General features: G+C 72.8%; 53 protein-coding genes and 1 riboswitch (1 of these 54 only partly in view). Of the genes, 26 read left to right on the top strand and 27 right to left on the bottom strand.

The annotated features are described in order from the left end of the window. The first annotated feature begins 41 nt into the window (after nucleotides 1–41). Nucleotides 42–2012: a transketolase family protein gene (locus tag J5Y09_RS14270; protein WP_209352477.1), complete on the top strand. Its 1971-nt coding sequence runs from the start codon at nucleotides 42–44 to the stop codon at nucleotides 2010–2012. Nucleotides 2013–2046: 34 nt separating this feature from the next. On the opposite strand, the gene J5Y09_RS14275 is transcribed toward J5Y09_RS14270, so the two are convergent. The 7 genes from J5Y09_RS14275 to groES form a co-directional block, all read right to left on the bottom strand. Next, nucleotides 2047–2787, bottom strand: a complete 741-nt coding sequence (locus tag J5Y09_RS14275) for an enoyl-CoA hydratase/isomerase family protein (RefSeq protein ID WP_209352478.1) — start codon at nucleotides 2785–2787, stop codon at nucleotides 2047–2049. Beyond that, nucleotides 2784–3965, bottom strand: coding sequence for an amidohydrolase family protein (locus tag J5Y09_RS14280; RefSeq protein WP_209352479.1), 1182 nt, complete (start codon nucleotides 3963–3965; stop codon nucleotides 2784–2786). Before J5Y09_RS14280 ends, J5Y09_RS14275 begins: the two co-directional genes overlap by 4 nt. After that, entirely contained in the window at nucleotides 3962–4921 is a 960-nt protein-coding gene (locus tag J5Y09_RS14285; RefSeq protein ID WP_209352480.1) for a threonine dehydratase, read from the bottom strand. The genes J5Y09_RS14280 and J5Y09_RS14285 overlap by 4 nt, the downstream gene beginning before the upstream one ends. 21 nt (nucleotides 4922–4942) lie before the next feature. Then, on the bottom strand, nucleotides 4943–5146 hold the full coding sequence (locus J5Y09_RS14290; protein WP_209352481.1) for a cold-shock protein: 204 nt from the start codon (nucleotides 5144–5146) through the stop codon (nucleotides 4943–4945). 186 nt (nucleotides 5147–5332) lie between these two features. Next, nucleotides 5333–6316 carry a Bug family tripartite tricarboxylate transporter substrate binding protein gene (locus J5Y09_RS14295; RefSeq protein WP_209352482.1) on the bottom strand — a complete coding sequence of 328 codons (984 nt, stop codon included), beginning with the start codon at nucleotides 6314–6316 and terminating at the stop codon, nucleotides 5333–5335. Nucleotides 6317–6420: 104 nt separating this feature from the next. Further along, a complete protein-coding gene (gene groL, locus J5Y09_RS14300) occupies nucleotides 6421–8055 on the bottom strand; it encodes a chaperonin GroEL (protein WP_209352483.1) in 1635 nt (544 codons plus the stop codon). Between the two features lie 53 nt (nucleotides 8056–8108). Further along, on the bottom strand, nucleotides 8109–8423 hold the full coding sequence (gene groES / locus J5Y09_RS14305; RefSeq protein WP_209352484.1) for a co-chaperone GroES: 315 nt from the start codon (nucleotides 8421–8423) through the stop codon (nucleotides 8109–8111). A gap of 297 nt (nucleotides 8424–8720) precedes the next feature. On the opposite strand from groES, the gene J5Y09_RS14310 reads away from it, so the two are divergent. Further along, nucleotides 8721–8999: an usg protein gene (locus J5Y09_RS14310; RefSeq protein ID WP_209352485.1), complete on the top strand. Its 279-nt coding sequence runs from the start codon at nucleotides 8721–8723 to the stop codon at nucleotides 8997–8999. A gap of 267 nt (nucleotides 9000–9266) precedes the next feature. Here the strand turns inward: J5Y09_RS14310 and ubiM are convergent, their stop codons facing one another. From ubiM to J5Y09_RS14325, 3 genes are read right to left on the bottom strand one after another with little or no spacing between them, the layout of a single operon-like run. Then, the gene (gene ubiM, locus J5Y09_RS14315) at nucleotides 9267–10445 is read right to left on the bottom strand and encodes a 5-demethoxyubiquinol-8 5-hydroxylase UbiM (RefSeq protein ID WP_209352486.1); all 1179 of its coding nucleotides are present in this window, start codon (nucleotides 10443–10445) and stop codon (nucleotides 9267–9269) included. A gap of 58 nt (nucleotides 10446–10503) precedes the next feature. Then, nucleotides 10504–11193, bottom strand: coding sequence for a TVP38/TMEM64 family protein (locus J5Y09_RS14320; RefSeq protein ID WP_209352487.1), 690 nt, complete (start codon nucleotides 11191–11193; stop codon nucleotides 10504–10506). Further along, nucleotides 11190–11975 carry a glycosyltransferase family 2 protein gene (locus J5Y09_RS14325; protein WP_209352488.1) on the bottom strand — a complete coding sequence of 262 codons (786 nt, stop codon included), beginning with the start codon at nucleotides 11973–11975 and terminating at the stop codon, nucleotides 11190–11192. The genes J5Y09_RS14320 and J5Y09_RS14325 overlap by 4 nt, the downstream gene beginning before the upstream one ends. Before the next feature lie 84 nt (nucleotides 11976–12059). Here J5Y09_RS14325 and J5Y09_RS14330 point away from each other — a divergent pair, with 84 nt between their 5' ends. The 3 genes from J5Y09_RS14330 to tldD are packed head-to-tail and all read left to right on the top strand — an operon-like array spanning nucleotide 12060 to nucleotide 17211. After that, nucleotides 12060–13145, top strand: a complete 1086-nt coding sequence (locus tag J5Y09_RS14330; protein WP_209352489.1) for a COX15/CtaA family protein — start codon at nucleotides 12060–12062, stop codon at nucleotides 13143–13145. Next, nucleotides 13142–15784, top strand: a complete 2643-nt coding sequence (locus J5Y09_RS14335) for a PAS-domain containing protein (protein ID WP_209352490.1) — start codon at nucleotides 13142–13144, stop codon at nucleotides 15782–15784. The genes J5Y09_RS14330 and J5Y09_RS14335 overlap by 4 nt, the downstream gene beginning before the upstream one ends. Then, entirely contained in the window at nucleotides 15781–17211 is a 1431-nt protein-coding gene (tldD, locus tag J5Y09_RS14340; RefSeq protein ID WP_209352491.1) for a metalloprotease TldD, read from the top strand. Before J5Y09_RS14335 ends, tldD begins: the two co-directional genes overlap by 4 nt. Before the next feature lie 25 nt (nucleotides 17212–17236). Here the strand turns inward: tldD and J5Y09_RS14345 are convergent, their stop codons facing one another. Next, nucleotides 17237–19471: a methyl-accepting chemotaxis protein gene (locus tag J5Y09_RS14345; protein WP_209352492.1), complete on the bottom strand. Its 2235-nt coding sequence runs from the start codon at nucleotides 19469–19471 to the stop codon at nucleotides 17237–17239. Nucleotides 19472–19674: 203 nt separating this feature from the next. Between J5Y09_RS14345 and J5Y09_RS14350 the strand changes: the two genes are divergently transcribed. Then, nucleotides 19675–19938, top strand: a complete 264-nt coding sequence (locus J5Y09_RS14350; RefSeq protein WP_209352493.1) for a hypothetical protein — start codon at nucleotides 19675–19677, stop codon at nucleotides 19936–19938. Further along, a complete protein-coding gene (locus tag J5Y09_RS14355) occupies nucleotides 19939–20316 on the top strand; it encodes a hypothetical protein (protein WP_209352494.1) in 378 nt (125 codons plus the stop codon). Between the two features lie 9 nt (nucleotides 20317–20325). On the opposite strand, the gene J5Y09_RS14360 is transcribed toward J5Y09_RS14355, so the two are convergent. Together J5Y09_RS14360 and J5Y09_RS14365 are read right to left on the bottom strand one after the other, a co-directional pair. Next, the gene (locus J5Y09_RS14360) at nucleotides 20326–21669 is read right to left on the bottom strand and encodes a glutamate--cysteine ligase (protein ID WP_209352495.1); all 1344 of its coding nucleotides are present in this window, start codon (nucleotides 21667–21669) and stop codon (nucleotides 20326–20328) included. 37 nt (nucleotides 21670–21706) lie between these two features. Continuing rightward, nucleotides 21707–22432 carry a 16S rRNA (uracil(1498)-N(3))-methyltransferase gene (locus J5Y09_RS14365; RefSeq protein ID WP_209352496.1) on the bottom strand — a complete coding sequence of 242 codons (726 nt, stop codon included), beginning with the start codon at nucleotides 22430–22432 and terminating at the stop codon, nucleotides 21707–21709. 28 nt (nucleotides 22433–22460) lie between these two features. Between J5Y09_RS14365 and ubiA the strand changes: the two genes are divergently transcribed. Beyond that, nucleotides 22461–23360 carry a 4-hydroxybenzoate octaprenyltransferase gene (gene ubiA, locus J5Y09_RS14370; RefSeq protein ID WP_209352497.1) on the top strand — a complete coding sequence of 300 codons (900 nt, stop codon included), beginning with the start codon at nucleotides 22461–22463 and terminating at the stop codon, nucleotides 23358–23360. Further along, nucleotides 23357–23998, top strand: coding sequence for a class I SAM-dependent methyltransferase (locus tag J5Y09_RS14375; protein WP_209352498.1), 642 nt, complete (start codon nucleotides 23357–23359; stop codon nucleotides 23996–23998). The genes ubiA and J5Y09_RS14375 overlap by 4 nt, the downstream gene beginning before the upstream one ends. On the opposite strand, the gene J5Y09_RS14380 is transcribed toward J5Y09_RS14375, so the two are convergent. Then, the gene (locus tag J5Y09_RS14380; RefSeq protein WP_342451481.1) at nucleotides 23995–25257 is read right to left on the bottom strand and encodes a c-type cytochrome; all 1263 of its coding nucleotides are present in this window, start codon (nucleotides 25255–25257) and stop codon (nucleotides 23995–23997) included. The two genes, J5Y09_RS14375 and J5Y09_RS14380, sit on opposite strands and share 4 nt — an antisense overlap. Beyond that, complete coding sequence (locus tag J5Y09_RS14385) at nucleotides 25254–26003, bottom strand: SDR family NAD(P)-dependent oxidoreductase (protein ID WP_209352499.1); 750 nt, start codon at nucleotides 26001–26003, stop codon at nucleotides 25254–25256. Before J5Y09_RS14385 ends, J5Y09_RS14380 begins: the two co-directional genes overlap by 4 nt. 80 nt (nucleotides 26004–26083) lie before the next feature. Here J5Y09_RS14385 and J5Y09_RS14390 point away from each other — a divergent pair, with 80 nt between their 5' ends. The 4 genes from J5Y09_RS14390 (at nucleotide 26084) to J5Y09_RS14405 (ending at nucleotide 29847) form a co-directional block, all read left to right on the top strand. After that, the gene (locus tag J5Y09_RS14390; RefSeq protein WP_209352500.1) at nucleotides 26084–27070 is read left to right on the top strand and encodes a cyclase family protein; all 987 of its coding nucleotides are present in this window, start codon (nucleotides 26084–26086) and stop codon (nucleotides 27068–27070) included. Further along, a complete protein-coding gene (locus tag J5Y09_RS14395) occupies nucleotides 27070–27633 on the top strand; it encodes a hypothetical protein (protein WP_209352501.1) in 564 nt (187 codons plus the stop codon). The genes J5Y09_RS14390 and J5Y09_RS14395 overlap by 1 nt, the downstream gene beginning before the upstream one ends. Before the next feature lie 67 nt (nucleotides 27634–27700). Beyond that, entirely contained in the window at nucleotides 27701–28711 is a 1011-nt protein-coding gene (locus tag J5Y09_RS14400; RefSeq protein ID WP_342451482.1) for an NAD(P)-dependent oxidoreductase, read from the top strand. Further along, complete coding sequence (locus tag J5Y09_RS14405) at nucleotides 28711–29847, top strand: acyl-CoA dehydrogenase family protein (RefSeq protein WP_209352502.1); 1137 nt, start codon at nucleotides 28711–28713, stop codon at nucleotides 29845–29847. Before J5Y09_RS14400 ends, J5Y09_RS14405 begins: the two co-directional genes overlap by 1 nt. Here J5Y09_RS14405 and J5Y09_RS14410 read toward each other — a convergent pair. Continuing rightward, entirely contained in the window at nucleotides 29839–31233 is a 1395-nt protein-coding gene (locus J5Y09_RS14410) for an MATE family efflux transporter (protein ID WP_245217126.1), read from the bottom strand. The two genes, J5Y09_RS14405 and J5Y09_RS14410, sit on opposite strands and share 9 nt — an antisense overlap. A gap of 78 nt (nucleotides 31234–31311) precedes the next feature. Here J5Y09_RS14410 and J5Y09_RS14415 point away from each other — a divergent pair, with 78 nt between their 5' ends. From J5Y09_RS14415 to J5Y09_RS14455, 9 genes are all read left to right on the top strand, one after another. Further along, nucleotides 31312–32355 (top strand): alpha/beta hydrolase, encoded by a 1044-nt coding sequence (locus tag J5Y09_RS14415; RefSeq protein ID WP_209352503.1) that lies wholly within the window; start codon nucleotides 31312–31314, stop codon nucleotides 32353–32355. 79 nt (nucleotides 32356–32434) lie between these two features. Further along, nucleotides 32435–32761 (top strand): hypothetical protein, encoded by a 327-nt coding sequence (locus J5Y09_RS14420; protein WP_209352504.1) that lies wholly within the window; start codon nucleotides 32435–32437, stop codon nucleotides 32759–32761. Between the two features lie 81 nt (nucleotides 32762–32842). Continuing rightward, a complete protein-coding gene (locus J5Y09_RS14425) occupies nucleotides 32843–34633 on the top strand; it encodes an IlvD/Edd family dehydratase (RefSeq protein WP_209352505.1) in 1791 nt (596 codons plus the stop codon). A 10-nt stretch (nucleotides 34634–34643) separates the two neighbouring features. After that, the gene (locus tag J5Y09_RS14430) at nucleotides 34644–35393 is read left to right on the top strand and encodes an SDR family oxidoreductase (RefSeq protein WP_209352506.1); all 750 of its coding nucleotides are present in this window, start codon (nucleotides 34644–34646) and stop codon (nucleotides 35391–35393) included. Between the two features lie 33 nt (nucleotides 35394–35426). Beyond that, complete coding sequence (locus tag J5Y09_RS14435; protein WP_198375941.1) at nucleotides 35427–35666, top strand: hypothetical protein; 240 nt, start codon at nucleotides 35427–35429, stop codon at nucleotides 35664–35666. A gap of 83 nt (nucleotides 35667–35749) precedes the next feature. Next, nucleotides 35750–36598: a fumarylacetoacetate hydrolase family protein gene (locus J5Y09_RS14440; protein ID WP_209352507.1), complete on the top strand. Its 849-nt coding sequence runs from the start codon at nucleotides 35750–35752 to the stop codon at nucleotides 36596–36598. Next, nucleotides 36598–37071: a lysozyme inhibitor LprI family protein gene (locus tag J5Y09_RS14445; RefSeq protein ID WP_209352508.1), complete on the top strand. Its 474-nt coding sequence runs from the start codon at nucleotides 36598–36600 to the stop codon at nucleotides 37069–37071. The genes J5Y09_RS14440 and J5Y09_RS14445 overlap by 1 nt, the downstream gene beginning before the upstream one ends. Then, entirely contained in the window at nucleotides 37068–37382 is a 315-nt protein-coding gene (locus J5Y09_RS14450) for a YdhR family protein (RefSeq protein ID WP_342451483.1), read from the top strand. The genes J5Y09_RS14445 and J5Y09_RS14450 overlap by 4 nt, the downstream gene beginning before the upstream one ends. 94 nt (nucleotides 37383–37476) lie before the next feature. Further along, nucleotides 37477–38061: a pyridoxamine 5'-phosphate oxidase family protein gene (locus J5Y09_RS14455; RefSeq protein ID WP_209352509.1), complete on the top strand. Its 585-nt coding sequence runs from the start codon at nucleotides 37477–37479 to the stop codon at nucleotides 38059–38061. A gap of 7 nt (nucleotides 38062–38068) precedes the next feature. On the opposite strand, the gene J5Y09_RS14460 is transcribed toward J5Y09_RS14455, so the two are convergent. Further along, entirely contained in the window at nucleotides 38069–38692 is a 624-nt protein-coding gene (locus J5Y09_RS14460; RefSeq protein WP_342451484.1) for a class II aldolase/adducin family protein, read from the bottom strand. Nucleotides 38693–38720: 28 nt separating this feature from the next. Continuing rightward, nucleotides 38721–40256 (bottom strand): UxaA family hydrolase, encoded by a 1536-nt coding sequence (locus J5Y09_RS14465; RefSeq protein ID WP_209352510.1) that lies wholly within the window; start codon nucleotides 40254–40256, stop codon nucleotides 38721–38723. A 95-nt stretch (nucleotides 40257–40351) separates the two neighbouring features. Then, nucleotides 40352–40460: riboswitch (TPP riboswitch) on the top strand. 80 nt (nucleotides 40461–40540) lie between these two features. Here J5Y09_RS14465 and J5Y09_RS14470 point away from each other — a divergent pair. Further along, entirely contained in the window at nucleotides 40541–42121 is a 1581-nt protein-coding gene (locus J5Y09_RS14470; RefSeq protein ID WP_209352511.1) for an ABC transporter substrate-binding protein, read from the top strand. On the opposite strand, the gene J5Y09_RS14475 is transcribed toward J5Y09_RS14470, so the two are convergent. Together J5Y09_RS14475 and aspS are read right to left on the bottom strand one after the other, a co-directional pair. Continuing rightward, a complete protein-coding gene (locus J5Y09_RS14475) occupies nucleotides 42122–42970 on the bottom strand; it encodes an EipB family protein (protein WP_245217127.1) in 849 nt (282 codons plus the stop codon). It abuts the gene before it with no gap. Between the two features lie 34 nt (nucleotides 42971–43004). Next, nucleotides 43005–44807, bottom strand: coding sequence for an aspartate--tRNA ligase (gene aspS, locus J5Y09_RS14480; protein ID WP_209352512.1), 1803 nt, complete (start codon nucleotides 44805–44807; stop codon nucleotides 43005–43007). Nucleotides 44808–45130: 323 nt separating this feature from the next. On the opposite strand from aspS, the gene J5Y09_RS14485 reads away from it, so the two are divergent. Continuing rightward, nucleotides 45131–45367 (top strand): hypothetical protein, encoded by a 237-nt coding sequence (locus tag J5Y09_RS14485; RefSeq protein WP_209352513.1) that lies wholly within the window; start codon nucleotides 45131–45133, stop codon nucleotides 45365–45367. Nucleotides 45368–45426: 59 nt separating this feature from the next. Here the strand turns inward: J5Y09_RS14485 and J5Y09_RS14490 are convergent, their stop codons facing one another. Beyond that, nucleotides 45427–46377: an aldo/keto reductase gene (locus J5Y09_RS14490; protein WP_209352514.1), complete on the bottom strand. Its 951-nt coding sequence runs from the start codon at nucleotides 46375–46377 to the stop codon at nucleotides 45427–45429. Nucleotides 46378–46488: 111 nt separating this feature from the next. Here J5Y09_RS14490 and rnd point away from each other — a divergent pair, with 111 nt between their 5' ends. Next, nucleotides 46489–47682, top strand: coding sequence for a ribonuclease D (gene rnd / locus J5Y09_RS14495; protein ID WP_209352515.1), 1194 nt, complete (start codon nucleotides 46489–46491; stop codon nucleotides 47680–47682). A 7-nt stretch (nucleotides 47683–47689) separates the two neighbouring features. Here rnd and J5Y09_RS14500 read toward each other — a convergent pair whose 3' ends face one another. The 6 genes from J5Y09_RS14500 to J5Y09_RS14525 are packed head-to-tail and all read right to left on the bottom strand — an operon-like array spanning nucleotide 47690 to nucleotide 54623. Then, nucleotides 47690–49189 (bottom strand): Ppx/GppA family phosphatase, encoded by a 1500-nt coding sequence (locus J5Y09_RS14500; protein WP_245217128.1) that lies wholly within the window; start codon nucleotides 49187–49189, stop codon nucleotides 47690–47692. Nucleotides 49190–49193: 4 nt separating this feature from the next. After that, entirely contained in the window at nucleotides 49194–51359 is a 2166-nt protein-coding gene (locus J5Y09_RS14505; RefSeq protein WP_209352516.1) for an RNA degradosome polyphosphate kinase, read from the bottom strand. 28 nt (nucleotides 51360–51387) lie between these two features. After that, a complete protein-coding gene (locus tag J5Y09_RS14510; protein WP_209352517.1) occupies nucleotides 51388–52125 on the bottom strand; it encodes an HdaA/DnaA family protein in 738 nt (245 codons plus the stop codon). Next, on the bottom strand, nucleotides 52122–53285 hold the full coding sequence (locus tag J5Y09_RS14515) for an AI-2E family transporter (RefSeq protein ID WP_342451485.1): 1164 nt from the start codon (nucleotides 53283–53285) through the stop codon (nucleotides 52122–52124). The genes J5Y09_RS14510 and J5Y09_RS14515 overlap by 4 nt, the downstream gene beginning before the upstream one ends. Beyond that, nucleotides 53282–53890 (bottom strand): CDP-alcohol phosphatidyltransferase family protein, encoded by a 609-nt coding sequence (locus tag J5Y09_RS14520; RefSeq protein WP_245217129.1) that lies wholly within the window; start codon nucleotides 53888–53890, stop codon nucleotides 53282–53284. The genes J5Y09_RS14515 and J5Y09_RS14520 overlap by 4 nt, the downstream gene beginning before the upstream one ends. After that, entirely contained in the window at nucleotides 53874–54623 is a 750-nt protein-coding gene (locus J5Y09_RS14525) for a hypothetical protein (protein WP_209352519.1), read from the bottom strand. Before J5Y09_RS14525 ends, J5Y09_RS14520 begins: the two co-directional genes overlap by 17 nt. 99 nt (nucleotides 54624–54722) lie before the next feature. Between J5Y09_RS14525 and purM the strand changes: the two genes are divergently transcribed. Further along, a protein-coding gene (gene purM / locus J5Y09_RS14530) for a phosphoribosylformylglycinamidine cyclo-ligase (protein WP_245217140.1) crosses the window boundary here: on the top strand, nucleotides 54723–55173 show its 5' end (the start). It continues 626 nt past the right edge of the window; only the first 451 of its 1077 coding nucleotides appear in the window; it begins with the start codon at nucleotides 54723–54725; its stop codon lies beyond the right edge, outside the window.

A 55173-nucleotide genomic window follows, 5' to 3' on the forward strand; every position in this document is an offset into this window, starting at 1 on the left:
CGGCTTGCGGGCAGGCAGGCGGACAGAAGGGCGAAAGCGCCATGACCGACCTGCCGCGCGGAATGGCCGACGCCATCCGCTTCCTGTCCATGGACGCGATCGCCCGCGTGGGCGAAGGCCATCCCGGCACGCCGCTCGGCGCGGCGGAGATCTGCACCGCGCTGTGGACCCGCCACATGGACTACGTCGCCGAGGACCCGCTGTGGTTCGACCGCGACCGCTTCGTGCTGAGCGCGGGGCATGGCTCGATGCTGCTCTATTCGCTGCTGCACCTGACCGGCCATCCGGGCATGACGACCGAGGCGCTGCGGCGCTTCCGCGAGCTCGGCTCGCCCTGCGAGGGACATCCGGAGCGCGCGCCTGGCCATGGCGTGGAGGTGACGACCGGCCTGCTCGGCCAGGGCGTCGGCAACGCCGCCGGCATGGCGCTCGCCGAGTCCTTCCTGTCCGCCACGCTGGGGCCGGACCTGGTGGACCACCGCACCTGGGTGCTGTCCGGCGATGGCTGCCTGCAGGAAGGCATCGCGCATGAGGTCGCAGCGCTCGCCGGGCATCTGCGGCTGGGCAAGCTGTGCTGGCTCTGGGACGACAACCGGATGACCGACGACGGCGACATCGCGCTCGCCATGAGCGAGGATTTCGCCGCGCGCTTCCGCGCCGCCCATTGGCATGTGCAGGAGGTGGACGGGCACGACCTCGATGCGCTGGACGCGGCCATGGCGCTGGCGAAGCGCGACCCGCGGCCGTCCTTCATCGCCTGCCGCACGATCATCGGCCGCGGCCTGCCGGGGGTAGAGGGCACGCGCGCCGCGCACAGCGCCCGCATCCGCCCCGAGACCGTCGAGGCCGCGCGCGCCGCGCGGGACTGGCCGCACGCGCCCTTCCATGTCCCGAACGCGCTCGCCGAGGCCTGGGCGCAGGCGGGCCGTCGCGGCGCAGGCAAGCGGGACGCCTGGCGCGCCCGCGTCGCCGCCCTGCCGGCGGAGCGCCGCCGCGAGCTGGACCGCGTGATGGAAGGCCGCCTGCCGGCGGGCTGGGCGGACGGGCTGCGCGCCCATGCCCGCGACGTCGCGGCGCGCGCGCATGGCGACCATGGCTGGAAGCTTTCGGGCGACATGCTGGAACGCGCGGCGGCGGCCATACCTGAACTCCTGTGCGGCGCGCCGGACCTGGAAGGTGCCACGCAGCACAAGCGCGCCCTGCCCGCCTTCACCGCCGCGGACCGTTCAGGCCGCTACGTGCATTACGGCGTGCGCGAACACGCGATGGGCGCGATGCTGAACGGCATGGCGGCGCATGGCGGCGTGGTGCCGACCGGCGTCACCTACCTGGTGTTCAGCGACTATCTCCGCCCCGTGCTGCGGCTGGCGGCGATGATGAAGCTGCCGGTGGTGCACGCCTTCACCCATGACAGCATCGGCATCGGCCGCAACGGGCCGACCCACCAGCCCGTCGAGCACCTGGCCTCGCTCCGCGCCATCCCCGGGCTGCACGTGTTCCGCCCCGCCGATGCGGTGGAGGCGGCAGAATGCTGGGAACTGGCCCTCGCGCGGCGCAACGGGCCGAGCGCCCTGGTCTTCGCGCGCCAGCCCATGCCGGCGGTGCGGCGGGACGCCGGCGCGAACCGCAGCGCGGAGGGCGCCTATGTGCTGCGCGAGCCGCAGGACGGGCGCGACGTGACGCTGCTGGCGACCGGGTCCGAGGTCGCGCTCGCCCTGGCGGCGAGCGACCTGCTCGCGGCCGAGGGCGTGCGCGCCGCCGTCGTCTCCATGCCCTGCTGGGAATTGTTCGAGGCGCAGCCGGCGGCCGAGCGCACCGCCGTGCTGGGCGCCGCGCCGCGCCTGGGCATCGAGGCCGCGGCCCGGCTGGGCTGGGACCGCTGGACGGGCGAGGATGGCGGCTTCCTGGGCATGACCGGCTACGGTGCCTCGGGCGCCGAGGCCGATCTCTGGCGCCATTTCGGCCTGACGCCGGAGGATGCGGCGCGGGCGGCGAAGGCGCTGCTGGGCTGAACCATCCGTCCCGGGCGCGCCGTGCTTGCCCGCGCTACCGCCGCGCCGCGGCGACCTTCGCGCGATAGGCTTCCACCCGCGCCTTCAGCCCCGGCCGCGCCACCGACCGCGCGAGCGCCGCGAGGTCGCCGGCATCGTCCGCGCGGCGCGTGCGCGCGTGCAGCGCCGCGACGGTCGGCGCGTCGAGCCGCGTGGCGGCGGCATGCGCCGCGCCGATCGCGCCATCCGTGGCATCCGCGTCGATCACCGCCGTGGCGAGGCCGAGCGCCAGCGCGCGCGATGCCTCGACCGGCTGCCCGGCGAGCAGCAGCTGCCGCGCCGCGGTGTCGCCGACCAGCCCCGCGAGCCGCGCGGTGCCGAGCACGAGCCCGAAGGCGGGCCCGGGAAAGGCGAAGGACGCGCCGGCCAGCGCGATGCGGTGGTCGCAGACGGCGAAGAGGTCCGCGCCCGCGCCGAAGACGCGCCCTGATGCGATGGCGAGCGTCGTCACAGGCAGGCCGTGGATGCGCTGCAGCAGCAATTCGATGCGCAGGATGCGCAGCGCGAGATCGCCGTCGCCGATGGCGTCGAGGTCCGACAGGTCGAGCCCGGTGCAGAAATTCCGCCCCTGCCCGCGCAGCGCGATCAGCCGCGCGCCGGCGGCAAGCGCCGCGTCGATGCCACCGTCCAGCGCATCGACCATGTCGGGGCCGAGCGCGTTGCCGCGATCCGCCCGCGCGAGCCAGAGGGTGGTGGTGTCGCCGTGATGCTCGACGAGGACCGGCGCGCCTGTCACGCGACCAGCGCGCCGTCGCGCGCGACGATCCGCCCGCCGGAGACGACGAGGCGGCGCGCCGGGCGCGTCACCACCGCTTCGGCGAGGCTGCGCGCCTCGACCAGCACCAGGTCCGCGCGCGCCCCCGGCTCGAGCCCGTAGTCGGCAAAGCCGCAGCCCTTCGCCCCCGCTGCGGCGACGCAGTCGAAGGCGATGGCGACCTCGTCGTCCCGCCGGAAATTGTTGCGCAGGCCGATGAGCATGGCGCGTTCCAGCATGTCCGGCGAGCCGTAGGGCGTCCATGTGTCGCGGACGCCGTCATTGCCGCCGAAGATGGCCACACCCGCCGCGCGGCAGGGCGCGACGAGGGGGACGGGGCGGGAAGCCGGCGCGGTGGTGGCGATGGCCACGCGCAGGCTCGCCATGCGCGCGAGCAGCGCGTCGCGGTCGCGTTCGGGGATGTCGCCCAGGCAGAAGGCGTGGCTGACCACGACCTTGCCCTCCATGCCGAGCGCGCGCGTGCGCTCGAGGATAAGGTCGAGCGAGAAGGCCCCCATCGTCCCCGGCTCATGCAGGTGGATGTCGACCGGCTTGCCGTGCTTGTCGGCCAGGCCGAAGACGATGTCGAGGTGGCGGACGGGATCGCGCTCGATCGCGCAGGGGTCGAGCCCGCCGACGATGTCGGCCCCCATGGCGATCGCCGCGTCGAGCAGCGTCTCCGTCCCCTGCCGGCCGAGGATGCCCGATTGCGGGAAGGCGACGAGCTGGATCTCCTGCAGGCCGCGCATCGCCTCCCGCGTCGCGAGCACGCCCTCGACATGCTTCGTGCCGCCGGAGGTGTCGACATCGACATGGCTGCGGATGCGCGTCGTGCCCGCGGCGAGGAAGGCGCGCGCCATGGCGAGCGAGGCGACACCGGCATCGTGGCCGGTGCGCGCGCGCCATTCGCGCTCGCTGTCGATCTTGTCCTCGATGCGCGGGCCGACCTCGTTCACCAGCCAGTCCGGCAGATGGAAGGTGGTCTTGTCGAGATGGGTGTGACCCTCGACGAAGGCGGGCAGCAGCAGCATCCCCTGGCCGTCCTCGACCGCGGTGCCGGTGGCGTCCGCGCCGGGCGTGGCGATGCGCCCGCCGCGCACCAGCACGTCGGAAGCGGGCCCGCCCATCGGGCGGACGTTGCGCAGCAGCAGGTCGGTCATGCAGCCCCCAGCACCCAGTCGCGGAACAGATCGAGGTCGATGTTGCCGCCGCACAGGACCACGCCCGCGCGCGTCCCGCGCAGCGTCGCGCGTTCCTGCATCAGCGCGGCGAGCGGCGCGGCGCCCGCCCCTTCGGCCAGGTTGTGCGTGTCCTGCCAATAGGCGCGGATCGCGGCCGCGACCTCCTCATCCGTCACGGTCACGATGCGCGCGGCACCGCGGCGGATGATCTCGAGCGCCGCCGCGTCCGGCATGCGCGTCGCCATGCCGTCGGCGCGCGTCTCGGCCTTGGGGGTCGTCACCACATGGCCGGCGGCGAAGGACAGCGCGTAGGAGGGCGCGCCGACCGACTGCACGCCGATGATCTCGGTCGGAAGCCCCAGCAGGTCGCGCGCGAGGATGCAGCCGCCGATGCCCGACCCCAGCCCGATCGGGACATAGAGCGCATCGAGCGGCGGCGCGGCGCGCAGGAATTCCAGCGCGTAGGTCGCGACGCCCATCACCAGGTCGCGGGCGAAGGAGGGCGCGAATTCGAGTCCCTCCGCCTCGGCCAGCCGCGCGGCCTCGATCCGCGCGGCGTCGAAATCCTCGCCATGCTCGATCAGCCGCGCGCCGAAGGCGCGCATGGCGGCGTTCTTCTCGGCGCTGTTGCCGCGCGGGACGAGGATCGTCACCGGCACGCCATGGCGCTGCCCGGCATAGGCGAGGGACTGGCCGTGATTGCCGCGCGTGGCGCTGACCACGCCCTTCACATGCGGGCGTTCGCGCGCGAGGCGCTCCATGAACACGAGCCCGCCGCGCACCTTGAAGGCGCCGGTGGGCGTGTGGTTCTCGTGCTTGACCCAGGTTTCGCGCCCGACCCGCGCGGCGATCAGCGGCCAGGCGATCTGCGGGGTCGGCGGGAATGCGCGGTGGACGAGGCGCGCCGCCGCCTCGAGTTCCTCGAGCGTGAACATCGAAGGGCGGCGCGGGTCGCGTCAGATCGGCTTCAGGTTGACGGCGGCGGCCTTGCCGCGCTCGGTCGCGACCTCGTAGCTGACCTTCTGGTTCTCGTTCAGCCCGGTCAGGCCGGCCTTCTGCACGGCCGTGATGTGCACGAAGACATCCTTGCCGCCATCCTGGGGAACGATGAAGCCGAAGCCCTTGGTGGCGTTGAACCACTTCACGGTGCCGATCGCCATGCGATCCTCTCCTTCCGTCGCTGCCGGCGCGGGCGTCGCGCCGGGCGTGCCGCGGCCAGGCCCGGGATCGGCTTGGAGGCGACCGGGCATCCGGAGGCACGGCAAGGCGAGGGTCGGTCGAGCGGATCGATCAGGCACAGATCGATCCCGCCGCGTCAACAAATGCGTGCCGGGCCGTAATGCACGTTACTCAAGACGGATTCCGAGCTCGGGAATGGTGCGCTGCCAGAAGGCGTGCTCCTCGCGCACCTGCCGGGCGAAGGCCTCGGGCGTGACGGGGGCGGTCAGCGGCTCCAGCCCGTCGCGGCCGAGCTTCTCGTGGAAGGCGGGCAGCGCGGCGATCTCGCTCGCCGCCGCGCGCAGCGCCGCGACCGGCCCGTCCGGCGTGCCGGGCGGGTAGAACAGCCCATGCCAGCCCGTCACGGCATAGCCGGCAAGCCCCTGCTCGGCGACGGTCGGCACGTCCGGGAAGGCGGGGGAACGCTGCGCGCCGGTCACCGCGATGGGGCGCAGCTGGCCTTCGCGCACCAGCGGGATCGCCGGCGGCGGGGAGGAGATGTTGAACTGAACCGTGCCGCTGACCGCATCCATCAGCGCGGGCGCGGTGCCGCGATAGGCGACGTCGGACAGATCGATCCCCGCCATGCGCGCCAGCAGCTTGCCCGCGAGGTGGTTGTTCCCGCCGGTGCCGGAATGGCTGAAGGTGATCTCGCCCGGCCGCTGGCGCGCGAGGGCGATGAGCTCGGCGAGGTTGGTCGCCGGGAAGCGCGGATTGCCCACCAGGATGTACTGGTAGTTGGCCAGGATGCCGGCCGGTATCAGCACGCGGGCGGGGTCCTCGCGCTCCGCCGTGCGGTACACATGCGGGTTGATCACGATGTTGGAGGAGACGGCGTAGAGGAAGGTGTAGCCGTCCGGCCGCGCGTTGCGGATCACGTGCTGGGTGCCGATGTTGCCGCCGGCGCCGCCGCGGTTGTCCACCACCACGGTCTGGCCCAGGCGCTGGGAGAGCAGCTGCGCGAATTCGCGCCCGACGATGTCGGTGCCGCCGCCCGCGGCATAGGGCACCACCATGGTGACGGCGCGGTTCGGCCGCCAGGCGGCGGCCTGCGCGCGCGCGAGCCCGGGCGCGAGCAGGGCGGGGGCGAGGAGGAGGTGTCGGCGCAGCATGGCTGTTCCCCGGTCTTCGATGTTGCCGCCGCCATAGCACGCCGCAACGCAAAAGGGGCAGCCCCGAAGGACTGCCCCCTGCATCCGATCCCCTGGTGGGAGGATCAGAAGTCCATGCCACCCATGTCGCCGCCCGGGGCCGACGGGGCGGCCTTCTTCTCGGGACGCTCGGCGACCATCGCCTCGGTGGTGATCAGCAGGGAGGCGACCGAGGCCGCATCCTGCAGCGCCGTGCGCACGACCTTGGTCGGGTCGATGATGCCGGCGGCCACGAGGTCCTTGTACTCGTCCTTCTGCGCGTCGTAGCCGAAGACGTAGGTGTCGGAGCGCAGCACTTCGCCCGCGACCACCGCGCCGTCCTTGCCGGCGTTCTCGGCGATCTGCTTCAGCGGGGCCTGGATGGCGCGGCGGATGATCTCGATCCCCACCTGCTCATCGTTGTTCAGGCCCTTGAGGCCGGCGAGGTTGGAGGAGGCGCGCAGCAGGGCGACGCCGCCGCCCGGCACGATGCCTTCCTCGACCGCGGCGCGGGTCGCATGCAGCGCGTCGTCGACGCGGTCCTTGCGCTCCTTCACCTCGACCTCGGTCGAGCCGCCGACGCGGATCACCGCGACGCCGCCCGCGAGCTTCGCCAGGCGCTCCTGCAGCTTCTCGCGGTCGTAGTCCGAGGTGGTCTCCTCGATCTGCGCCTTGATCTGCTCGCAGCGGCCGGTGATGGCGGTCTTCTCGCCGGCACCGTCGACGATCGTGGTGTTCTCCTTCTCGATGCGCACCATCTTCGCGCGGCCGAGCATGGAGAGCGTCACGTTCTCGAGCTTGATGCCGAGGTCTTCGGAGATGACCTCGCCGCCCGTGAGGATCGCGATGTCCTCGAGCATCGCCTTGCGGCGATCACCGAAGCCCGGCGCCTTCACGGCCGCGACCTTCAGGCCGCCGCGCAACTTGTTCACCACGAGCGTGGCCAGCGCCTCGCCCTCGACGTCCTCGGCGATGATCACGAGCGGACGGCCCGACTGCACCACCGTCTCGAGAAGCGGCAGCATCGGCTGGAGGCCGGACAGCTTCTTCTCGAAGATCAGGATGTAGGGCTGATCCATCTCGGCGATCATCTTCTCCGCATTCGTGATGAAGTACGGGGAGACGTAGCCGCGGTCGAACTGCATGCCCTCGACGACGTCGAGCTCGGTCTGGATGCTCTTGGCTTCCTCGACCGTGATCACGCCCTCGTTGCCGACCTTCTCCATCGCCTTGGCGATCATCTCGCCGATCTCGGTCTCGCCATTGGCGGAGATCGAGCCGACCTGGGCCACTTCGGCGGAGGTGGAGATCTTGCGGGTCTTGGCCTCGAGCTCCTTCACGACCTCGGCCACGGCCTTGTCGATGCCGCGCTTGAGGTCCATCGGGTTCATGCCGGCGGCGACCGCCTTCGCACCCTCGCGCACGATGGCCTGGGCCAGCACGGTCGCGGTGGTGGTGCCGTCGCCGGCCAGGTCGTTTGTCTTCGAGGCCACTTCGCGCACCATCTGGGCGCCCATGTTCTCGAACTTGTCGGCGAGCTCGATTTCCTTCGCGACCGTCACGCCGTCCTTCGTGATGCGGGGCGCACCGAAGGACTTGTCGATCACGACGTTGCGGCCCTTCGGGCCGAGCGTCACCTTCACCGCGTCGGCCAGGATGTCCACGCCGCGGATCATGCGCTCGCGGGCGGAGGCGCCGAACTTGACGTCCTTAGCAGCCATGTGTGTCTACCTCTTGTGTGTGCTGTGTGTCGGGGGTCGGACGAAGTGGCGCCTCAGGCGGCCTTCTTCGCCTCGGCGGTGCCCGTCAGGATGCCCATGATGTCGCTCTCCTTCATGATGAGGAGATCCTCGCCATCGAGCTTCACCTCGGTGCCCGACCACTTGCCGAACAGGATGCGGTCGCCGGCCTTCACGTCGAGCGGACGGATCTCGCCCTTGTCGTTCAGGGTGCCGGCGCCGACGGCGATCACTTCGCCTTCCTGCGGCTTTTCCTTGGCGGTGTCGGGGATGATGATGCCGCCGCGGGTCTTTTCTTCCGCTTCGATGCGGCGAACGAGAACGCGGTCGTGCAGGGGACGGAAGTTCATGGATGTCCTCTCCTGAGCCTCGGGTTGGTGACGGCTCGCCCTGGGAAGCCTGGCCGGTCGCCGGAGCGCCCCGGCCGTTAGCACTCCCCCCAGAGGAGTGCCAGCGACTTAGGCCGCCGGGCGGCCACCGTCAAGCGTCCGGCAGCACTCGCGGAGCGCGAGTGCTAATGACTTGAACATAAACGATTTTTCTTGCGCTCCATCAAGACTCCCATGTCATCCTGATGACGGCGGACCGCCCCGAGAGGCCGGCCGCCGCAAGGAACCGCACGGCTGAACCCATCGGGGAAGGGACAGATGACGGTGCTACAGGGACTGGAACCGATCCTCCGCGTCCGCGACTGGCGCATGACGACGGCGGAGCTCCTCTATCACCTGCCGGACCATCCGCATGTGCTGCAGACCTATATCTGGCAGAAGGTGGACCACGCGCCCGACTTTCCGGAACTGAACCGGTTCCTGGAGTTCTGGAAGCGCGAGATCGAAGGCCCGCTGCATTCCGTGCGCGTCGCCTGCACCGCCCTGACCAGGCCGGCCGAACTGCGCTACGCCAACGGGGTGCTCACGTTGCACTAGTTTTTTGCCTCAGGCGCCGGCGCCGCCATGCGGCGGCTTGGCTTGCGCGCCCTGCACTGTCGCACCGGCGGCGGCTGGCGGTCTGGGCGCGGTCGCGCTTTGCGCTCCCGGATCGAGGCGCGTTCCGTTGCCTCAGGCGCCGGCGCCGCCATGCGGCGGCTTGGCTTGCGCGCCCTGCACTGGCGCACCGGCGGCGGCTGGCGGTCTGGGCGCGGTCGCGCTTTGCGCTCCCGGATCGAGGCAGGGCCTCGATCCGTTTTGGTGGTTTCAGGCGCCGGCGCGCGCCGCGGCGGGTGGGGCGTCCATCAGGCGCGCCACGATCGCACGGCGCACCGGGCCAAGCGCGGCCCCCGCGCCGATCAGCGCCGCCCGCGCCAGCCGCGCCGGGGCACGGTCGTCGGTGTAGAGCCGCGCCACGGCATTGGTCGCCAGGAACAGCGGCAGCGTCGCCCGGCGATGCGCCGAACCATAGCGCGCCAGCGCCGCGGCATCCCCCGGATCGGCCGCCGCGCGCAGCTGCGCGGCCAGCGCCTCCGCCCCCGACAGGCCGAAATTGAAGCCATGCGCCGTCACCGGATGCATCCCGACCGCGGCATCGCCCGCCAGTGCGAAGCGCGCCGCCGCGAAGCGGTGCGCATAGGTCGCGACCAGCGGATAGGCGTGCCGCGTGCCGACCAGCCGCATCTCGCCCAGCCGCCGGCCATAGCGCCGGGTGACCTCGGCGCCGAAGGCCTCGGGCGTCATCGCCATCAGGCGCCTGGCCGTTCCCGGGGCAACCGTCAGCACCACCGAGGCGACGTCGCCCGCCAGGGGCAGGATCGCGACCGTCTGGCCATGGGCGAACCACTCCGTCGCGACGCCGCCATGCGGCAGGTCATGCGCGACGCGCGCCACGATCATCGTCTTGCCGAAGTCCAGCATCGCGGCGCCGATCCCGGCCCAGCGCCGCGCCTCGGAAAAGCGGGAATCGGCGGCGACCACGAGCCGCGCCGCCACCTCCTCCCCGCCATCGAGCCGCAGCCGCGCCCCCTGGGGCGACAGCGCCAGCCCCTCCACCGCCCGCCCGGCGACCAGCCGGGAGGCACCGGCGGCGGCAGCCTCGAACAGCGCGCGGCGGATCAGGTGGTTGGGCACCAGCCGCCCGAGCGGTTCCGCCCCCTCCCCCGGCGCGAAGCGCAGCGCGAGGGGGGATGCGCCGTTGACGACCTTCGCTTCCCGCAGCGGCGCCGTCTCGGCGGCCGGGATGCGCCCCCAGGCGCCGAGCCTGCTCAGGATGGCCTGGGAGCGATGCGTCAGCGCGATCTCCCGCCCGTCGAAGGCGGGTTCGGCCAGCGCATGTGCGGGCGCGCGCTCGAACAGCGTGACGGCGTGGCCGGAACCTTCCAGCGCGCAGGCGAGCGCGAGACCCGCGGGCCCCGCCCCGATGATGGCGACATCCGTGTCCATGCCGTCTCATCCCCCCGGACGCCGGACAGCGTCCATGATCCAGCGCAACCGGCGCGGATCAGCCTTCCTCGTCCAGCGCCCGCCCCGCGCGGTGCCGGCGCAGCAGCGCGAAGCCGATCGCCGCCGAGACCACGAACAGCCCGACTGCAAGCCCCATCTGCCAGGCCCCGTCCACGCGGATGCCCTTGCCGAGCAGCGCGAAGACCAGCGTCTGCGGCAGGTAGCCGATCGCCGATGCCGCCAGGAACGGCACCAGGCTGACCGCCGCCATCCCGGCCAGCAGGTTCAGCGCCAGGTTGTTGCCCACCGGCAGAAGCCGCAGCGCGAGCGTCGCGCCGAAGGGGCTGCCCGCCAGCACGTCGCGCAGCGGCCGCAGCCGGTGACCGAAGCGCCCGGCCAGCCGCCGTTCCGCCCAGCCCCGCCCGACCGCCCGCGCCCAGCCGTAGGACGCCGCGCAGCCCACCACCTGGGCGGCGAGCGACAGCAGCGTTCCCTCCAGCGCGCCGAAGGCATAGCCGCCGAGGAAGGCCACGCCCTGCCGCGGCGCGCCGGCGGCCGTCGCCGCCGCGCCGATCGCGACGAACACAAGGTCCCCCAGCAGCCCCTGGCCGAGCACCCATTCGTCGACCCATTCGGTGCCGGGCGCGAAGCCGACCGAGCGCAGCAGCAGCCCCGCCGCCGCCAGCCCCGCCGCCAGCATGACGAGCTTGAGGACGGAGGCGCGCCGGCGCGTGGCTGCGGCGCTCATGGCGCCGCGTCGCGCTCGATCTCCGGCCGGCGGCCGCGCCGCTGCAGCCAGGCCATGCCGACCAGGTCGAAGATGCTCACCAGCAGCCGGTCGAGCGTGCCGTAGTTCGACACGCCGCGCACCCGCGGGCGGTGGTTCACGGGCTCGCTGACCACCTGCCCGCCCTGGCGCAACGTCAGCGCCGGCAGGAAGCGGTGCATGTGGTCGAAATGCGGAAGCTCGAGGAACAGGTCACGCGGGAAGACCTTCAGCCCGCAGCCCGTGTCCGGCGTCGCGTCCCGCAGCAGGCGGGACCGGATCGCGTTGGCGATGCGGCTGGTATACCGCTTCACGCCGCTGTCCTTGCGGTTCACCCTATGCCCGGCGACCAGCGTGCGGCGGCCGGCGGCGGCCTCGGCCTCGGCGCGGGCAAGCAGGCGCGGGATGTCGGCCGGGTCGTTCTGCCCATCCCCGTCCAGCGTGGCGATCCATCGCCCGCGCGCCGCCTTCACCCCGGTGATGACGGCGGCCGACTGGCCGCAGGAAGCCCGGTGGCGCAGCCAGCGCAGCGGCGCGCCGGCGGCGCGCGCGGCGGCCAGCGCATCGCCCGTCCCGTCGGTCGAGCCGTCGTCGACATAGACGATCTCGTGCGGCACGGCGCCGAGCGCGGCCTCGATCTCACCCACCAGGGGGGCGATGTTGGGGGCCTCGTTGCGGACGGGGACCACGACGGAGACGAGCGGCGCCGGCAGGTCCGGCGCGGCGGCGTCGGGGCCGGCCCCGGCGCGGGGGGCGGAAGACATGCGGGGCGCGGTAGCAGCCCCGCCCCGGCCGGGCAAGCAGAGCCCCCCCGTGCGCACCCGGCGGGTGCGGCCTATATCGGCGCCATGCCGTTCGACTCCCGCACCCTCGCCGTCCCGCCGGCGGCACGTTCCACCGACGATGCGCGCGCCGTCGCGCGCTGGCTGCTGGCCGTCGCCGGCCTCGTATGGATCATGGTCGCGATCGGCGGTGCGACGCGGCTGACCGGCTCGGGCCTGTCGATCATGGAATGGGCGCCGATCGCGGGCGTCCTGCCGCCGCTGAGCGATGCCGAATGGCAGCGGCTCTACGACCTGTACCGGACCATCCCGCAGTACCAGCTGCAGAACCAGGGCTTCGGGATGGAGGGGTTCAAGGAGATCTTCTGGCTCGAATGGATCCACCGCTTCTGGGGCCGGCTGATCGGCCTCGCCTATGTGGCGGGGCTGGCCTGGTTCTGGCTGCGCGGGCGCATCCCGGCCGGGCTCAAGCCGCGGCTGCTGCTGTTGCTCGCACTCGGCGGGCTGCAGGGGGCGATCGGCTGGTTCATGGTCGCCTCCGGCTTCGATGCCGGCCGGACGGAGGTCTCGCCCTACCGCCTCGTGATCCATCTCGGCATGGCCTTCCTGCTGTTCGGCCTGCTGCTCTGGACCGCGCTGACGCTGCTGCGCCCGCGCCCGGAAGGGCCGGCCGCGCCGGCCGCCCTGCGGCGCGCCGTCCACATCGCGGCGGGCTTCGCGGTGCTGGCCATGCTCGCGGGCGGATTCGTGGCAGGCATCCGGGCCGGCTTCGCCTACAATACCTTCCCGCTCATGGACGGACGGCTCGTGCCCGAGGGCTATCTCGACCTCTCTCCCGCCTGGAAGAACCTCACGGCGAATATCGCCGCCGTGCAATTCAACCACCGATTGCTCGCCACGCTCGCCCTGGCCGCGGCCTTCGGCGCCGCCGCGCTGGCCTGGCGCCGGCTGCCGCCTGGCGGTGCGCGGCGCGCGGTCGCGGGGCTCGCAGGCGCGGTCGCGCTGCAATACGCGCTCGGCATCGCGACGCTGCTCGCCGTGGTGCCGGTCTGGCTCGGCACGCTGCACCAGGCCGTGGCCGTCCTTGTGCTGACCGCCGCGCTGCTCGCGATGCATGCGCTGCGCCGGCCGCGCGAGGCATCCGCCGCGTGACGCGGGAGGAAGGCGCCCTCGCCGCGCTGAAGGCGCTGCCGCACGCCGTCGCGATCTTCGAGCCGGGCGACCGCCTCGTCATGGCCAACGCCGCCTTCTGGACGGCCGCGGGGGCCGAGGCGTCGCGCTTCCCCCCCGGCACCCCGCTGCGCGACGTGCTGCGCCTGATGGCCTTCCGCGGCCTGCTCGGCCCGGGCGACCCGCAGCAGCGGGTGACGGAGACGCTCGCCCTCGACCGCAGCCTGCACCAGACGCGCCATGTCCGCAGCGCCGACGGCACGCGGATGTGGGAGAGGAGCACCGGGCCGCTGAGCAATGGCGGCTTCGTCGTCTGCTCGGTCGACATCACCGCGCTCAATCGCGCCGAGGGCATGGCCCGCGCCCGCATCGCGCTGCTCGAACGGGTGCTGACCGCCCAGCGCGGCGGCATCGCGCTGTTCGACGCCGACCAGCGCCTGATGCTGCACAACGCCGCCTATCGCCGCCATTCGGGCACGACGCTCGAGACGCTGGCGGGGCGCCCGACGCTGCGCGAGATCATGGAATCGCTGGAACGCGCCGGCGAATTCCTCAGCGCCGACGACCGCGACCACCTGCGCGACGCGATCGGCGCCGACCGCAGCCAGCCGCGCGACGCGCAGCGCGAACGCGCCGACGGCACCGTGGTGCGCTTCCTCAGCACCCCGCAGCCCGATGGCGGCTTCCTCATCGAGAGCGACGACGTCACCAAGCTGCGCCGCGCGGAGGACGAGGCGCGCCGCCGCGCCGCCATCCTCGACGGCGTGCTGGAGGCGCTGCCGCACGGCATCTGCGTCTGGGGCCCGGACCGCAGCGTGGCGCTGTTCAACGACGCCTATACGCGGCTGATGGACGGCGCCCCGCTCGCCGTGGGCGACACGCTCGAGGACGTCATCCGCCGCCGCGCCGCGGCCGGGGAATACGGCCCGGGGGAGGCGGAGAAGGTCTATGCGCGGGAGATGGCGCGCGACCTGTCCCGCCCGCAGGCGCGGCGCCGCCTGCGCGCCAACGGCACCGCGCTCGACATCCGCACGGCGCCGCTGCCCGATGGCGGGCACATCTCGGTCGTCACCGACATCACCGAGGCCTGGCGGGCCGAGGCCGATGCGCGCCATCGCGCCGCGCTGCTGGAAACCGCACTCGCTTCCATGCGCCACGGCTTCGTCCTCTATGGCCCCGACCGGCGCGTAGTGGTGAACAATGCGCTCGCCGGTGAACTCGCCGGCCACGCGCCGGACGACATCCGCCCGGGCCGCAGCCTGGACGATCTGGTGCGCATGCTGCACGCGAGCGGCGCGCTCGGCGACGAGCCGGAGGCGAGCGCCCTGCTGCAGCACTCGCTTGCGATGGACCGCTCGAAGCCACATCGCTGGGTCCGACGCAGCCCGTCGGGGCGCGTGCTGGAGGTCTTTTCCGACCCCACGCCCGATGGTGGCTTCGTCATCACGCATGTGGACGCCACCGCGCTCGCCGAAGCCGAGGCGGCGGCCCAGCAGCGCGCGGCCATCCTGCGGGTGATGCTCGAGAACATGCGCCACGGCATCTGCCTGTTCGACAGCGAGGGCCGCGTCGTCGCCGCCAATGCGCTCGCCGCCGACATGACCGGCATCGCGGCCGAGGAACTGCGCCCGGGCCGCCACATCCTCGAATTGCGCGGGGCGCAGATCGCCAGCGGCGAATACGGGCCGCCGGACCAGGCGCGCGCGGCGCTGGGCGAGCGCTGGGACCAGCCGCTGCTGGCGCCCGACCGCTATGTCCGCCGCCGCCGCAGCGGCCGCATCATCGAGGTGACGACGGACCGCACGCCCGATGGCGGCTATGTGCGCACCTACAGCGACGTCACCGAGGACCGGCGCATCCGCGACGAGCTGGAACAGGCCCGCGCCGCCGCCGAGGCCGCGAGCGAGGCCAAGTCCCGCTTCCTCGCCACCATGAGCCACGAGCTGCGCACGCCGCTCTCGGCCGTGATCGGCTATGCCGAGGCGATGCTCGCCGAGGGTGCGGAAGGCGCCGTCGCGGACTACGCCGGCGCCGTCCGCCAGGCCGGCCGCCAGCTGCTGCGCGTGATCGAGGACGTGCTCGACGTCGCCCGCGCCGGCCCCGGGGAAGCCGAGGAACAGGCCGCGCCCGTGGACCTGATGGCCGCCGCCACCGCCGCGCTGCGCATGCTGGAACCCGCGGCGCGGGAAGCGGGGCTGCGCATCGGCATCGACGCCGCGCCGCATCTGCCGGGCGCGCGCTGCGCCGAGCGCCGGCTGCGCCGCGTGCTGCTCGCGCTGCTCGACAACGCGATCAAGTTCACGCCCGAGGGCGGGTCGGTGCGCGTCGCCATCGCGCCGGACGATCAGGGCGGCGTCGCGCTGTCCGTCGCCGACAGCGGCATCGGCATCGCGCCCGAGGACATCCCCCGCGCCTTCGAGCCCTTCACCCAGATCGACACGAGCCATGCCCGCCGCTTCGGCGGCGCCGGGCTCGGCCTGCACCTCGCCCGCCTGCTCGCCGAGGCGATGGGCGGACGGCTTTCGCTGGAAAGCCGCCCCGGCTTCGGCACCAACGCCACGCTCCACCTGCCGCGGGAGAGCCTGATCGCCCCCGCCGCCCTTGCGCAGGAGACACCATGACCGCGCTCGCCACCACCGACGCCCTGTTCTTCAACCTGATCGACCGCGCCGCGGCCGAACGCCGGCTGCGCGAGGCGACGGAAGGCTGCGAGGATGGCGAGCTGTTCCTCGAATACCGCGAGAGCGAGGCGATCGCGCTGGAGGACGGGCGCATCCGCTCGGCCTCCTACGACGCGACGCGCGGCTTCGGCCTGCGCGCGGTCTCGGGCGAGGCGGCGGGCTATGCCCATGCCGGCGAGCTGACCGACGCCGCCATCGCCCGCGCGGCGGAGACGGTGAAGGCGGTGCGGCAGGGGCGGTCGGGCACGCTCGACCTCGGCCCGCGCGCCACCAATGCGCGGCTCTATGCCGACGCCAATCCGCTCACCGCCATGGATTTCGCGGCCAAGACCGCGCTGCTGGCCGAGATCGACGCCTTCGCCCGCGCGCGCGACCCGCGCGTGGTGCAGGTGATGGCCTCCATCACCGGGGAGTGGCAGGCGGTGCAGATCATCCGCCCGGACGGCCAGCGCGTGGCCGACCTGCGCCCGCTGGTGCGCATGGGCGTGTCGGTGGTGGTCGAGGTCGATGGGCGGCGGGAGACCGGCACCTTCGGCACCGGCGGGCGCTTCGGCTACGACCGCATCCTGTCCGAGGCCGGCTGGAAGGCCGCGGTGGACGAGGCGCTGCGCCAGGCGCTGGTCAACCTCGACAGCGTCCCCGCGCCGGCGGGCGAGATGGAGGTCGTGCTGGGGTCCGGCTGGCCCGGCATCCTGCTGCACGAGGCGATCGGCCACGGGCTGGAGGGCGACTTCAACCGCAAGAAGACCTCGGCCTTCGCGGGGCTGCTCGGCCAGCGCATCGCCGCCCCCGGCGTGACGGTGGTCGATGACGGCACCATCCCCGACCGGCGCGGCAGCCTGACCGTGGACGACGAGGGCACGCCGTCCGGCCGCACCGTGATGATCGAGGACGGCATCCTGACCGGCTTCATCCAGGACCGGCAGAACGCCCGGCTGATGGGCGTCGCCCCCACCGGCAACGGCCGCCGCCAGTCCCACGCCCATATCCCGATGCCACGCATGACGAACACGGTGATGCTCGGCGGGGCGCATGCGCCCGAGGAAGTGATCGCGAGCGTGAAGCGCGGCCTGTATGCCGTGAACTTCGGCGGCGGGCAGGTGGACATCACCTCGGGCAAGTTCGTCTTCTCGGCCAGCGAGGCCTACCTGATCGAGGACGGCAGGATCGGCGCGCCGGTGAAGGGTGCCACGCTGATCGGCAACGGGCCGGATGCCCTGACCAAGGTGACGATGGTCGGCAGCGACATGGCGCTCGACCCCGGCATCGGCACCTGCGGCAAGAACGGCCAGGGCGTGCCGGTGGGCGTGGGCCAGCCCACGCTCAAGATGGCGGGGCTGACCGTGGGCGGGACGGCGGTGGGCTGACGCCCGCCGCCCCGCCCGTCGCGCGTCAGGCCGCGGCGGCCATGGACGCCGGCTGCAGCCGGTCGAGCAGCCGGTCGATGCGGGTGAGCGACGCCGCATCCTGCCGCAGCACCACGCCCATGCGTCCGCCGGCGCAATAGACGACGCGGCCGCCGACCTCCCCCATCCCGTCGGGCAGCATGATCGTGATGTCCGTGCCGGTCGCCACGCTGTGCGCGGTGACCAGCGCCGCGCCGCCGCGCGAGACGTCGAACAGTTCGACCTGCTCGACCGTGGCGGCCACGCCGCGCAGGCCGACGCGCATCCCGCGTGCGGGGATCCGTTCGTAGCGGCGCCGGTCGCTCTCATCCGCCCGCATCGCGGCGAGGAACTGGTCCACCTCCTCGCGCAGCGTGCCGGCGATCCTGGCCAGGCCCTCGGCGGCTTCCAGCACCGTCCCGCTCGTCCCGCGCGCGGTGGCGGCGACCGAGGAGACGTCGTGCATCGCCTGCGTCGCGTCGTTGTTCTGCCGCGCGACGGTCTGCACCGACGCCGCGATCTCCCGCGTCGCCGCGCCCTGTTCCTCGACCGCGGCGGCGATGGCGGAAGCGACCTCGTTCATGCTCCCGATCGCGGTGCCGACCTGCGCGACGGCGCCGACCGCGTCGAGCGTCGCCGCCTGGATCGCGGCGACCTGCTGGCCGATCTGCTCCGTCGCGCGCGCCGTCTCGGTGGCGAGCGTCTTCACCTCGGAGGCGACGACGGCGAAGCCCTTGCCCGCTTCGCCCGCGCGCGCCGCCTCGATCGTCGCGTTCAGCGCCAGCAGGTTGGTCTGCCCGGCGATGCCGCTGATCAGCCGCACCACGTCGCCGATCTGCCCCGCGGCCTCCGACAGGCCCTGGACGCGCGCGCCGGTCGCCTCGGCGCGGTCCACCGCCTCGCGCGCCGCGGACGCGGCGGCGGCGACCTGGCGGGAGATCTCGCTGACGCTGACCGTCAGTTCCTCCGTCGCCGCGGCGACCGAGGCGAGGTTGCGCGAGCTTTCCTCGGCGCCGGCGGCGGTGCTTTCCGCCTGCGCGCGGGTGCCTTCGCTGGCCTTCGCCATTTCCCCCGCCGAGTTGCGCATGCCCCCGGCCGCGTCGCGCAGCTGGTCCATGACGCCGGCGATGGAACGGCCGAATTCCTCGGTATGGCGCTCGATCGCCGCCTGGCGGCGGGCGCGCGCGGCCTGCTCCGCCGCGGCGGCCGCGTTCAGCCGCGCCTTCTCCTCCAGCCCCAGGCGGAAGGTCTCGAGCGCGCGGGCCATGCCGCCGATCTCGTCCTGCCGGCCGATGCCCGGCACCGCGACATCCGTCCGGCCGCCGGCGATCGTGCCCATCGTCTCGCCGAGCGCCGCGAGCGGGCCGGCGATGCGGCGCGCGGCGAAGACCGCGAGCGGCAGCGCGAGGAGGATCACCACGCCGCAGCAGGCGAGGATGATCCAGAGCACGTGGCTTTCCTGCGCGTCGTAGCGCTGGGTCGGCATGGCGATCATCACCGTGCCGACGGCCTGGCCGGCGAGGTCGCGGATCGGCCGCGCGCCGACGAGGTGGTTGCCGCGCCCGGGCAGGACGCCGGAGACGTCGTTCATCGCCGCGCCGGACCGGATCGCGGCCAGGGCGGCGGGCGGCAGCGCATCCGCGGTCAGGCCCTCGAGGCTGGCGGCGACAAGCCGGCCGGCGCCGAACAGCGCGGCGACGCCGCCGGCACCCTGGCCGATCTCGGTCGCGAGCGCCGCGTTGGGGTTGGATCCGACGCGGATCGTGCCGACCACGCGGCCATCCGCGCCGCGCAGCGGCAGCACGGCGCCGATCGCGATCGCGCCGCTGGTGGGGGAGACCTCGTTGCCGACGGCCGGGCGGCCGGCCAGCGCGGCCGCGACATCCGGCGCGCGGGACTTGTCGTCCCCGGCGCGCCCGGGGTTGTGGCCGCGGATCAGGACGCGGCCGGCGGCGTCCGTCGCCTCGATGACGGCGACGGCAGGGTCGGCGGCGCGCAGCGCCTCGAAGGCGGCGACCAGGATGTCGCGCGCGGCGGCGGAATCCGCCGCGCCGACGGCCCGCACAACGTCCGGCCGCGCGGCAAGGCCGGCGGCGTGGCCGCGCATGCGCAGCCCCACCGCGGCGAGTTCCGCCTCCGCGCGGTCGAGCGAACGGGTCAGCGCCTCGTCCATCATCTCCACGTTCGAGGTCCGCACCGCCCAACCGGCCCCGCCGACGGACAGCACCGCGACGAGCAGCATGGGAAGGACACCGAGGAGGATGAGTTGGGGGCGCAGGCCCCTAAGCCGTTGAAACATCGTCATGGACTGAACCCCAATTTATGTCCTGACCGTAATGTATCGGCGATGTGCTGAAGAATTCGTTCATGTGGCCGCATGAAGCGCTGCATGGCGCCATGCGCGCCGGCGATGGATCATCGGCCCCGCAAGCGCAGGAGAGGTCCATGATCACGCCACCCCCCGCCATCCCCTCCGAGGTCCTTGAGGAGCAGCAGCGCGAGGAAGCGCGCCGGCAGGCCGAGGCCCAGGCGGGCAGCGGGCTGGAGGGCGCGGCCGATGCGGCGGAGGTGGCGGTCGACCTCGCCGCCAGCGGCGTGCTCGACGTCGCCGCGCAGGTCGCGGGCGCCTGCCTCGACGGCGCAGCGACCGTCGCCCAGGCCTCGGTCGAGGTGATCGGCGGGATCCTCGGCGGCCTCGCGGACCTCTGAATGCGGGCCGGCCTCGTCGCGCTGTGCCTGGCGGCGTCGGTCGCCGCCGCGGGGGAGGGGCCGGTGCCGCCGGCCTATCACGGCCTATGGGCCCGTGACCCGGCCGATTGCCAGCGGGGCGAGGATCTCCTCACCCTGGTCTCGGCGCAGGGGCTGGGCGAGGCGGGGAATGGCGAGGTCGCGATCGCGGCGAGCGGCCCGGATGCGCGGGACGGCACGCTGCACCTGACGATGCGGACCCGCGACGGCGCGGCGACCGTCACCTATCCGCTGCGCCTGCGGCTTTCGGCCAATGGCGCGGTACTGGTCTTCGGGATGCCCCCGCCGGCGGCGCCGCTGACCCTGCATCGCTGCGCGAAGCGGACCGAGGCGGGGTAGCGCGGCGCGTCAGACCGCCGCTTCGGCGAAGACCTTCGAGACATCCCCGCCCCAGGCGCCGGCGCAGCGTTCCAGCCAGCGGTCGGCCTGGGTCTGGCCGGTGGCGACGATGGCGTCGAGCGGGTCGAGGTGCATCTCCTCCCCCAGGCCCCGCGCCTTGAGGCCATCGCGGGCGATCGCCATCACGTCCCGCGCCACGTCGCGCAGCGAGCGGCCGCCGATGGTCGCCTCCAGCGCCTGGCCCGGCACCGCGTTGCGCAGCGCGACGATGTCGGCGACCGACCAGCCCTTGGTCAGCGCGCGGGCGGCCTTCTGCGCCGCGTCGTCATAGATCAGCCCGACCCAGAAGGCAGGCAGCGCGGTCAGGTAGGCCGGCGCGCCGGCGTCCGCGCCACGCATTTCGAGGAAGCGCTTCAGCCGGACGTCGGTGAAGACCGTCGTCACATGGTCCGCCCAGTCGCCCATGGTCGCGCCGTGGCCCTTGAGCTTGTCGGCCCGGCCTTCGAGGAAGGCGCGGAAGGACATCCCCGCCGCGTCGATCCAGCGGCCTTCGCGCATGATGAAGTACATCGGCACGTCGAGCACGAATTCGGCGAAGCGCTCGAAGCCGAAGCCGTCCTCGAAGGCCACGGCCGGGATGCCGGTGCGGTCCGGGTCGGTGTCCGTCCAGACCTTGGCGCGCAGGCTGCGCAGCCCGTTCGGCTTGCCTTCCGCGAAGGGCGCATTGGCGAACAGCGCGGTGGCGAGCGGCTGGAGTGCGAGGGAGACGCGCAGCTTCTCGACCATGTCGGCCTCGTCGCCGAAGTCGAGGTTCACCTGCACCGTGCAGGTGCGCAGCATCATATCGAGGCCCATCGCGCCGACCTGCGGCATGTACTGCCGCATGATCGCGTAGCGGCCCTTGGGCATCCAGGGCATCTGCTCCCGCGTCGCGAGCGGGTGGAAGCCGAGCGGCGCGAAGCCGAGGCCGAGTGGCTCGGCCACCGCGCGCACTTCCTCGAGGTGGTTCGCGAGCTCGTCCCGCGTCTCGTGCAGCGTGGCGACCGGCGCGCCGGAGAGCTCGAACTGCCCGCCGGGCTCGAGCGAGACGGAGGCGTCCCCGCGCTTGAGCCCGATCGGCTTGCCGTTGTCGAGGATGGGCTGCCAGCCGAAGCGCATCAGCCCTTCGAGCATGGCGCGGATGCCGCCGGGCTCGTAGGGCGGGGGCGCGAGGTCGGCGCGCCGGAAGCCGAACTTCTCGTGCTCGGTCCCGATCCGCCAATCCGCGCGCGGCTTCGAGCCAGCCGCGAACCAGTCGGCAAGCTGACGCGCCGAGGTGATCGGCGTGGGATCCGACTCGCCGGGGTTCGACATGCAGTCCTTTCCGGTCACGCCGCAGGACGCGGCGCGTTCAGGTGGCGGTCCAATCCCCCGCGAGTGCCTGCAGCACCGCGAGGCCCGCCACGGCCGCCGTCTCCGCCCGCAGGATGCGGGGGCCGAGGGCGACCGCGGTAACAAAGGCACGACGGGTCGCGTCGTCAAGTTCAGCGGATTCGAAACCACCTTCCGGGCCGACCAGCCAGCCGCAGGGCAGGCGCAGCGCGGCGGCCGCGTGGCGGATCGGCGCCGCGCCGCGCCGTTCGGCCGCGACCAGCAGCGGCGCGCCGTCCCAGGCATCCAGCGCCGCGTGCAGCGGCAGCGGCGCGGCGATGGCCGGGACCGACAGCCGCTCGCATTGTTCCGCCGCGCCGCGCGCGATGGCGGCCAGGCGCTCGACATTCACGCGGTCGACCACCGTGCGCCGGGTGACGACGGGCTGGATGGTCGAGACGCCGAGTTCCGTCGCCTTTTCCACCACCCAGTCGAGCGCGTCCCGCTTCAGCGCGGCGACCACCAGGCGCAGGTCGGGCTCGGCCGCGGGCGGGCGCAGCCGGGCGTCCAGCGCGAAGGCGCAGCGGTCCTTGCGCAGATGCGCGATGCGCGCGGCGTATTCGCCATCCCGCGCGTTGAACACTGCGACCGCGTCGCCCGCCGCGCGGCGCAGCACGGTGCCGAGGTGATGCGCCTGGGCCGGCGTGCCGGCCACCTCCGCGCCTTCGGCCAGCGGATCGTCGAGGAAGAGTCGCGGGGTGGACATCACGGGGCTCCCTCCCCCTTATAGCCGCATGAGCGGCTACACCGACATCCGGGCTGGGGGATGGGTGGCGCGCCTGCCGGAAGGCTGGCGCCCCTATGCCCTGCTCATGCGCCTCGACCGCCCAATCGGCTCCTGGCTGCTGGTGCTGCCGGGCTTCTGGGCCTTCGCCATGGCCGCACCTTCCTGGGGGCGCGGGCTGTGGCTGACCTTCCTGTTCGGCCTGGGGGCGGTGCTGATGCGCGGCGCGGGCTGCGTGGTGAACGACCTGTGGGACCGCGACCTCGACCGGCAGGTGGAACGCACGGCGGGGCGGCCGCTCGCGGCGGGGACCGTCCGGCCGAAGCAGGCGCTGGCCTTCCTGCTCGGGCTGCTGGTCGTCTCCTTCCTCATCCTGGTGCAGTTGCCCTGGACGGCGATCCTGCTCGGCGTGCTCTCGCTGGTGCCCATCGCGCTCTATCCGCTGGCCAAGCGCGTGACGGACTATCCGCAGGCGATGCTGGGGCTGGTCTTCTCCTGGGCGGCGCCGACGGGCTACGCGGCGGCGACCGGCGGGCTGGACGCGGCGGCCTTCCTGCTGTGGGCGGCGGGGTTCTTCTGGATCCTCGGCTACGACACGATATACGCGCACCAGGACCGGGAGGATGACGCGCTGGTCGGCATCCGGTCCACCGCGCTGCGCTTCGGGGAGAAGACGCGGCCCTTCCTTGCCGCCTGCTACGGCGTGACGCTGGCGCTGCTGGCAGCGGCGGGCATCGCGGCGGGACTGTCATGGTGGTTCGCGCCCGCGCTGCTGCTGCCGGCGGCGCTGCTCGCGCGGCAGGTGGTGGCACTCGACATCCACGACCCCGCGCTCTGCCTGCGCCTGTTCAAGGCGAACCGCGACGTGGGCCTCGCCATCGCGGCGGCCTTCCTGATCGGCCGGCTGTGACGGCGGAGGATTTCGTCCGCGCGCACACCATCGTCGCGACCGCGCCGCTGGTGCCGGAGATCCGGCTGCACCTGGCCAGCGAGATCACGCCGATCTGGCAGGCGAGCGAGGAATGGCTGAAGGCGCGCAACATCGAACCACCCTTCTGGGCCTTCGCCTGGCCCGGCGGGCAGGCAACGGCGCGGCTGCTGCTCGATGAACCCGCGCGCGTGGCGGGGAAGCGCGTGCTGGATTTCGCCGCCGGCTGCGGCATCGCCGCCATCGCCGCGGCGCGATCCGGCGCGGCGATGGTGGAAGCGGCGGAGATCGACCCGCTCGCACTCGCCGCCGTGCGGCTGAACGCCGCGCTGGCCGGCGTGACGGTCGCGACGCCGGAGGGCGACGTCGTCGGCAGCCCCTGCCGCTGGGACGTCATCCTCGCCGGCGATGTCTGCTACGAGGCGCCGATGACCGCGCACATCCTGCCCTGGCTGCGCGCCATGGCGGCTTCGGGGGCGGAGGTGCTGCTGGCCGATCCGGGCCGCGCCTACCTCCCGCGCGAGGGCCTCGCGCCGATCTCTCGCCACGCGGTGCCGACGACGCTGGAACTGGAGGACCGCACGCTGCGGGAGGTGACGCTGTTCAGGTTGCTCCCCTAGCGCGTCGCCTGCTCCAGGAACCGCAGCAGCGCCGCCATGTCGTCGGCATTCTCCACCCGCTGCACCGGCATCTTCGTCCCCGGCGTCACCACATCCGGCCCGCGCGTGAACAGGTCCGCCACACTTTCCCGCGTCCAGGTGATGTCCCCGCGCGCGAGGCGTTCCGAATAGGCATAGCCCGCGACGCTGCCCATGCGCCGCCCGAACAGCCCGTGCAGATGCGGCCCGGCCATGTTGCCGCCCTCGGCGGTCAGCGAATGGCAGGCGGCGCAGGCGCGGAACACCCGCGCGCCATGCGGGTCGAGCCCCGCGCGCGGCGCGTCCTCCGCCGCCTCCCCCACCGGGCCGATGGCGCGGCCGGCCAGCGCATCCCAGCGGCGGACGCGCCGGTCCGCCCCGCCGGTCCAGAGCGTGCGCCCATCCGTGTCGAAGGCCGCCGACCAGACCGGCGTGCCCGGCCCTTCCAGCGTGTGCAGCAGCCGCCCGTCCGGCAGGCCGATCACGGCCACGCTGCCGCCGAGCGAAGCGGCGGCGAGCAGCGTGCCGCGCGCATTGGCGGCCAGCGCGACGATCGGTCGCGCGCCGGCATGTACCTCCCGCACCTCGCCATTCGCGGCGATCAGGCGCACCTGCCCGTCCACGCCGCCGACCGCGAGCGCGTTGTCCGGCAGCGCCACCAGCGTGTTCTGCGGCAGGCCGAATTCCGCCAGCACATCCGCCGTGCCATCGGCGTGCCAGCCGCGCAGCGTGCCGTCGAAGCCGGCGCTGACCACGACGCCATCGCTGCGGAACACCACCGCGTTGACGTTGCCGCGATGGCCTTCGAGCACCACCGGCGCGGCACCATCGCGCCACAGCCGCACCGTGCCGTCCCAGGCGACGGAGGCGATGGCGCCATCCCGCGCCGCCAGCCCCGCCACCTGCGCCTGGTGCCCTTCCAGCACGCGCAGCGGCTGCCCGTCGCGCGGGTCAGGGCCCCAGACGGCGATGCGCCCATCCTCCCCGCCCGAGGCGACCTGCCCGCCCGGAAGTGCCGCCAGCGCGTTCACCGCCCCCGCATGCCAGCGCACCACGGCGCGCGCGCGGCCCGCGGCGAGGTCCCAGAAGATGACCGACTGGTCGAAGCCGGCCGAGGCCAGCGCGCCGCCTTCCGGCGCCACGGCGAGCGCGCGCACCGGCCCGCCATGCACCGCCGCCTGGTCCTGCGCCGCCGCCGGCAGCGCGAGCATCGCCAGCAGGGCAACAGCCGCGCGAATCACGTCACCACGCCGCCGCTGACATGGATCACCTGGGCGGTCACGTAGCCCGCGCCGGGGGAGGCGAGGAAGGCCACCGCCGCCGCCACGTCGTCCGGCAGGCCGAGCCGGCGCATCGGGATGCGCGCCGCGATCGCCTCCCACTGCGCGGCATCGAGCGCGGCATGCGCGCCAGGGTCCTTCTGCGTGTAGCCGGGGGCGACGGCGTTCACGGTCACGGCCGGCGCCCATTCCAGCGCGATCGCCTTGACCAGCGCCTCCACCCCCGCCTTCGCGGCAGCGGACGCCGGGAAGATCGTCACGTCGTTGCGGAACAGGTGCGCGACGAAGGAGGAGATGGCGATCAGCCGCGGATGCTCCCCTTCCCGCAGCAGCGGCCCCGCGGCGCGCGCGAGGCGCAGGAAGCCAAGGGCAATGGCGTCGTGGCTCTTCTGGAAGCCGTCATCGGTCAGCGTCGCGACCGGCGTGCGGTCGGCGAAGCCGGCGTTGGAGACGACCACGTCGAGCCCGCCCAGCGCGCCGGCGGCCTCCGCCACCACGCGCTCCGGCACGCCGGCCTCGGCGAGGTCGCCCAGGATCTCGACCGCGTCCCCGCCACGCTCCCGCACCGCGGCGAGGGTGCGCGCGAGCCCTTCGCGATTCTTGCGCGTGTGCACGGCGATCGCCACGCCGGGGGCCGCGAGCGCCCGGCAGCAGGCGGCTCCTATGCCGCTTGCCGCACCGGTCACCAGCACGCGTCGTTTTGTCATCGTATCCCGCCCTCGGCCCATGCCATCCTGTTGCGGCGACGAGCGTCGCCACGAAACAATATAACGATGAGGGAAACGCCATGAAGACGCTCTCGCGCCGCGGCCTGTTTGGCGCGGCGTGCCTCGCTTGCGGCGGGGCGCATATGGGCCTGACGGCAACACCCGTCCAGGCGCAGCAGAACTGGTCCCCGCCCGCCGCCGCGCAGCGCTGCCCGTCGCGCTGGGGTGCCGCCGACCGCCGCGGCTCGATGAACCTGATGACGCCCGCCCGCGCGCAATCCGCCGCCCGGCTGATCCGCACGGGGGAAAGCGTGGAACTCGGCCACACCCTGGCCCCCACCATGCCCTTCTTCGGCACAAGGCGCTTCGACCTGCACACCAAGCGCACCTTCATGAACCCCGAGGCGAACCGGCGCGGGTCGAACGAGGAGATCGTCATCACCGAGATCGGCCAGGTGGGGACGCAGCTCGACGCCTTCCCGCACCAGACGATCGGGGACGAGGTCTACAACTGCGTCAACCTGCCCTCGATCAGTTCGCGCGGCGGCTTCACCGAGATGGGCGTGCACACCATCGGCACCATCTTCACCCGCGGCCTGCTCATCGACGTCGCCGGCGCGAAGGGCGTGCCGGTGCTGCCGGACGACTACGAGATCACGGTCGCCGACCTCGAGCAGGCGCTGCAGCGGCAGAACAGCCAGATCCAGGAAGGCGACGCGGTCATCATCCACACCGGCTGGGGCACGCTGTGGGGCCGCGACAACGCGCGCTACGTCCGCACCTGCCCGGGCATCGGCATCGCCGCCGCCGAATGGATCATCGCCCGCAACCCGATCCTGATGGGCGCGGACAACTGGCCGGTGGAATGCGCGCCGTCCAAGACCATGCCGAACGCGTCCCTGCCGGTGCACCAGATCGCGCTCGTGGTCCATGGCGTCCACCTGCTCGAGAACATGAAGCTGGACGAGCTGGCGCGGCGGCCGCAGAAGGAATTCGCCTTCATGATGCAGCCGCTCAAGGTGCAGGGCGGTTCGGGGTCCACCGTGGCCCCGACGGCGATGTTCTGATGGGGTGGCGCCGGCCTGTCATCCTGGCGGCACTCCTGCTGCCGGGATGCGCGGCGCCGGCGCCCCCGCCGGATGGGCGCCTGCATGTCGCGCTCGACATCGCGGGGCGCGTCGAACGGCGCGGCGTGGCGATGGTCGCGCCGGGCGACGCCATGCAGCGCTGTTCCCCGCCCGCCCGCCGGGCGGGCGTCGGCGCCGATGGCTATGGCGTCACGTTCGGGCCGCGCTTCCTGCCCGAGGCCGGGACGCTCGCGCCGGAATGGCGCGCCTATGGGCCGCAGCAGCGCTTCTCGCTGCTCGTCTTCCCCGCCGCCGACGCGGCGGCGGATGGCCCGGTCCGCCTCGGCCGCGGCTTCCGCATCCAGGTCGGCACGCCCGAGGGGCTGTGGGAACGGACGGTCGCGGAGGACGCCCCCGCCGCCGAAGGCGAGGTCGCCATCGCGCCGGACGGGCTCGCCGGCCGCTTCCGCGCCCGCGGCCTCGTGCTCCAGGTTCCCCACAACGCGCTGCCCGATACCGAGGCCATCTCCGTCAGCGGCACCTGGCGCTGTCCCGCGCCCTGACGCGCCGCCTTGCGCTGCGCGCGGGTGACTTCCATCCTCCCGCGCCACAAGAACCGGAGGACGCCGCGTGACGCTGACCGTGCTCGAGCCCGAGGGGCTCTATCCCGACACCTCGCTCGAGCAGCGGATCATGGGGCCTTCCGTCCGCATCTTGCAGGGCGCGTGCAAATCCTCGCTGGCGGAACTGCCGGACGAATTGTGCCAGCAGGCCGATGCGCTGATGACGCTGCGCATGGCGGTCCCGGCCGACCAGATCGCGCGCTTTCCGAAGCTGCAAGTCATCATCCGCATGGGCGTGGGCTATGACCGCGTCGACCGCGCCGCGGCGGCCGCGCGCGGCATCAAGGTCTGCAACGTGCCCGACTACGGCACGCAGGAAGTCGCCGAATTCGCGGTGCTGATGGCGCTCGCGCTGCGCCGTGGCCTGACGATGTACCACGACACCCAGCGCGGCCCGGACCCGGCGCGCTGGGGCGTCATGCCCCACCCCGCCGTGCGGCGGCAGGAGGTGCAGACCTTCGGCATCCTGGGCCTCGGGCGCATCGGCACGGCGGCGGCGCTGCGCGCCAAGGCGCTCGGCTGGCGCGTGGTGTTCTACGACCCGGCGCTGCCGAACGGCGCGGACCGCGCCATCGGCGTCACGCGCTGCCGCACCATGGACGAGATGCTGGCCCAGGCCGACGTGCTCTCGATCCATTGCCCGCTGACGCGCCGCACGCGCGGGCTGGTGGGCGAACGGGAATTGCGCCTGCTGCCGCAGAACGCCGTCGTCATCAACACCGCGCGCGGGCCGATCCTCGACATCGACGCGCTGGAACGGGTGATGCGCGAAGGCCATGTCGCCGCGGCGGGGCTCGACGTCATCCCCGTCGAGCCGCCGGTCGAGCCCATCCCCTCCCTGCTGCGCGCCTATCGCGACCGGGAGGAATGGCTGACCGGGCGGCTCATCATCTGCCCGCACATCGCCTTCCACACGCCCGAGGCCTGGGACGACATCCGGCTGAAAAGCGCGGAGACGATGCGCGACGTGCTGGTGGAAGGGCTGGAGACGAACGTCATCCCGCCCGAGAGCGACTGATGATCCGCGACGCCGCGGCGCAGGCCGCGCGCCTGGCCGCGGCGCGCAGGCTGGTGGACGACATCCTCATCCCCGCCGAGGCGCGGATGGACGAGGAGGACCGGATGCCGGAGCCGGCGCGCGCCGCGCTGCGCGCCCACGGGCTGTTCGGCATCTCGATCCCCGAAGCCCATGGCGGGCTAGGCCTGACGATGGAGGAGGAGGCCGGGCTGATGCTCGTCCTCGGCCGCGCCGCACCCGCCTATCGCGCCGTCTACGCGCTGAATTCCGGGGGTGCGGCGCAGATCCTGCTGCGCGCGGGGACCGGGGCGCAGAAGGCGCGCTGGCTGCCGGGCCTCGCGCGCGGGGACCTCATCGCCTGCTTCTGCCTCTCCGAACCCGAGGCCGGGTCGGACGCGGCCTCGCTCACGACACGCGCGGTGCGCGATGGCGACGGCTGGCGCATCACCGGACGCAAGCGCTGGGTGACCAACGCGCCCGAGGCCGGGATGCTGATGGTCATGGCCCGCACCGGGGGCAATGGCGCGCGCGGCGTGTCGGCCTTCGCCATCGACCCGGCCACGCCCGGCATCGCCATCCTGCCCGCCCAGGCCAAGATGGGCATGCGCGGGGCGGCCGTGGCCGACATCGCCTTCGAGGATGCGCGCGTGCCCGCCGATGCCCTCGTGGGCGCGGAAGGCGAAGGGCTGAAACTCGCGCTCGCGGGCCTCGACAAGGTGCGGCTGCACCTGGCCGCGCTCTGCGCCGGGCTGATGGAACGCATGGTCGAGGAAGGCCGGCGCCATGCGCTGGCGCGCCGGCAGTTCGGCGGGCCGATCGCCGACCAGCCGGCGGTCGCGGCGCTGCTGGCGGACAGCGTGGCGGAGGCACTGGCCGCGCGCTGCCTCGCGCTCGACCTCGCCCGCGCGCGCGACGACGGGACCCTGCGCCCGGCGGATGCCGCCGCGGCGAAGCTCTTCGCGACCGAGGCCGCCTGCCGCGTCGCCGACCGCGTGCTGCAGGTCCATGGCGGGGAAGGCTACATGCGCGGCGCCGCGATCGAGCGGCTGTACCGCGACGTGCGGCTGCTGCGCATCCTGGACGGCACCTCGGAGATCCAGCGAATGGTGGTGGCGCGCGCCCTGTTCTCAGGCTGACAGTCGCCGCCAGCGCAGCGTCATCATCACCGCCACCAGCGCGAGCCCCAGCGCGAGCCCGATCCAGAGCCCGGCCGGGCCGAGCCCCGCCCACCAGGCCAGCGCGAGCCCCGCCGGGAAGGCAAGGCCCCAATAGCCCAGCGCGGCGAAGAGCATCGGCACGCGCGTGTCGGCGAGGCCGCGCAGCGCGCCGCCGGCCACGACCTGCACGCCGTCCACCAGCTGGAACACGCCCGCGACGACGAGCAGCGTGGCACCCAGGGCGCGGACATCCGCCGCGGAAGGGTCGGCCGCGTCGATGAAGGCGGCGGCGATGCCATCCGCCCCGGCGACCAGCACCGCCGCCATCGCCGCCATGAAGCCACCGCCGAGCGCGATCGCGGTCCAGCCGGCCAGCGCCGCGCCCGCCCGGTCGCCCGCGCCCAGCGCGAGCCCGACGCGTGCCGTCGCCGCCTGGCCGATGCCCATCGGCACCATGAAGGTGATCGTCGCGGTCTGCACGGCGATGGCATGGGCGGCGACCGCGACCGCGCCGAACCAGCCCATCGCCAGCGCGGCGGCGGTGAAGACGCCGATCTCGAGCAGCATGGACCCGGCGATGGGCAGGCCGAGCGCGAAGACGCGGCCGAGCCTTGGCGGATCGGGACGCCAGATGCGCCCGAACAGATGGAAGCGGCGGAACACCCGGTCCCGCGCCACGACGGCCAGGAGCGCGACGAAGATGCCCGTATCCGCGATGGTCGCGGCGATGCCGGCGCCGGTCACGCCGAGCCCCGCCGGCACGATCAGCGCCCAGGCGACGGGGATGTTCAGCACCACGCCGGCCAGCGCGATCCACATGGCCGCCGCCGGGCGTTCCATCGCCGCGAGGAAGCCGCGCAGCACGACGAAGGCGCAGAAGCCCGGCAGGCTCCACAGCGCGGCGCGCGTGTAGTCCTGCGCCAGCGCGGCGAGCGCCGGGTCCTGCCCGGTGGCGACCAGCAGCGCCCCCGCATGCCACAGCACCAGCCCCGAGGGCAGCGACGCGATGGCGCAGGCCCAGAGCGCCGCGCGCAGCGAGCGCCGCATCTCCCGTACCCAGCCGCGCCCCGCCCCATGGGCCCGCCGGCCTTCCCCCCGCGCCAGGGCCAGCAGCGGCGCGGCGGCGAGCGCGAGCCCGAAGGCCGGCGCGATGACGGCGAAATACAGGCTTGAGCCGAGCATCCCGGCCGCCATCGCCTCGGTCCCCACGCGGCCGAGCAGCAGGGTCTCGGTCACCGCCATGGCCATCTGCGACAGGTTGGTCAGCACGAGCGGCCAGGCGAGGAGGACCATCGCCGCCGCTTCCGCGCGCCAGCCCGCGCGGCGCGGCGGGGGGGCCGTCGCGGCGATGTTCCCGGCTTTCATGCCGCCCCTGTAGTGCGGCACGGTGCGCGCCGCCACCTTGCGCGCTATCTATGGCGCCGAATCCGAGACGAGGCCGCCATGCACCGTCGTGCCCTGATCGCCACCCCGCTCGCCGCGCCCATCCTGGCGAGCACCGCCGCCGCCCAGGCGCCATCGCTGGCCACCGAGGAATACATGGTGCCGAGCGGCGACCCGGGGATCGAGCTGTTCGTCCGCAACAAGCGGCCCGAATCGATGACCGCCTTCGCGCCGGGGCGCAGCATCCTGTTCGTGCACGGCGCGACCTATCCGGCGCACACCGCCTTCGACCTGCCGCTCGGCGGGCTGTCCTGGATGGACTACATCGCCGGGCGCGGCTTCGACGTCTGGTGCATGGACATCCGCGGCTATGGCCGGTCGACCCGCCCGCCGGAGATGGCGCAGCCGGCCGAGGCGAACCCGCCCATCGTGCGCGGCGACACCGCGGTGGCCGACATCTCCGCCGTCGCGGCCTTCATCCGCGCCCATCGCGGCCTGCCGCGCATCGTGCACATGGGCTGGTCCTGGGGCAGCACGCTGATGGGCCGCTTCGCCGCCGACAACCCGTCCCAGGTCGAGCGCCTGATCCTGTTCGCGCCGCCCTGGCTGCGCGAAGGGGCGAGCCCCGCGGCCGCGAGCACCGGCGCGACGCTCGGCGCCTGGCGGACCGTGACGCAGGCCCAGGCGCGGGAGCGCTGGATGAACGGCGTGCCGGAGGCCAAGCGCGCCGGCCTGATCCCGCCGGGCTGGTTCGAGCACTGGGCCGGCGTCACCTGGGCGACCGACCCGGACGGGCTGCGGCGCAATCCTTCCGTCCTGCGGGCGCCGAACGGCGTGCTGCTCGACAGCCGGGAATACGCCCAGGCCGGCCGGCCCTACTGGGACCCGGCCAAGGTCACGGCGCCGACGCTGCTGGTGGTGGCGGAATGGGACCGCGACACGCCGCCTTCCATGGCGACCGCGATCTTCCCGCTGCTCACCAACAGCCCGGGCAAGCGCCTGGTCATGCTGGCGGAAGGCACCCACACCATCCTGATGGAGCGCAACCGCGGCGCGCTGTTCCAGACCGTGCAGGGCTTCCTCGAGGAAACGGCCGCGGCCTGAAGATCTTCATGGTCGGGCAAGGCGGAGTGTGCGAGGGCTGTTGCGTCGCCGATCCGGCGGCCCCGATGGAACACGACACATGATGCATCGCCGCCTCCTCCTCGCCTGCGCCGCCGGTATGCTCGGCTTCGCCGGCGCCGCCGCCGCGCAGAGCACGGACCCGTCCTTCCGGCTGAACAACCGGTCGAACCAGACGATCATGGAGGTCTACGTGTCCTCCTCCCAGGACCAGAACTGGGGCCGCGACCTGCTCGGCGCGAACGTCCTGCCGCCGGGCCAGACCTTCGTCGTCCGCCTGCCGGACGGCCAGTGCACCAACGACATCCGCATCGTGATCGAAGGCGGCCGCTCGATCGAGCGGATGCAGGTCAACACCTGCAACCTGACCGACATCAACTACCCCTGAGCCCTGCCGGCGCCCGGGCGTTGACAGCCCGGGCGCCGTCAAACCACGCTTCCCCGGAATAGCCGCACCGGGGGAAGCACGATGGCAGACCAGGACCAGACCAAGCGGCCCTTCCGGCTGCGCAGCCAGCGCTGGTTCGACGACCCGACCGACCCGGGCATGACGTCGCTCTACATCGAGCGGCAGCTGAACTTCGGCATGACGCGCGGCGAGTTGCAGTCCGGCCGCCCGATCATCGGCATCGCCCAGACCGGGTCGGACATCGCGCCCTGCAACCGCCACCACATCGCGCTGGCGGAACGCGTGAAGGCGGGCATCCGCGACGCGGGCGGCGTGCCGCTGGAATTCCCCGTCCATCCCATCCAGGAAACGCTCAAGCGCCCGACCGCCGCGCTCGACCGCAACCTGCAGTATCTCAGCCTGGTCGAGGTGCTGCACGGCTATCCGATCGACGGCGTGGTGCTGACCACGGGCTGCGACAAGACGACGCCGGCGCAGCTGATGGGCGCGGCGACGGTGAACATCCCGGCCATCGCGCTGTCCGGCGGGCCGATGCTGGATGGCTGGTGGCAGGGCCGCCTGGCCGGGTCCGGCACCATTGTGTGGGAGGCGCGCAAGAAGCTCGCCGCGGGGGAGATCGACAACGACACCTTCATCGAGATGGTCGCGGCGAGTGCGACCAGCGTCGGCCATTGCTCGACCATGGGCACGGCGCTGTCGATGAATTCGCTGGCCGAGGCCGTGGGCATGAGCATCACGGGCTGCGCCGCCATCCCCGGCCCCTACCGCCAGCGCGCGCAGATGGCCTACGAGACCGGGCGGCGCATCGTGGCGATGGTGGAGGAGAATCTCCGCCCCTCCGACGTCATGACGAAGAAGGCGTTCGAGAACGCGGTCGCCGTCGCCTCGGCGATCGGCGCGTCCTCCAACTGCCCCGTCCACATGGTCGCGATCGCGCGCCACATGGGCGTGGACCACACGGTCGAGGACTGGCAGCGAGTCGGCGCCGACATCCCGCTGATCGTCGATTGCCAGCCGGCCGGCCGCTTCCTGGGCGAGGCCTTCTACCGCGCCGGCGGCGTGCCCGCGGTGATGAAGCAGCTGCTCGATGCGGGGCTGCTGCATGGCGATGCGATGACCGTCACGGGCAAGACCCTGGCGGAGAACCTCGCCAACGTCCCCGCCCCGGATCCGGAGGTGATCCGCCCTCTGGCCAGGCCGATGAAGGAACGCGCCGGCTTCGTCGTGCTGTCGGGCAACCTGTTCGACAACGCGGTGATGAAGATCAGCGTGATCGACAAGGCCTTCCGCGACCGCTTCCTGTCCGACCCGCCCGACGTGTTCGAGGGCAAGGTTGCCGTCTTCGAGGGGCCGGAAGACTACCACGCGCGCATCGAGGACCCGGCGCTCGGCATCGACGACAAGACCGTGCTGGTGATCCGCAATTGCGGCCCGGTCGGCTATCCGGGTGCCGCGGAGGTGGTGAACATGCAGCCGCCCGCATCGCTTCTGAAGCAGGGCGTGATGGCGCTGCCGACGATGGGGGATGGGCGGCAATCGGGCACCTCGGGCTCGCCCTCCATCCTCAACGTCTCGCCGGAAGCGGCCGTGGGCGGCGGGCTCGCGCTGCTGAAGGACGGCGACCCGATCCGCATCGACCTGACGACGCGGCGCGTCGACGTGCTGATCCCGGCGGAGGAACTCGCCGCGCGGCGGGCGGCGTGGAAGAAGCCCGACCTGCTCGACAAGACGCCGTGGGAGCAGATCTACCGCAGCATGGTCGGCAGCCTCGGCACCGGCGGGTGCCTCGAACCGGCGACGCTGTTCCTCAACATCCTCGAGACGCGCGGCGAGAGCCGCCACAACCACTGAAGGACCGCCCATGACGGGACGCCTTGCCGGGAAGCGCTGCTTCGTCACCGCCGCGGGCCAGGGGATCGGCCGCGCCGCCGCCCTGATGATGGCCGCGGAAGGGGCGACGGTGATCGCGACGGACCGCGACGCGCACAAGGTCGGGGACCTCGGCGCGCGCGGCATCACGCACCTGCCGCTCGACGTGCTGGACGACTCGGCGGTCGATCGCGCGGCGAAGGAAGCCGGCCCGATCGACGTGCTGTTCAACTGCGCGGGCTTCGTGCACCAGAACTCGATCCTGACCTGCACGGACGAGGAATGGGATTTCGGCTTCGGCCTGAACGTGCGCGCCATGTGGAAGGTGGCCCGCGCCTTCATCCCCGGCATGCTCGAACGCCGCCGCGGCAGCATCGTCAACATGTCGAGCGCCTGTTCGTCCGTGAAGGGCGCGCCGAACCGCTTCCTGTACGGCACCACCAAGGCGGCCGTGATCGGGCTGACCAAGTCGATCGCGACCGACTATGTGGGCCAGGGCATCCGCTGCAACTGCCTCTGCCCCGGCACGGTGGACACGCCGTCCCTGCATGACCGCATCTCGGCCAATGCGGCCGCGGCGGGGTCGGTCGAGGCGGCGCGCGCGGCCTTCGTCGCCCGCCAGGCCATGGGGCGGCTTGCCACGGCCGAGGAGATGGCCGCCCTGGTCGTCTACCTGGCCGCGGACGAAAGCGCCTTCGTTACAGGCCAGGCCATCGTCATAGACGGCGGATGGACCTTGTGAGTATGAGACGGCGTTTTCATAGGAGGCTACGTCATGGGGTTTGAACTTGCCGTTCCGCTGCTCGCCATGATGGGTGCGGTCGTGCTGGCGGGCATGGTGGATGAAGCGGCGATGCCCGCCTTCATGACGCTCGGGTCCATCTGCATGCTGGTCGGCCTGCTGATCTGGAACGGCACGATCATGCTGCCGGCGAACCAGGCGGTGGCGCTCGGCTTCGTCGCCGCGGGATTCGCCCTGTTCGGCCATGTGCGCGGGGCGCCGCGCCGGGTCTGAACCGTCGCGACGGCCGCGGCCCTTCCGGCCGCGGCCTTCCCCTGGCATGTTGGCCCGCCAGGACCACAGCCAGGAACACCAAGATGAAGCTGCTGCGCTACGGACCGCCCGGGGCTGAAAAGCCGGGCCTTCTCGATTCCGAAGGCGCGATCCGCGACCTTTCCGGCGTGATCCCGGACATCGCGGGCGATGCGCTCTCGCCGGCCTCCCTCGCGCGCATCGCCGCGCTCGACCCGGCCTCGCTGCCGAAGGTCGGCGGCGCGCCCCGCCTGGGTCCGCCCGTGACGGGCATGAAGAACCTCGTCTGCATCGGCCTGAACTACGCCGACCACGCGGCCGAGACCGGCGCGCCGATCCCCAAGGAACCGATCGTCTTCCTGAAGTCGCTCAACGCGCTGTCGGGCCCGAACGACGACGTCGTCATTCCGCGCAACAGCGTTAAGACGGATTGGGAAGTCGAGCTCGCCGTCATCATCGGCACGCGCGCCAAGTACGTCAGCGAGGAGAACGCGCTGGACCACGTCGCGGGCTACGCCGTCGGCAACGACGTGTCCGAACGCGAATGGCAGGCCGAACGCGGCGGCGCCTGGGACAAGGGCAAGGGCTTCGACACCTTCGGCCCGCTCGGCCCCTGGCTCGTGACGAAGGACGAGGTGCCCGACCCGCAGAACCTGTCGATGTTCTGCGACGTGGACGGCGTGCGCCAGCAGGATGGCTCGACGCGCACCATGATCTTCGGCGTGAAGCAGGTCATCGCCTATGTCAGCCAGTGCATCACGCTCAACCCGGGCGACGTGATCTTCACCGGCACGCCGCCGGGCGTGGGCCTGGGCAAGAAGCCCTCGCCGGTCTTCCTCAAGGCGGGGCAGGTGATGCGGCTGGGCATCGCGGGGCTCGGGGAGCAGCAGCAGAAGCTGGTGGCCTCCCCGTGATGCGCGCGGCGCTCATCGGCCTGGTGCTTCTGGCGCCGGGCCTCGCCCTCGCCCAGCAGCAGCAGCGCCAGCAGGCGCCGCGGCAGGACGACCTCGGCACGCAGGTGGAACGCAACATGCGCACCTGCATGGGCAATTCGCAGGATACGGGCCTCGCCCGGTCCTGCATGGACGGCCAGCGCGCGGCCGTCGCCCCGCGCCTGTCCCGCGCCGTGGAACGGCTGCTCGAAACCCAGGCCGACCCGGCGCGGCGCGCGGCGCTCGCCGCCGTGCAGGACTCCTGGGTCGCCTATCGCGACCGGCGCTGCGACTTCGCCGGCACGAATCCCGAGCGCGGCGCCGATGCCGCGGCCGACCGCGCCGCCTGCCTGCTGCAATTCGACGTGGGCCGGACGATCGAGATCGAGCGCGCGCTCGAACCCCCGCCGGCGCCGCGCCCGCAGCAGCAACAGCAGCAACAGCAGCGGCGGTGAGCGATACGCCGACGCTGGTGATCTTCGACTTCCCGGCCCGCCCGCCCGGCGGGCCGGAGCAGGCGGCGGCGATCCGCGCGCTGGCCGAGGACATCGCCGCCGAGCGCGACCTTCTGTGGAAGATCTGGACCGAATCGGCCGAGGAGAAGCGGGCCGGCGGCATCTACCTGTTCCGCTCCCGCGCGGCGGCCGAGGCGTATCACGCCAAGCACGCCGCAAGGCTGGCCAAGGCCGGCATCACGGGGATCGAGGCCACCTACCGCACCTGCAACGGGCCGCTCACCGCCATCACGCGCGGGCCGGTCGGCTGACCCAGCTTTCGCTCGCGCGCGGGTCGCGGCGGGCGTAGCCTCCCGCCCCGGCGCCCATGTGCGTCCTCTGCCCATGGGCGCGGAGGATCCAGCCATGGCCATGTACCATCAGGGCAACCGGGACCTTCAGGATGCCTTCGGCACCCGCGCGCTGGCCGACCGCATGGAACAGCGCATCCGGCGCCCCGCCTTCACCGAGGATGACGCGGCCTTCGTCGCCTCCCTGCCCTTCTTCTTCCTCGCGACGGCGGATGCGGAAGGACGGCCCGACTGTTCCTTCAAGGGCGGCGATCCGGGCCTCGCACGCGTGATCGCGCCCGACCTGCTGGTCTTTCCCGACTACGACGGCAACGGGATGTTCAAGAGCCTGGGGAACATCCGCGCCAACCCGCATGTCGGGCTGCTGTTCATCGCCGTCGAGGACAAGCCGCGCCGGCTGCGGGTGAACGGCACGGCGGTGGTGGCGCTCGACGACCCGCTGATGGCCGGCTTCGAGGGCGCGCAGGCGCTGGTGCGCGTGACGCCGGTGGACATCTTCCCCAACTGCCCGCGCAACATCCCGCGCATGCGGGTGGTCGAGGCCTCGCCCACCGTGCCGCGCTGCGGCGTCGATCGGGTCGAGCCCGCCTGGAAGACCTACGAGATGTTCGCCGACGTGGTGCCGCCGCGGAAGGCGTGACGGCGTTTCAGCCGCGGCCATAGCCCGCGAACTGCGCCCGCGCCGCGGCGAGTTCGGCATCGTCCAGCAGCACCGGGTCGAGCCCCGCCGCCAGCAGATCCAGGTACTGCCCGGCGAGGTTCTCGACCTCGATCGCCAGGGTCACGGCCGCGGCGAGCGTCGCGCCGATCGCCACCACGCCATGGTTCGCGAGCAACGCCGCGCGCCTGTCCCGCAGCGCCGCCACCGCGTGTTCGGCCAGCGCCGCGGTGCCGAAGGTGGCATGCACCGCGCAGCGCACATCCCCGCCCGCCAGCAGCACCATGTAGTGGAAGGGCGGGATGCCGCGCCGCGCGCAGGAAAGCGCGGTCGCGCGCGGGCTGTGCGTGTGCACGACCGCCATCGCATCCGGCCGCGCCGCATAGACCGCGGCGTGCAACTGCCATTCCGAGGACGGCCGATGCCGGCCCGTGGCACCTCCGTCCGCGGCCACGCGCACGATGTCCGCCGCATCGGTCTGCGCATAGGGAAGGCCCGCCGGCGTCACCAGGAAGCCGTCGCCGTCGCGGACCGACAGGTTCCCCGACTTCGACGGCATGAAGCCCGCCGCATCCAGCCGCCGCGCCGCGGCCACCAGCGCGTCCCGCGTCACCGCGGCCGCCCCGCCGCCGCGCGCGGGATCACATCGTCGCCCCGAGCACCCAGGGCGCGAATTCCTGCGCGCCGAAGCCCATCGCCTCGCTCTTCGTCGGTTCGCCCGACGCGGTGCGGAGCATGAGGTCGAAAATGCGCTGGCCGCAGGCCTCCACGCTTTCCCCGCCGCTGACGATCTCGCCGCAATTGATGTCCATGTCTTCCGACAGGCGTTCATGCATCGCGGTGTTGGTCGCGAGCTTGATGGACGGCGCCGGCTTCATCCCGAAGACGCTGCCGCGGCCGGTGGTGAAGCACACGAGGTTCGCACCCCCCGCCACCTGGCCCGTCGCCCCCACCGGGTCGTAGCCCGGCGTGTCCATGAAGACGAAGCCCTTGGCCGTGACGGGCTCGGCGTAGCGATAGACCTCCACCAGGTTCGTCGTGCCCGCCTTGGCCATCGCACCCAGCGACTTTTCCAGGATGGTCGTCAGCCCGCCCGCCTTGTTGCCGGGCGACGGGTTGGCGTTCATCTCGGCACCCTGGCGGGCGGTGTATTCCTCCCACCAATGCATCACGTCCACCAGCTTCTGCCCGACCTCGCGGGAGACGGCGCGGCGCGTCAGCAGATGTTCGGCGCCATAGGTCTCCGGGCTTTCCGACAGGATCACCGTGCCGCCATGCCGCACCACCAGGTCGGACGCCGCGCCGAGCGCCGGGTTCGCCGTGATGCCCGAATAGCCGTCCGACCCGCCGCATTGCAGCGCCACGCACAGTTCCGAAGCGGGCACCGGCACGCGCCTGGCGGTGTTCGATTCCGCCAGCACCTCACGGACAAAGTCCATGCCCTTCAGCACGGTGGACCGCGACCCGCCGCTGTCCTGGATGTCCATGCTGCGCAGCCGGCCGGTCAGCTTCTGCTCCTCCAGCATCGGGCCCAGCTGGTTCACCTCGCACCCCAGGCCGATGGCGATGACGTGGGAGAAATTGGCGTGGCGCGCGAAGCCCGCCAGCGTCCGGCGCAGCACGCGCAGCGGTTCGTCCATCGTCATCCCGCAGCCGGTCTTGTGCGTCAGCGCCACCACGCCATCGACATTCGGCCATGCTTCCAGCGGGTCATGCCCGGTGATCGGGTTGCGCTCGAACTGCCGCGCGATCAGTTCCGCCACATGGGCCGAGCAGTTCACCGAGGTGACGATGCCGATGTAGTTGCGCGTCGCCGCCCGCCCGTCGGCGCGGCGGATGCCCATGAAGGTCGCGGGCGGGTCGATGTAGGCGGTCGGCTTCGCGTCCACGCCCCAGGCATAGTCGCGGGCGAAGTCGCCCATTTCGCAGTTGTGGGTGTGCACCCAGGCGCCGGGCACGATCGCATCGGTGGCGAAGCCGATGATCTGGCCATAGCGGCGGATCGGTTCCCCCTTCGCATGCGGGCGCACCGCGACCTTGTGGCCGGCGGGGATGCGCCGATCCCCCACGCTGACGCCGGGCGCGACCTCGGTGCCCGGGGCGAGCACGGTGCGGGCGATCACCACGCCATCCTCGGGGTGCAGCCGGATCACGGGCGGCAGCGTCGTCGTCACCATGGGTCGTTCCTCCTCGGGCCAGGGGCATCCTAGCCGAGCCGCCGCGCCGCGCATCCCCGGCCTTGCGCCCGCGCCCGAAGCGGCGCATCTAGCCGGCGGACACCTTGGGGAGCCCCGTCCGGGGGCTGAGAGGCGGGCTTCACCCGCGACCCATGGAACCTGATCCGGTTCGGACCGGTGTAGGGAACGGTGCCACCCGTTCGTCCGCGCGTTCATTCCCCGCCAGGGGGAAGCGCGCGGCCATGCACGGGCCCCCGCTTCCTCCGCCGGCCATGGGGGAAACGATGCTCGACCGCCGCACGCTGCTCGCCGCCACCGCCGCCGCGCCCTTCGCGCGCGCCGCATCCGCCCAGACCGCCCGCGCCCGCACGCTGCGCTTCATGCCGCAGGCGGCACTCGCATCGCTCGACCCGGTCTTCAGCCCGAGCACCATCATCACCACGCATGCCTATTGCGTGTTCGACACGCTCTACGGCGCCGACCGCGCGCTCCGCCCACGGCCGCAGATGGCGGAAGGGCACGCGGTCGCGGAGGACGGCCGCACGGTCCGCATCCGCCTGCGGGACGGCCTGCGCTGGCACGATGGCGAGCCGGTGCGCGCGGCGGACTGCGTCGCGTCCATCAGGCGCTGGGGCAGCCGGGATTCCTTCGGCCAGGTGCTGCTGCGCGCGACGGCGGACCTAAGCGCCGCCGACGACCGCACCATCGTCTTCCGCCTGCACCGCCCCTTCCCGGCGCTGTTCGACGCACTGGCCAAGCCCGGCTCCTCCCCCTGCTTCATGATGCCCGAGCGCATCGCGACCCTGCCAGCCGACCGGCCGCTCGGCGTCGAGCACATGGTGGGCTCCGGCCCCTGGCGCTTCGTCGGCGCGGAGTATGTGCAGGGCAGCCGCAGCGTCTACGCCCGCAACGAGGCCTATGTGCCGCGGGATGAGCCGGCGGAGGGTGCCACGGGCGGCAAGCGCGTGCATTTCGACCGGCTGGAACTCATCTGGATTCCCGATGGCGGCACCGCGGCCGCCGCACTCCGCACCGGGGAGATCGACTGGATCGAATACCCGCTCCCCGACCTGGTGCCGGTGCTGGAACGCGACCGCAACACGCGCACGCAGATCTACGATCCGAACGGCTTCCTGGGCTTCCTGCGCTTCAACCACCTGCACAAGCCCTTCGACGATGTGCGCGTCCGCCGCGCCATCCGCGACGTGATCGTGCAGCCAGACTTCATGGCCGCGGTGGCGCTGGAAGGGGACTGGCAGGAATGCCACGCCATGTTCCCCTGCGGCCTGCCGGGGGTCGTGGAATTCCAGCCCGCCGCGCGCGGCCCGGCGGCGATGGACCGCGCGCGCGCCGCGCTGCGGGAGGCCGGCTACAACGGCGAGCCCATCATCCACATCAACCCGTCCGACTTCCCCGCCGTCACGCAGCAGGGGCGGCTGACGGTCGAGCTGATGCGCCAGCTCGGCGTCAACATCCAGGTGGTGGAGAGCGACTGGGCCTCCACCCTCGCGCGGCGGAGCAACCGCAACCCGCCGGCACAGGGCGGGTGGAACCTGCACAACACCAACGGGCCGGCCGCGACCATCGCCAACCCGGCCGTCTCCTTCGCCATCCGCATGAACGGTCAGGCCGCCTGGCCCGGCTGGCCGACGGACGCCGCGGTGGAGGAGCAGGTGGAAGCCTGGATCATGGCCGCGGATGCCGAGGCGCAGTCGCGCGCCATGCGCCGCCTGCAGGAACTCGCCTGGGATGCCGTGCCCTTCGCGCCCACCGGCCTGTTCCGTCTACGCACGGCCTTCCGGCGGGAGATCACCGGCGTGCTCCAGGGGCCGAACCCCTTCGTGTGGAACCTCAGGCGCGGCTGATCAGCACCCGCCGGGCACCGCTTCCAGCTTCACCATCCGGCCATCCACGACGAAGTCGCGGAAATCCATGGTGAGGTTGTCGGCGATCCCGTTCTCCCAGTAGCGGAGCGAGACCTCGTAGGACGGCGTCGTCGCGCCGCCGCCCTGCTGCTGCGCGTCGCGGTCGAAGAAGGCGATGCGCATGCGCACGGAGCCGAGCGGCGACAGGGACGGAAACTCCGCGACCTCCCGCGGGGCGTCCCAGGCGGACATCACCGTCGTGCTGTCCTGCACCCCGTCGGCCGAGGTTCCGTCGAACAGCGGCCCGACCAGCAGGCGCTGCCCGCTGCGCGCGGCGTTCAGCGAGAGGATGGTGTGCCGGTTCGGCAGCATCGTCCCCGGCGGCAGCCTCTCCTCCTTCACTTCGGGCTCGGAGTAGCGGACCACGCCCGATCCGTCGGCCTGCAGCTCGGCCTCCCCCGACACGCGGCTGGTGACCGCGCCCTGGGTCATCTGCGTCAGGGTGAAGCGCAGGCGGCGGCCGTCGCGGCTTTCGAAGGTGGCGTAGTCGGAGGCGGTCTCGATCTCCGTCCCCTCCCGGTCCGTGATGGTCAGGGAGAAGCGCTGGCGCGTCGTCCAGCCGTCGCAGGCGTCCAGCACCTCATAGGCCATGGCGCCGTTGGCGCTGGCGATGTTCCCGGCCTCCCGCGCGTTCGACAGGCTCAGCCGGTAGGCCGCGCGATGCGCCGCGAGGTGCTCCGCGCCGATCTGCCGGTCCATCGGCACCGGGACGGCGGCCGGGGCCTGCGCATGGCCCGGCCCGGCCAGGACCAGGCCGGTGAGCAGGGCAGTGGCGAGGCGAAGCCGCATCTTGGTCTCCTGGCTGTCCGGCGAGAGTCCCAACTTAGGGTGCCTTGGGCTTCTCCGCACCCTTCGCGGGGGGCAGGTCGAGCTTGATGTGCAGTTCCTTCAGCCGCGCGGGCGGCACCGGCGCGGGGGCCTGCATCATCAGGTCCTCCCCCTGCTGGTTCAGCGGGAAGAGGATGACCTCGCGGATGTTCGGCTCCTCGGCCAGCAGCATGACGATGCGGTCGATGCCCGGGGCCGATCCGCCATGCGGCGGGGCGCCGTAGCGGAAGGCGTTCAGCATGCCCCCGAAGCGGTCCTCGACATCCTGGGCCGTATAGCCCGCGATCTCGAAGGCGCGGATCATGATCTCCGGACGGTGGTTGCGGATCGCGCCGCTGCTGAGTTCCACGCCGTTGCAGACGATGTCGTACTGGAACGCCTTGATGTCCAAGGGGTTCATCGTGTTCAGCGCCTCCAGCCCGCCCTGCGGCATGCTGAAGGGGTTGTGGCTGAAGTCGATCTGCCCCGTCTCCTCGTTCAGCTCGTACATCGGGAAGTCGACGATCCAGCAGAAGCGGAATTCTTTCTGGGCGATCAGGTCCAATTCCTCGCCGAGGCGCGTGCGCACCTTGCCGGCGAATTTCGGCGCCTCGTCCTTCTTGCCGGCGGCGAAGAACACCGCGTCGCCCGCGTTCAGCCCGCAGGCGGCGCGGATCGCCTCCACGCGATCGGCTTCGAGGTTCTTCGCGATCGGGCCCTTCGCGCCATCGGCGGCGAACTGGATGTAGCCGAGGCCCCCCGCGCCTTCCGCCCGCGCCCATTCGTTCAGCTTGTCGAAGAAGCCGCGCGGCTTGTCGGCCGCCCCCGGCGCCGGGATGGCGCGCACGATGCCGCCCGAGGCCGCGATCTTCGCGAACAGCCCGAAGCCCGAGCCCGCGAAGTGCTCCGTGACGTCCGTGATGCGCAGAGGGTTGCGCAGGTCCGGCTTGTCGGACCCGTATTCCAGCATCGCCGTGTCGTAGGCGATGCGCGGGAAGGGCGCGCCGTACACCTTCCGGTCGCCGGCGAATTCCTCGAACACGCCGGCGATCACGGGTTCGATCGCGGCGAAGACGTCTTCCTGCGTGACGAAGCTCATCTCGAAGTCGAGCTGGTAGAACTCGCCCGGCGAGCGGTCGGCGCGGGACGCCTCGTCGCGGAAGCAGGGGGCGATCTGGAAGTAGCGGTCGAAGCCCGCGACCATGGCCAGCTGCTTGAACTGTTGCGGCGCCTGCGGCAGCGCGTAGAACTTGCCCGGATGGTTGCGCGCCGGCACCAGGAAGTCCCGCGCGCCCTCGGGGCTGCTGGCCGTCAGGATCGGCGTCTGGAACTCGGTGAAGCCCTGCTCGATCATCCGCCGGCGGATGGAGGCGATGACGCCAGCGCGCAGCATGATGTTGCGGTGCTGGCGTTCTCGCCGCAGGTCGAGGAACCGGTAGCGCAGGCGCAGTTCCTCGGGGAATTCCTGCTCGCCGGCCACCTGGATGGGCAGCTGCTCGGCGGCGGACTGGATCGCCACCTCCCGCACGCGGAGCTCGATCTCGCCGGTCGGCAGGCGGGGGTTCACCGTGCCGGGCTCGCGCAGCACCACCTCCCCCGTGATGGTCACGACGCTTTCGGGGCGGGTTTCCTCGAGCGTGGCGAGCAGGGGCGAGCCGGCCGCGACCACGCATTGCGTCATGCCGTAATGGTCGCGGAGGTCGACGAACAGCAGCCCGCCATGGTCGCGCTTGCGGTGCACCCAGCCGGAGATGCGCACGGTCTTGCCGGCGTCGGAGGCGCGGAGCGCCGCGCAGGTATGGGTGCGGTAGGCGTGCATGGGCTGGCAACCGTGGTCTGGGATGGAAGGCCGCGCAGAGGGACCGAGAGGCCCTGGCCTGTCAAGCGCGGCGGCCCGGATGGCGGCCTGTCCCGCGACATGCCGGTTTCGGACAAATTCCCCGCCGGCGCGGGCGGGGGGCTGAAGGGGAGGCTCAGACCGGGGCGGGCGGCATGGTTCCATGGCGGCGAAGGTATCAGATTTTATTCCTATTTTGCAAGGATCCGGCGCCGCCGCGCGGCGCGTCGTTGCCGGGCCGCCGCGCCGGTGACAGGCTCGCGCGACGACCCCGCATCACCCCGGCCCGGCCGGCGGAGGACAGGATGAGCGACACGCCCGGCCGCCGCGGCCGCCGTTGGCTGCTGGGGGTGGCGCTCGGCACGCTGTTCGCCACGCCCGCCATGGCGGAGGTGACCCGCCCCCGCCCGCCGCGGCGCGTCCGCAGGGTGGGATCGGCGCAGACCCCGACCCCGGCGCAGCGCCCGACGACCCCGCCCGCGGCGACGCGGCCCGGGACGCGCGGGGGCGTCGGCTCCGGCGGCGACACCCCGGGCAGCTAGCGCGGCGGCGGCGCGCGGCCTCGGCATCGCCGGCGGCCCGGCCGGCGCCTGACCAGGCGTCAGGCGCTCGCCGAATCCAGCCCCGCCATCTCGCCTTCCGTCAGCGCCAGCGTCGCCGCCTTCGCCAGTTCCGCCAGCTGCGCCGGGCTGGTCGCGCTCGCGATCGGCGCCGTGATGCCCGGCCGGGCGATCTGCCACGCCAGGGCCACCGCCGTCGGGGTCACCCCCCGCGCCTTCGCCACCGCATCGAGCGCGGCGAGCACCGCATCCCCCTTCGGCCCCATGTGCTTCGCCACGCTGCGCGCGCCGCGGACGGATTTCCCGAGATCCCCCTCCCCCCGGTACTTGCCGGTGAGGAACCCCGAGGCGAGGGCCGAATAGGTGATGACCCCCACATCCTCGGCGCGGCAGAGCGGCAGCAGGTCCGCCTCGATGCCGCGATCCATCAGGTTGTAGACCGGCTGGTGGCTCTCGAAGCGCGGCAGGCCCTCGGCCGCGCTGACCTCCAGCGCCGCCTTCAGCCGCGCGGCGGTGTAGTTGGAGGAGCCGATGGCGCGCACCTTCCCCGCCTCGATCAGCCGGGCGAAGGCGCCGAGCGTCTCGGCCAGCGGCACCCCCTCGTCGTCCTTGTGCGCCTGGTACAGGTCGATCGTCTCGATCCCGAGCCGGGCGAGCGAGGCATCGCAGGCCCGCGCGATCCAGTCCGGCGACAGGCCCTTGCCCTGGCCGGGGATCTCCATGCCGCACTTGGTCAGCACCAGCACCCGGTCCCGCACCCCGGGGCGGGATTTCAGCCAGGCGCCGATCAGGCTTTCCGATTCGCCGCCCGCATGGCCCGCGACCCAGGTGGAATAGACATCGGCCGTGTCGATCGCGACCAACCCGTGGTCCAGGCAGGCATCGAGCAGGCGGAAGGACATGGTCCGGTCCGCCGTCCAGCCGAAGACATTGCCGCCGAAGACGATGGGCGGGATCGAAAGCCCCGACCGGCCGAGCGCGCGAAGCTGCATGGCTGCCCCCTCCCGCGGGCGGGCCGCAGCATGCGCCCGGCGGGCCGCCCGGCCAACCGGCGCGCCGCGCAACCTTTCCCTTCGCCGGGCCGGGGACTAGAAATGAAGGGAATGACTCGCCGCCCCGCCGCCGCCGCCGCGGCAGACCCCGCGCCCGCCCTGATCACCGAGACCGAGGCCCTGGCCGCGCTCTGCGCCCGGCTGGCGACCGAGCGCTTCGTCACGGTCGACACGGAATTCATGCGCGAGCGCACCTACTGGCCGGAGCTGTGCCTCGTGCAGCTCGCGGGGCAGGAGGAAGTGGCGCTGGTCGATGCGCTGGCGCCGGGCATCGACCTCGCGCCGCTCGGCGAATTGCTGGCGAACCCGGCTGTGATGAAGGTGTTCCACGCCGCGCGGCAGGATGTGGAGATCTTCCTGCTGAAGTTCGACGCGGTGCCGACGCCGCTGTTCGACACGCAGGTCGCGGCCATGGTCGCGGGCTATGGCGACCAGGTGTCCTATGACGGGCTGTGCCGGTCGCTGGCCGGGGCCGCGATCGACAAGGCGCACCGCTTCAGCGACTGGTCGGCGCGCCCGCTCTCGCCCGCGCAGCAGGCCTATGCGGCCGCGGACGTGACGCATCTGCGCAAGATCTATTCGGTGCTGGACGCGAAGCTGCGGCGCGAGGGTCGGCTCGCCTGGGTGGGGGAGGAGATGGCCGCGCTCGCCGACCCCGCCACCTACCGCACGGAACCGGAAGCGGCCTGGGAAAGGCTGCGCCCGCGCACCGGCAACCGCCGCTTCCTGGGCGTGCTGCAGGCGGTCGCGGCGTGGCGCGAGAGGGAAGCGCAGCGCATCAACATCCCGCGCCAGCGGCTGGTGAAGGACGAGACGCTGCTCGAGATCGCGGCGACGATGCCGGACAGCGTGGCCGACCTCGCCCGCGCGCGCGGCATATCCGAAGGCTTCGCCAAGGGCCGCTCGGGCAGCGGGCTGCTGGCGGCCGTGAAGGCCGGGCGCGAACTGCCCGACGAGGCGCTGCCGGAAGCGCCCAAGGACCGCGCCGGCCCGCCATCCTCCCCCGCCCTCGTCGCGCTGCTGAAGGTGCTGCTGGCGGCAAAGAGCGAGGAGCACCAGGTGGCCCCGCGCCTGCTCGCCTCCAGCGAGGATCTCGACCGGCTGGCCGGCGGCGACGGCGCCGAGGTGCCGGCCCTGCAGGGCTGGCGGCGGGAAGTGTTCGGCGAAGCCGCGCTGGCGCTGAAAAGCGGCCGGCTCGCGCTCGGCGTGGATGGGCGGAAGGTGAAGCTGATCCCGGCGGGTTGAGGCGCGGTCAGCCCGCCACTTCCACCGCTGCCTCCAGCCCCAGCGTCGCCGCCAACGCCTCGACGCGCCGCAGCACGCTTTCGCCGGCGAAGACGCCGCTGCCCTCGACCAGCCGCAGCACCAGCCTGCCGCCGTCGCGCGCCAGCGCCGTGCCCGAGAGCAGTTCCGGCGTGCCGCCCGACAGCGTGTAGGCGAGCCGCAGCGCCGCGCCGAGGATCTCCGCCCGCCGCACCGCGGGCACGTCCAGCAGCACCCGCGCCGCGGCCAGGAAGCCCGCGTCGGGCCCGGCCTCGTAGCGCAGCGCGACGGCCATCGCGAGGAAGGCGCGCGCATGGTGGTCGAGCCCGACGCCGGGCTGGCGCAGCACGCGGAAATAGGCGTGCTCGGCGCGGTAGTCGGGGTGGTCGTGGCTGCCGATGTCGCTGACCCAGCAGGCGGCGCTGCGCAGGCCCGCCTCGGCGATGCTCTCGCGCTCGAACAACCCCTCGGTCCAGGCGGCGAGCGCGGGCGGCAGGCGGGGTTCGCGGCCGAAGCGTTCGGACAGGTCCTGGGCCGCGGCGATCAGCGGTTCGCGCGCGCGCTCGGCGGGGGCGATCTGCGTCGCGTACCAGCCCTCCCGCAGGCCGTTGGCGCTGAAGACAACGCGGCGCGCGCCGGATGCGCGCAGCAGGCGACGCATCACCATCGCCGCCCAGGGCAGGTCGCCCAGCCGCTTGGTCGGCGCGCCGGGCATGCGTTCCAGCGTGCGGCGCGTCGCCGCCATCACCACGCCGGCGAGGTCGCGCGCTTCCTCCCGCGACAGCACGTAGTGGTGCACGATCGACAGCGGATAGGCGGTCTGCGCGATGTGGATGCGCGCCAGCGCGCGCCAGGCGCCGCCCACCAGGTACAGGTCGCGCCCGGCCGATTCCGCGAGCCAGTCGACGCGGGAGAGTTCCTCGGTCGCGTAGGCGCGGCCGCGCTGGATGTCGCCGCCGACGCGTTCCGAAAGGCGGATGGCGCCGAGCGGCAGGCTCACCGCGCGCCCGGCGCGGCCGGCGGAGAGTTCCACGAGTTCGAGCGACCCGCCGCCGATGTCGCCCAGCACGCCGTCGGCCTCGGGGAAGCCGAGCAGCACGCCATCGGCCGACAGCAGCCCTTCCTGCTGGCCGGTCAGCACGCGGATCGACAGGTCGGGCAGCCTTTCGCGCAGCGCGGCGACGAAGGCCGCGCCATTCGCCGCGTCCCGCACCGCGGCGGTGGCCAGCACCTCGACCGGGTCGGCGCCCATGGCGCGCGCGACGGTCGCGTAGCGGACCATGACGGTCAGCGCCTGCTCGACCGCTTCCTCGTTCAGCAGGCCGGTCGCCTGCAATCCGCGGCCGAGGCCGAGCACCGCCTTCTCGTTGAAGATGGGCAGCGGGTTGCGGCCGCGTCCCTCGAAGACGACGAGGCGGACGGAGTTGGAGCCGAGATCGACGACCGCCGACCGCGGCGCGCGCGGCCCGCCCGGCATCACGCTGTCCATGGGGTCAATCCTGCAGCACCCGGTCCGGCCGCTGGCGGCGCTGCGCGCCCTTGAGCGCGCTGCCCCGGCCGGACAGGGAGGGGTTGGTCATGAAGTATTCATGCGCCGAGACGGCCTTGTCGCCGGCCTTGAGGCGCGTCCAGCCGCCATCGGGGCCGAGCTGCCAGGACTGCATCGAATCCCTGAGGTTCACGACCATGATCTGGTCGAGCACCTGCGCGTGCACCGTCGCGTTCTCGACCGGCACCATGGTCTCGACGCGCCAGTCCATGTTGCGCGCCATCCAGTCCGCGCTGCTGATGAACACCTTGGCGCGGCGGGAGGGCAGGCGGTGCCCGTTGCCGAAGGCGCAGACGCGCGAATGTTCGAGAAACCGCCCGACGATCGACTTGACGCGGATGTTCTCCGACAGCCCCTTCACGCCCGGGCGCAGGCAGCAGATGCCGCGCACCACCGCGTCCACCTTCACTCCGGCGCGGGACGCGGCGTAGAGCGCGTCGATCAGCGTCTCGTCGACCAGGCTGTTCATCTTGATCCAGATCGCCGCCGGCTTGCCTTCGCGCGCGAAGGCGATCTCCTGCTCGATCATGGCGAGCAGCGTGGGGCGGATGGTCAGCGGCGCGAAGGCGAGCTTCTCCATGCTCTCGGGCCTTGCGTAGCCGGTCATGAAGTTGAACAGCTTCGCCGCGTCGCGCGTCAGCGCCGGGTCGGCGGTGAAGTAGGACAGGTCGGTGTAGATGCGCGCCGTGACGGGATGGTAGTTGCCCGTGCCGAAATGCGCGTAGGAGCGGAGGTTCTGCCCTTCCCGCCGCACGACGAGCGAGACCTTGGCGTGCGTCTTCAGCTCGACGAAGCCGAACACCACCTGCACGCCGGCCGCTTCCAGTTCGCGGGAGAGCGCGATGTTGCGCTCCTCGTCGAAGCGGGCCTTCAGCTCGACGATGCCGGTCACGCTCTTGCCGGCTTCCGCCGCCTCGATCAGCGCCTTGGCGATCGGGCTGTCGCGCGTGGTGCGGTAGAGCGTCTGCTTGATCGCGACGACGTTCGGGTCGCGCGCCGCCTGGCGGAGGAACTGCACCACCACGTCGAAGGATTCGTAGGGGTGGTGGACGACGATGTCCTTCGCGCGGATCGCCGCGAAGCAATCCCCGCCGAAATCGAGGATGCGTTCGGGAAAGCGCGGCGTGTACGGCGTGAACAGCAGGTCAGGCCGGTCGTCCACGATCAGCTGCGTCAGGTCCGACAGGCCGAGCAGCCCGTCCACGATGAAGACCTCCGCGCGCGGCGCCTGCAGTTCCTCGGTCACGAAGTCGACCATGTCGGCCGGCGTCGCGGCGGTGACGGAAAGCCGGATCGGTCGGCCGCGCCGGCGGCGCTTCAGCGCGGTCTCGTAGGAGCGGACGAGGTCCTCCGCCTCCTCCTCGAATTCCACGTCGGTGTCGCGGATCACGCGGAACAGGCCCGTCTCGGCCGGGATGAAGCCGGGGAACAGGCGATGGAGGAAGAGGATGATGAGTTCCTCGAGCAGCACGAAGCGGATCGCCTGCTCGCCCTCGCGCGCCGGCAGGCGGACGAAGCGCGGCACCTGCGGGGGCAGCGGCAGCAGCGCGCGCATCGTGCCGCCATCCTCCTCCCGCACCAGCTTCAGCACCATGCACAGCGACAGGTTGGCGATGAAGGGGAAGGGATGCGCCGGGTCGACCGCGAGCGGCGTCAGCACCGGGAAGACGCGCTCGACGAACCAGGCGTCGAGCCATTCGCGGTCCGCCGCGTCGAGTTCCGCCGGTTCCACCAGCGCGACGCCCGCCGCGCGCAGCAGGCCGCGCAATTCCTGCCAGGCCGCCTGCTGGCCGCCGATCAGCGCCTGCGCCCGCTCATGGATCGCGACCAGCTGCTGCGTCGGCGTCCGCCCGTCATGGCTCAGCTTGATGATGCCCGCGCGTTCCTGCCCGACGAGGCCGGCCACGCGCACGGAATAGAATTCATCCAGGTTCGACGCCGAGATCGCGACGAAGCGCAGCCGTTCCAGCAGCGGGTGGCGGGGGTTCTCCGCCTCATCCAGCACGCGCTGGTTGAAGGCGAGCCAGGACAGCTCCCGGTTGATGAAGCGGTCCGGGCTCGTCAGCAAGGCGGTCGCCTCGTCGGCGACGGTGGGGACGGCGTCGTTCATGCGCGGCGGTCCAAGGTCATGGCGCAGGCTACAGCAGGGGGGGCGCCGCGGGCGAGGGCGCGGGTCCATTTGTCTCGGAAGCATCACCATCCGGCGCTTCCCCGAAGCCCTCCCACCCCGCCAGGGCGGCGCGGGCGAGCGCGCGCGTGACCGGCCCGCGCGCGACGAGCGCGGCGCGATCGAGCCGCGCGGCGGCCTCGGCGATGCTCGCCGCGTCCCGCGCCAGGCGCGCGAGCAGCCAGGCCTGCACCTCGGCGGCCACGCGCAGCTGCCGGTCGGCGAAATGCTTGGCGAGCAGCGCGGCGAGCAGGTCCTCCCCCGGCGTGCCGATGCCCACGGCGAGCGTGGCGCGCAGCCGGCTCGCGAGGTCGGGCAGCGCCACGGGCCAGCGCGCCGGCGCCTCCCGGGCCAGCAGCAGCAGCCGCTCGCCGCGCTCGGCGCACAGGTTGACCAAGTGCAGCAGCGCCGTCTCCTCCGGCACCGCATCCGCGTCGTCGAGCACCGTCCCGCCGGGCGCGGGGTCCGGCAGGCCGCGCAGCGCGGGGCCGATGAGCAGCCGCCAGCCGCGCGCGGCGACCACCGCCCGGCCGAGATGGGACTTGCCGACGGAGGCCGGGCCGAAGATCGCCAGCCGCCCGAGCGGCCAGCTGTCCGGCCGGTCGGCCAGCGCCAGCGCCTCGGCATTCGAGGCATCCTCGAGCAGGTCCGCCCGGTTCGAGGACAGCGACAGCGGCAGCGGCAGCGGGAACTGGCGCGCCCCCGTCACGTGCCCGTCCGGGGCGGGTCGAGATACAACGGGCTTTCGAGGTAGCGGCGCAGCCAGTAGCGCGCGACGACGCCGAGGGCGGCGGCCATCGGCACGGCGAGCAGCACGCCGAGGAAGCCGAAGGCGACACCACCGGCGAACAGCGCGAAGATGACCCAGACCGCGTGCAGTTCCACCCGGTCGCCCAGCAGGTAGGGGTAGATCACGTAGCCTTCGATCGTCTGGCCGACGACGAAGATGCCGACGATCACCAGCACCTCGTTCCAGCTGCCGAACTGGCCGATCGCCAGCAGCACCGCCACCGCGAAGCCGGTCAGGGAGCCGACATAGGGGATGAAGGTCAGCACGCCGGCCATCAGCCCGACCGTCAGGCCCAGTTCAAGCCCCGCCAGCTGCAGCGCGATGGCGTAGAACACGCCAAGCGCCGCGCAGCACAGCAGCTGCCCGCGCAGCCAGGCCGAGAGCACCCGGTCGGTGTCGCGCGCCAGTTGCCGCAGCACCGACGCGTTGCGCCGCGGCAGCCAGGATTCGATGCGCGCGAGCATCGCCGCCCAGTCGCGCAGCAGGTAGAAGGCGACCACCGGCACGACGACCAGCAGCGTGAAGACCTGGAACAGCGCGAAGCCGCCGCCGATCAGCCGCGTCGCCGCCGTGCCCAGCCAGGCGAGCATCGAGCCCGCCTGGGTGATGGCGAGTTCCCGCAGCCGCTGGTCCACCATCTCCGGCCCCAGCGCTTCCTCGAGCCGGATCAGCCCGTCGCGCAGCACGGCGCCGACGCCGGCGATGTAGGTGGGCAGCCGCTGCACCAGGATGCCGAGCTGGGCGAGGATCAGCGGATAGAACAGCAGGACGGCGAGCAGCCCGACCGTCATCAGCACGAAGATCAGCAGGAAGGCGCCCAGCCCGCGACGGATGCCGATGCGCGCGAGCCGCGTCGCCAGCGGGTCGAGGAAATAGGCGATGACCGCGGCGAGCACGAAGGGGGTCAGGATCCCCTGGAACAGCCACAGCGAGAAGAGCAGCGCGCCGGCCAGCCCCAGCACCAGCGCCGAGCGCTGCGCGCGCGTGGCGGTGCGCGGTGCGGACGGCGGCGGGAAGCGCGCCGGCGGCACCGCGGGCGGGCCGCCGGGCTTCGCGGGGGGGCGCGGCGCGTCGCTCACGGCGGGTGGTCCCCGGTCAGCCGCGCCGCCTGCAGCACGTAGGCCGCGCCCGAGGCGAGCGTGGTGAAGGCGACGAGCCCGATCATGAAGGCGAGCAGCCCCGGCGCCGCGAGCCCGAAGCCCTTGAGCAGCAGCGCCAGCGCCGCGAGCGCGATCTGCGCCGCCGTATTGGCCTTGGAGACCAGGATCGGCCGGATGCGCGCCGGCACGCCGAGCACCCAGAGGAAGATGACGCCGCCCACGATCAGCAGGTCGCGGAACACGACCAGGATGGCGAGCCAGTCCGGCAGCACCCCGATTGCGGCCAGCGTGACGTAGACCGAGACGAGCAGCGCCTTGTCGGCCACCGGGTCGAGCAGCGCGCCGAGCGCCGAGCGCGCGTTCCACACCCGCGCCAGCCAGCCATCGACCGCGTCCGACACCCCGGCCGCGACGAAGACGAGGAAGGCGAGGTCGAGCCGGTGCTGCAGCATCAGCCACACCGCCGCCGGCACGGCGCAGAGCCGTGCGAGCGTGATGAGGTTCGGCACGGTGAAGAGCCCCGCCTCGACATCCGCCGAGGCTGGCGCCGCCGGCCTGCGGACGCGGTCAGGAGCGTCCGGCAAGACCCACCCGCCAGGCATCGCCCGGCGCCCCCGATCCCGGGGTCATGCTGACGCCCTGGCGGGCGAATTCCTCGGCCGCCACGCCCGGCGCGGCCCGCAGGGACAGCCGCAGCCGCGCCCGGTCGGTCGAGATCGCGACGACCTCGAACCGCGCCGCGCCGGCCTTCAGCCGCCGGCGCAGTTCGAGCCAGTCCTGCAGCGAGTCGTAGAGCGCCACCGCCTCCACCGTCGCCGCGACCGGCACGGGGCCGGGCGGGCGGCCCGCATCCCCGGGGGCGGTGCCGCCGCCGGTCCCGCCGCCCGTCCCGCCGCCTTCGCCGGCGATCGAGGTGCCGGCCAGGGCGCGCACGCGGCCCGGGTTGAAGTTCACGGTGATGCGGCCGGTGTAGCGCGTGGGCGCCGTCCGCTCCTCCTCGATGATGATCGAGGCGGTCATCTGCTCGATCTGCGCGTCGGACAGCTGCCGGGAGATGCCGGCGGAGGCCGCGAGTCGCTCCCACGCCGCGCGGCGGCCGTTGGCCAGCGCCCTTTCGCGGGCGATCACGCCGTTCTCGGCCGTCGCCTCGGCGGGCACGCCGCGCTGGGTGAAATTGATCGTCGCGGGCGCGGCGGGCGTGTCCTGCGCCCGGGGCGCGGCAAGCGGCGCGACGAGCATGAGCAGCAGGGCGGTTGCGAAGCGGCCCGCCCTATGGTTCCTGTCGCGCGCCCGCGCGGTGCGGGACCTGGCCGGCATCGCGTTCCCCAACCCCTTCATGCCGGCCGTGATGGCCGGCGCCTCGGCACAGCCGCAGATGGCGCGCCCGCGCCAGCCATTAGCCGATCGGAGGCCGCCCTGACCAGTTCCCCGTCTTCCCCCCTCACCTACCGCGCCGCGGGAGTTGATATCGAGGCCGGCGACGCGCTGGTCGATGCGATCAAGCCGCTCGCCCGCGCCACCGACCGGCCGGGCACCATGGGGGGCCTCGGCGGCTTCGGCGCCCTGTTCGACCTCAAGGCGGCGGGCTTCACCGACCCGGTGCTCGTCTCCTCCACCGACGGCGTCGGCACCAAGCTGCGGGTCGCGATCGATGCCGGGCGGCATGACGGGGTCGGCATCGACCTCGTTGCCATGTGCGTGAACGACCTGGTGGTGCAGGGGGCGGAGCCGCTCTTCTTCCTCGACTACTTCGCCACCGGCGCGCTCGACCCCGCCGCGGCGCGGGACGTGATCGCGGGCATCGCCGAGGGGTGCCGCCTCGCGGGCTGCGCCCTGGTGGGCGGCGAGACGGCCGAGATGCCGGGGA

It is taken from the genome of Roseomonas nitratireducens (assembly GCF_017813355.1).
GTDB classification, from domain to species: Bacteria; Pseudomonadota; Alphaproteobacteria; order Acetobacterales; family Acetobacteraceae; genus Neoroseomonas; species Neoroseomonas nitratireducens.

Excerpts from the sequence above, each read along its gene's own strand:
- J5Y09_RS14270 (WP_209352477.1), top strand. The coding sequence starts at position 42 with ATGACCGACCTGCCGCGCGGAATGGCCGACGCCATCCGCTTCCTGTCC.
- J5Y09_RS14280 (WP_209352479.1), bottom strand. The coding sequence starts at position 3,965 with ATGACCGACCTGCTGCTGCGCAACGTCCGCCCGATGGGCGGGCCCGCT.
- J5Y09_RS14285 (WP_209352480.1), bottom strand. The coding sequence starts at position 4,921 with ATGTTCACGCTCGAGGAACTCGAGGCGGCGGCGCGCCTCGTCCACCGC.
- J5Y09_RS14290 (WP_209352481.1), bottom strand. The coding sequence starts at position 5,146 with ATGGCGATCGGCACCGTGAAGTGGTTCAACGCCACCAAGGGCTTCGGC.
- J5Y09_RS14295 (WP_209352482.1), bottom strand. The coding sequence starts at position 6,316 with ATGCTGCGCCGACACCTCCTCCTCGCCCCCGCCCTGCTCGCGCCCGGG.
- groL (WP_209352483.1), bottom strand. The coding sequence starts at position 8,055 with ATGGCTGCTAAGGACGTCAAGTTCGGCGCCTCCGCCCGCGAGCGCATG.
- groES (WP_209352484.1), bottom strand. The coding sequence starts at position 8,423 with ATGAACTTCCGTCCCCTGCACGACCGCGTTCTCGTTCGCCGCATCGAA.
- J5Y09_RS14310 (WP_209352485.1), top strand. The coding sequence starts at position 8,721 with ATGACGGTGCTACAGGGACTGGAACCGATCCTCCGCGTCCGCGACTGG.
- ubiM (WP_209352486.1), bottom strand. The coding sequence starts at position 10,445 with ATGGACACGGATGTCGCCATCATCGGGGCGGGGCCCGCGGGTCTCGCG.
- J5Y09_RS14320 (WP_209352487.1), bottom strand. The coding sequence starts at position 11,193 with ATGAGCGCCGCAGCCACGCGCCGGCGCGCCTCCGTCCTCAAGCTCGTC.
- J5Y09_RS14325 (WP_209352488.1), bottom strand. The coding sequence starts at position 11,975 with ATGTCTTCCGCCCCCCGCGCCGGGGCCGGCCCCGACGCCGCCGCGCCG.
- J5Y09_RS14330 (WP_209352489.1), top strand. The coding sequence starts at position 12,060 with ATGCCGTTCGACTCCCGCACCCTCGCCGTCCCGCCGGCGGCACGTTCC.
- tldD (WP_209352491.1), top strand. The coding sequence starts at position 15,781 with ATGACCGCGCTCGCCACCACCGACGCCCTGTTCTTCAACCTGATCGAC.
- J5Y09_RS14345 (WP_209352492.1), bottom strand. The coding sequence starts at position 19,471 with ATGCTGCTCGTCGCGGTGCTGTCCGTCGGCGGGGCCGGTTGGGCGGTG.
- J5Y09_RS14350 (WP_209352493.1), top strand. The coding sequence starts at position 19,675 with ATGATCACGCCACCCCCCGCCATCCCCTCCGAGGTCCTTGAGGAGCAG.
- J5Y09_RS14355 (WP_209352494.1), top strand. The coding sequence starts at position 19,939 with ATGCGGGCCGGCCTCGTCGCGCTGTGCCTGGCGGCGTCGGTCGCCGCC.
- J5Y09_RS14360 (WP_209352495.1), bottom strand. The coding sequence starts at position 21,669 with ATGTCGAACCCCGGCGAGTCGGATCCCACGCCGATCACCTCGGCGCGT.
- J5Y09_RS14365 (WP_209352496.1), bottom strand. The coding sequence starts at position 22,432 with ATGTCCACCCCGCGACTCTTCCTCGACGATCCGCTGGCCGAAGGCGCG.
- ubiA (WP_209352497.1), top strand. The coding sequence starts at position 22,461 with ATGAGCGGCTACACCGACATCCGGGCTGGGGGATGGGTGGCGCGCCTG.
- J5Y09_RS14385 (WP_209352499.1), bottom strand. The coding sequence starts at position 26,003 with ATGACAAAACGACGCGTGCTGGTGACCGGTGCGGCAAGCGGCATAGGA.
- J5Y09_RS14390 (WP_209352500.1), top strand. The coding sequence starts at position 26,084 with ATGAAGACGCTCTCGCGCCGCGGCCTGTTTGGCGCGGCGTGCCTCGCT.
- J5Y09_RS14395 (WP_209352501.1), top strand. The coding sequence starts at position 27,070 with ATGGGGTGGCGCCGGCCTGTCATCCTGGCGGCACTCCTGCTGCCGGGA.
- J5Y09_RS14405 (WP_209352502.1), top strand. The coding sequence starts at position 28,711 with ATGATCCGCGACGCCGCGGCGCAGGCCGCGCGCCTGGCCGCGGCGCGC.
- J5Y09_RS14410 (WP_245217126.1), bottom strand. The coding sequence starts at position 31,233 with ATGAAAGCCGGGAACATCGCCGCGACGGCCCCCCCGCCGCGCCGCGCG.
- J5Y09_RS14415 (WP_209352503.1), top strand. The coding sequence starts at position 31,312 with ATGCACCGTCGTGCCCTGATCGCCACCCCGCTCGCCGCGCCCATCCTG.
- J5Y09_RS14420 (WP_209352504.1), top strand. The coding sequence starts at position 32,435 with ATGATGCATCGCCGCCTCCTCCTCGCCTGCGCCGCCGGTATGCTCGGC.
- J5Y09_RS14425 (WP_209352505.1), top strand. The coding sequence starts at position 32,843 with ATGGCAGACCAGGACCAGACCAAGCGGCCCTTCCGGCTGCGCAGCCAG.
- J5Y09_RS14430 (WP_209352506.1), top strand. The coding sequence starts at position 34,644 with ATGACGGGACGCCTTGCCGGGAAGCGCTGCTTCGTCACCGCCGCGGGC.
- J5Y09_RS14435 (WP_198375941.1), top strand. The coding sequence starts at position 35,427 with ATGGGGTTTGAACTTGCCGTTCCGCTGCTCGCCATGATGGGTGCGGTC.
- J5Y09_RS14440 (WP_209352507.1), top strand. The coding sequence starts at position 35,750 with ATGAAGCTGCTGCGCTACGGACCGCCCGGGGCTGAAAAGCCGGGCCTT.
- J5Y09_RS14445 (WP_209352508.1), top strand. The coding sequence starts at position 36,598 with ATGCGCGCGGCGCTCATCGGCCTGGTGCTTCTGGCGCCGGGCCTCGCC.
- J5Y09_RS14455 (WP_209352509.1), top strand. The coding sequence starts at position 37,477 with ATGGCCATGTACCATCAGGGCAACCGGGACCTTCAGGATGCCTTCGGC.
- J5Y09_RS14465 (WP_209352510.1), bottom strand. The coding sequence starts at position 40,256 with ATGGTGACGACGACGCTGCCGCCCGTGATCCGGCTGCACCCCGAGGAT.
- J5Y09_RS14470 (WP_209352511.1), top strand. The coding sequence starts at position 40,541 with ATGCTCGACCGCCGCACGCTGCTCGCCGCCACCGCCGCCGCGCCCTTC.
- J5Y09_RS14475 (WP_245217127.1), bottom strand. The coding sequence starts at position 42,970 with ATGCGGCTTCGCCTCGCCACTGCCCTGCTCACCGGCCTGGTCCTGGCC.
- aspS (WP_209352512.1), bottom strand. The coding sequence starts at position 44,807 with ATGCACGCCTACCGCACCCATACCTGCGCGGCGCTCCGCGCCTCCGAC.
- J5Y09_RS14485 (WP_209352513.1), top strand. The coding sequence starts at position 45,131 with ATGAGCGACACGCCCGGCCGCCGCGGCCGCCGTTGGCTGCTGGGGGTG.
- J5Y09_RS14490 (WP_209352514.1), bottom strand. The coding sequence starts at position 46,377 with ATGCAGCTTCGCGCGCTCGGCCGGTCGGGGCTTTCGATCCCGCCCATC.
- rnd (WP_209352515.1), top strand. The coding sequence starts at position 46,489 with ATGACTCGCCGCCCCGCCGCCGCCGCCGCGGCAGACCCCGCGCCCGCC.
- J5Y09_RS14500 (WP_245217128.1), bottom strand. The coding sequence starts at position 49,189 with ATGGACAGCGTGATGCCGGGCGGGCCGCGCGCGCCGCGGTCGGCGGTC.
- J5Y09_RS14505 (WP_209352516.1), bottom strand. The coding sequence starts at position 51,359 with ATGAACGACGCCGTCCCCACCGTCGCCGACGAGGCGACCGCCTTGCTG.
- J5Y09_RS14525 (WP_209352519.1), bottom strand. The coding sequence starts at position 54,623 with ATGCCGGCCAGGTCCCGCACCGCGCGGGCGCGCGACAGGAACCATAGG.